This window comes from Roseateles hydrophilus (genome assembly GCF_026712245.1).
Taxonomy (GTDB): Bacteria; Pseudomonadota; Gammaproteobacteria; order Burkholderiales; family Burkholderiaceae_C; genus Pelomonas; species Pelomonas hydrophilus.
In genome coordinates, this window is sequence record NZ_JAPPUY010000003.1 from 619,382 (window position 1) to 675,092 (window position 55,711).

The 55,711-nt window shown below is 71.6% G+C and carries 50 protein-coding genes (2 of these 50 cut by a window edge); 22 read left to right on the forward strand and 28 right to left on the reverse strand.

The window, feature by feature from the left end; translation table 11 throughout:
* Positions 1-632: the beginning of a YhdP family protein gene (locus tag NYO99_RS14460; protein ID WP_268167929.1), read on the reverse strand. The gene continues 3,400 nt to the left of window position 1, outside the view; the window shows 632 of its 4,032 coding nt (coding positions 1-632); its start codon is at positions 630-632; its stop codon lies off the left edge, out of view.
* Between the two features lie 98 nt (positions 633-730).
* Between NYO99_RS14460 and glnE the strand changes: the two genes are divergently transcribed.
* Positions 731-3,454 (forward strand): bifunctional [glutamate--ammonia ligase]-adenylyl-L-tyrosine phosphorylase/[glutamate--ammonia-ligase] adenylyltransferase, encoded by a 2,724-nt coding sequence (glnE, locus tag NYO99_RS14465; RefSeq protein WP_268167930.1) that lies wholly within the window; start codon positions 731-733, stop codon positions 3,452-3,454.
* Positions 3,455-3,476: 22 nt separating this feature from the next.
* Here the strand turns inward: glnE and NYO99_RS14470 are convergent, their stop codons facing one another.
* The 3 genes from NYO99_RS14470 to NYO99_RS14480 are packed head-to-tail and all read right to left on the reverse strand — an operon-like array spanning position 3,477 to position 5,484.
* Positions 3,477-3,920, reverse strand: a complete 444-nt coding sequence (locus NYO99_RS14470) for an ATP-binding protein (protein WP_268167931.1) — start codon at positions 3,918-3,920, stop codon at positions 3,477-3,479.
* 14 nt (positions 3,921-3,934) lie between these two features.
* Entirely contained in the window at positions 3,935-4,276 is a 342-nt protein-coding gene (locus NYO99_RS14475; RefSeq protein ID WP_268167932.1) for an STAS domain-containing protein, read from the reverse strand.
* A 44-nt stretch (positions 4,277-4,320) separates the two neighbouring features.
* Positions 4,321-5,484, reverse strand: coding sequence for a PP2C family protein-serine/threonine phosphatase (locus NYO99_RS14480; RefSeq protein ID WP_268167933.1), 1,164 nt, complete (start codon positions 5,482-5,484; stop codon positions 4,321-4,323).
* A gap of 172 nt (positions 5,485-5,656) precedes the next feature.
* Here NYO99_RS14480 and rrtA point away from each other — a divergent pair, with 172 nt between their 5' ends.
* The 5 genes from rrtA (at position 5,657) to NYO99_RS14505 (ending at position 10,675) form a co-directional block, all read left to right on the forward strand.
* The gene (gene rrtA / locus NYO99_RS14485) at positions 5,657-6,226 is read left to right on the forward strand and encodes a rhombosortase (RefSeq protein ID WP_268167934.1); all 570 of its coding nucleotides are present in this window, start codon (positions 5,657-5,659) and stop codon (positions 6,224-6,226) included.
* Complete coding sequence (locus NYO99_RS14490; protein WP_268167935.1) at positions 6,226-6,837, forward strand: hypothetical protein; 612 nt, start codon at positions 6,226-6,228, stop codon at positions 6,835-6,837. The genes rrtA and NYO99_RS14490 overlap by 1 nt, the downstream gene beginning before the upstream one ends.
* Before the next feature lie 4 nt (positions 6,838-6,841).
* Entirely contained in the window at positions 6,842-7,723 is an 882-nt protein-coding gene (locus NYO99_RS14495; RefSeq protein ID WP_268167936.1) for a DMT family transporter, read from the forward strand.
* A gap of 71 nt (positions 7,724-7,794) precedes the next feature.
* Positions 7,795-8,463, forward strand: coding sequence for a glutathione S-transferase (locus NYO99_RS14500; protein ID WP_268167937.1), 669 nt, complete (start codon positions 7,795-7,797; stop codon positions 8,461-8,463).
* Between the two features lie 124 nt (positions 8,464-8,587).
* Positions 8,588-10,675 carry a S8 family serine peptidase gene (locus NYO99_RS14505; RefSeq protein ID WP_268167938.1) on the forward strand — a complete coding sequence of 696 codons (2,088 nt, stop codon included), beginning with the start codon at positions 8,588-8,590 and terminating at the stop codon, positions 10,673-10,675.
* Here the strand turns inward: NYO99_RS14505 and NYO99_RS14510 are convergent.
* Genes NYO99_RS14510 through NYO99_RS14520 form a run of 3 tightly spaced genes read right to left on the reverse strand, consistent with a single transcriptional unit; the run spans position 10,626 to position 12,488 of the window.
* A complete protein-coding gene (locus NYO99_RS14510; RefSeq protein ID WP_268167939.1) occupies positions 10,626-11,297 on the reverse strand; it encodes a hypothetical protein in 672 nt (223 codons plus the stop codon). The genes NYO99_RS14505 and NYO99_RS14510 overlap by 50 nt on opposite strands.
* A complete protein-coding gene (locus NYO99_RS14515; protein ID WP_268167940.1) occupies positions 11,294-12,016 on the reverse strand; it encodes a biotin--[acetyl-CoA-carboxylase] ligase in 723 nt (240 codons plus the stop codon). The genes NYO99_RS14510 and NYO99_RS14515 overlap by 4 nt, the downstream gene beginning before the upstream one ends.
* Positions 12,017-12,020: 4 nt before the next feature.
* Positions 12,021-12,488, reverse strand: a complete 468-nt coding sequence (locus NYO99_RS14520; RefSeq protein ID WP_268167941.1) for an SET domain-containing protein — start codon at positions 12,486-12,488, stop codon at positions 12,021-12,023.
* 120 nt (positions 12,489-12,608) lie between these two features.
* On the opposite strand from NYO99_RS14520, the gene NYO99_RS14525 reads away from it, so the two are divergent.
* The 4 genes from NYO99_RS14525 (at position 12,609) to NYO99_RS14540 (ending at position 21,177) form a co-directional block, all read left to right on the forward strand.
* Positions 12,609-15,206, forward strand: coding sequence for a DNA topoisomerase III (locus NYO99_RS14525; RefSeq protein WP_268167942.1), 2,598 nt, complete (start codon positions 12,609-12,611; stop codon positions 15,204-15,206).
* Positions 15,207-15,277: 71 nt separating this feature from the next.
* Positions 15,278-17,128, forward strand: a complete 1,851-nt coding sequence (locus NYO99_RS14530) for an ATP-binding protein (protein WP_268167943.1) — start codon at positions 15,278-15,280, stop codon at positions 17,126-17,128.
* A gap of 158 nt (positions 17,129-17,286) precedes the next feature.
* On the forward strand, positions 17,287-18,273 hold the full coding sequence (locus tag NYO99_RS14535; RefSeq protein WP_268167944.1) for an AEC family transporter: 987 nt from the start codon (positions 17,287-17,289) through the stop codon (positions 18,271-18,273).
* A gap of 69 nt (positions 18,274-18,342) precedes the next feature.
* Entirely contained in the window at positions 18,343-21,177 is a 2,835-nt protein-coding gene (locus NYO99_RS14540) for a M16 family metallopeptidase (RefSeq protein WP_268167945.1), read from the forward strand.
* Here NYO99_RS14540 and NYO99_RS14545 read toward each other — a convergent pair.
* The 9 genes from NYO99_RS14545 to NYO99_RS14585 form a co-directional block, all read right to left on the reverse strand.
* A complete protein-coding gene (locus NYO99_RS14545) occupies positions 21,163-21,930 on the reverse strand; it encodes a ParA family protein (RefSeq protein WP_268167946.1) in 768 nt (255 codons plus the stop codon). The genes NYO99_RS14540 and NYO99_RS14545 overlap by 15 nt on opposite strands.
* Before the next feature lie 89 nt (positions 21,931-22,019).
* Positions 22,020-23,930, reverse strand: coding sequence for a B12-binding domain-containing radical SAM protein (locus NYO99_RS14550; protein WP_268167947.1), 1,911 nt, complete (start codon positions 23,928-23,930; stop codon positions 22,020-22,022).
* Between the two features lie 89 nt (positions 23,931-24,019).
* Positions 24,020-25,669 (reverse strand): GMC family oxidoreductase, encoded by a 1,650-nt coding sequence (locus NYO99_RS14555; RefSeq protein WP_268167948.1) that lies wholly within the window; start codon positions 25,667-25,669, stop codon positions 24,020-24,022.
* A 48-nt stretch (positions 25,670-25,717) separates the two neighbouring features.
* A complete protein-coding gene (gene creD / locus NYO99_RS14560) occupies positions 25,718-27,091 on the reverse strand; it encodes a cell envelope integrity protein CreD (RefSeq protein WP_268167949.1) in 1,374 nt (457 codons plus the stop codon).
* 59 nt (positions 27,092-27,150) lie between these two features.
* Positions 27,151-28,665 carry a two-component system sensor histidine kinase CreC gene (gene creC / locus NYO99_RS14565; protein WP_326494834.1) on the reverse strand — a complete coding sequence of 505 codons (1,515 nt, stop codon included), beginning with the start codon at positions 28,663-28,665 and terminating at the stop codon, positions 27,151-27,153.
* Positions 28,666-28,736: 71 nt separating this feature from the next.
* A complete protein-coding gene (locus NYO99_RS14570; protein ID WP_268168058.1) occupies positions 28,737-29,408 on the reverse strand; it encodes a response regulator in 672 nt (223 codons plus the stop codon).
* The gene (locus NYO99_RS14575; protein ID WP_268167950.1) at positions 29,396-30,421 is read right to left on the reverse strand and encodes an NAD(P)H-dependent flavin oxidoreductase; all 1,026 of its coding nucleotides are present in this window, start codon (positions 30,419-30,421) and stop codon (positions 29,396-29,398) included. Before NYO99_RS14575 ends, NYO99_RS14570 begins: the two co-directional genes overlap by 13 nt.
* Positions 30,418-31,059 carry a MarC family protein gene (locus tag NYO99_RS14580; protein WP_268167951.1) on the reverse strand — a complete coding sequence of 214 codons (642 nt, stop codon included), beginning with the start codon at positions 31,057-31,059 and terminating at the stop codon, positions 30,418-30,420. Before NYO99_RS14580 ends, NYO99_RS14575 begins: the two co-directional genes overlap by 4 nt.
* 30 nt (positions 31,060-31,089) lie before the next feature.
* The gene (locus NYO99_RS14585) at positions 31,090-32,004 is read right to left on the reverse strand and encodes a hypothetical protein (protein WP_268167952.1); all 915 of its coding nucleotides are present in this window, start codon (positions 32,002-32,004) and stop codon (positions 31,090-31,092) included.
* A gap of 223 nt (positions 32,005-32,227) precedes the next feature.
* On the opposite strand from NYO99_RS14585, the gene NYO99_RS14590 reads away from it, so the two are divergent.
* Positions 32,228-32,755, forward strand: a complete 528-nt coding sequence (locus NYO99_RS14590; protein ID WP_268167953.1) for an RNA recognition motif domain-containing protein — start codon at positions 32,228-32,230, stop codon at positions 32,753-32,755.
* A 77-nt stretch (positions 32,756-32,832) separates the two neighbouring features.
* On the opposite strand, the gene NYO99_RS14595 is transcribed toward NYO99_RS14590, so the two are convergent.
* The 10 genes from NYO99_RS14595 to NYO99_RS14640 form a co-directional block, all read right to left on the reverse strand.
* Positions 32,833-33,351 (reverse strand): DUF2946 family protein, encoded by a 519-nt coding sequence (locus tag NYO99_RS14595; RefSeq protein WP_268167954.1) that lies wholly within the window; start codon positions 33,349-33,351, stop codon positions 32,833-32,835.
* 12 nt (positions 33,352-33,363) lie between these two features.
* Complete coding sequence (locus NYO99_RS14600; RefSeq protein ID WP_268167955.1) at positions 33,364-34,329, reverse strand: YheT family hydrolase; 966 nt, start codon at positions 34,327-34,329, stop codon at positions 33,364-33,366.
* Positions 34,330-34,339: 10 nt separating this feature from the next.
* Positions 34,340-34,795: a YybH family protein gene (locus NYO99_RS14605; RefSeq protein ID WP_268167956.1), complete on the reverse strand. Its 456-nt coding sequence runs from the start codon at positions 34,793-34,795 to the stop codon at positions 34,340-34,342.
* Position 34,796: 1 nt separating this feature from the next.
* Positions 34,797-35,012 (reverse strand): zinc-finger domain-containing protein, encoded by a 216-nt coding sequence (locus NYO99_RS14610; protein ID WP_268167957.1) that lies wholly within the window; start codon positions 35,010-35,012, stop codon positions 34,797-34,799.
* 10 nt (positions 35,013-35,022) lie between these two features.
* Entirely contained in the window at positions 35,023-35,955 is a 933-nt protein-coding gene (locus NYO99_RS14615) for a branched-chain amino acid transaminase (protein WP_268167958.1), read from the reverse strand.
* A 47-nt stretch (positions 35,956-36,002) separates the two neighbouring features.
* Positions 36,003-36,380 (reverse strand): hypothetical protein, encoded by a 378-nt coding sequence (locus tag NYO99_RS14620; protein ID WP_268167959.1) that lies wholly within the window; start codon positions 36,378-36,380, stop codon positions 36,003-36,005.
* Positions 36,377-36,727: an antibiotic biosynthesis monooxygenase family protein gene (locus tag NYO99_RS14625; RefSeq protein WP_268167961.1), complete on the reverse strand. Its 351-nt coding sequence runs from the start codon at positions 36,725-36,727 to the stop codon at positions 36,377-36,379. The genes NYO99_RS14620 and NYO99_RS14625 overlap by 4 nt, the downstream gene beginning before the upstream one ends.
* 40 nt (positions 36,728-36,767) lie before the next feature.
* Positions 36,768-37,199: a hypothetical protein gene (locus NYO99_RS14630; RefSeq protein WP_268167962.1), complete on the reverse strand. Its 432-nt coding sequence runs from the start codon at positions 37,197-37,199 to the stop codon at positions 36,768-36,770.
* A gap of 83 nt (positions 37,200-37,282) precedes the next feature.
* Complete coding sequence (radA, locus tag NYO99_RS14635) at positions 37,283-38,647, reverse strand: DNA repair protein RadA (protein ID WP_268167963.1); 1,365 nt, start codon at positions 38,645-38,647, stop codon at positions 37,283-37,285.
* A 13-nt stretch (positions 38,648-38,660) separates the two neighbouring features.
* Positions 38,661-39,359, reverse strand: coding sequence for a hypothetical protein (locus NYO99_RS14640; protein ID WP_268167964.1), 699 nt, complete (start codon positions 39,357-39,359; stop codon positions 38,661-38,663).
* A gap of 133 nt (positions 39,360-39,492) precedes the next feature.
* On the opposite strand from NYO99_RS14640, the gene NYO99_RS14645 reads away from it, so the two are divergent.
* From NYO99_RS14645 to NYO99_RS14690, 10 genes are all read left to right on the forward strand, one after another.
* Positions 39,493-40,818, forward strand: a complete 1,326-nt coding sequence (locus NYO99_RS14645) for a TolB family protein (RefSeq protein ID WP_268167965.1) — start codon at positions 39,493-39,495, stop codon at positions 40,816-40,818.
* A gap of 83 nt (positions 40,819-40,901) precedes the next feature.
* Positions 40,902-41,531 (forward strand): LysE family transporter, encoded by a 630-nt coding sequence (locus NYO99_RS14650; protein ID WP_268167967.1) that lies wholly within the window; start codon positions 40,902-40,904, stop codon positions 41,529-41,531.
* Between the two features lie 186 nt (positions 41,532-41,717).
* Entirely contained in the window at positions 41,718-42,617 is a 900-nt protein-coding gene (locus NYO99_RS14655) for a DMT family transporter (RefSeq protein WP_268167968.1), read from the forward strand.
* A 71-nt stretch (positions 42,618-42,688) separates the two neighbouring features.
* Positions 42,689-44,863, forward strand: a complete 2,175-nt coding sequence (locus NYO99_RS14660) for a family 20 glycosylhydrolase (protein WP_268167969.1) — start codon at positions 42,689-42,691, stop codon at positions 44,861-44,863.
* A complete protein-coding gene (locus NYO99_RS14665) occupies positions 44,860-46,071 on the forward strand; it encodes an ABC transporter substrate-binding protein (protein WP_268167970.1) in 1,212 nt (403 codons plus the stop codon). The genes NYO99_RS14660 and NYO99_RS14665 overlap by 4 nt, the downstream gene beginning before the upstream one ends.
* A 2-nt stretch (positions 46,072-46,073) precedes the next feature.
* A complete protein-coding gene (locus NYO99_RS14670) occupies positions 46,074-46,940 on the forward strand; it encodes a carbohydrate ABC transporter permease (protein ID WP_268167971.1) in 867 nt (288 codons plus the stop codon).
* On the forward strand, positions 46,937-47,746 hold the full coding sequence (locus NYO99_RS14675; RefSeq protein ID WP_268167972.1) for a carbohydrate ABC transporter permease: 810 nt from the start codon (positions 46,937-46,939) through the stop codon (positions 47,744-47,746). The genes NYO99_RS14670 and NYO99_RS14675 overlap by 4 nt, the downstream gene beginning before the upstream one ends.
* Before the next feature lie 2 nt (positions 47,747-47,748).
* Complete coding sequence (locus NYO99_RS14680; RefSeq protein WP_268167973.1) at positions 47,749-48,849, forward strand: ABC transporter ATP-binding protein; 1,101 nt, start codon at positions 47,749-47,751, stop codon at positions 48,847-48,849.
* A gap of 181 nt (positions 48,850-49,030) precedes the next feature.
* On the forward strand, positions 49,031-52,438 hold the full coding sequence (locus NYO99_RS14685) for an EAL domain-containing protein (protein WP_268167975.1): 3,408 nt from the start codon (positions 49,031-49,033) through the stop codon (positions 52,436-52,438).
* A gap of 66 nt (positions 52,439-52,504) precedes the next feature.
* Positions 52,505-53,497, forward strand: a complete 993-nt coding sequence (locus NYO99_RS14690) for a transglycosylase SLT domain-containing protein (RefSeq protein ID WP_268167976.1) — start codon at positions 52,505-52,507, stop codon at positions 53,495-53,497.
* A 131-nt stretch (positions 53,498-53,628) separates the two neighbouring features.
* On the opposite strand, the gene NYO99_RS14695 is transcribed toward NYO99_RS14690, so the two are convergent.
* Positions 53,629-54,225 carry an exopolysaccharide biosynthesis protein gene (locus NYO99_RS14695; protein WP_268167977.1) on the reverse strand — a complete coding sequence of 199 codons (597 nt, stop codon included), beginning with the start codon at positions 54,223-54,225 and terminating at the stop codon, positions 53,629-53,631.
* Positions 54,226-54,250: 25 nt separating this feature from the next.
* On the reverse strand, positions 54,251-54,928 hold the full coding sequence (locus tag NYO99_RS14700; RefSeq protein ID WP_268167978.1) for a Bax inhibitor-1/YccA family protein: 678 nt from the start codon (positions 54,926-54,928) through the stop codon (positions 54,251-54,253).
* A gap of 106 nt (positions 54,929-55,034) precedes the next feature.
* On the opposite strand from NYO99_RS14700, the gene NYO99_RS14705 reads away from it, so the two are divergent.
* Positions 55,035-55,711, forward strand: partial view of a LysR family transcriptional regulator gene (locus NYO99_RS14705; protein WP_268167979.1) — the 5' portion only. The gene runs 220 nt beyond the window's last position; the window shows 677 of its 897 coding nt (coding positions 1-677); it begins with the start codon at positions 55,035-55,037; its stop codon lies beyond the right edge, outside the window.

Below are 55,711 nucleotides of genomic sequence, written 5' to 3' on the forward strand. Positions count from 1 at the left end.
CTGTTGCGCAGGATGAAGTTCAGGTCCGACAGCTCCAGCGGCTGCGTGCCGGCGCGCTTCTCGTCGATCCAGCGCACGCGCCCGCCGATGATGGCCAGCTCGGGCTGGCTGAACAGCCAGTCCATGCCGGCCTCGGTGGTGCCGGTGTCGGCGCTGCGGCTGTCGTCCAGCCCCAGCCCGCCGATGAAGATACGGCCCGCCGCGTCGCGGCGGATGACGAGCTCCGGCGCATCCACCAGCAGCTGCGAGAAGCGCGGCTGCAGCAGCACCAGCGACTGGGCCGACAGCACCGCCGACACGCGCGGCAGCGTCAGCGCCGGGCGGCCGCTGGCGTCCAGCACGCGCACATCGCCCAGCTCCATGCGCGGCATCCAGCCGCCGGATTCGACGGCGATGCGCCCGATGCGCAGCTCTACCCCCAATGCCTTTGAGGCTTCCCGCTCCAGCCAGGGCCGCCACTCATTGGCCTGCGGGAGAATGCCCCAGTGCAACACCGCCCAAGCCACGACCGTGAGGCCCCACACCAGCGCGAGCACCCAAAGTGCCAGGCGCAGCACGCGCCAGCACAGGCGCAGCGGCCAGCGCGCGGCGCGGTTGCAGTGGTGGAGGGCGGCCGAGAAGAAGTCAGACACGTTGTCGGGGAAGCGGGGAGGCGGCGCGCGCGGGAGGGCTTGTTCGGCGCTTCCTCGCGCACCTGGTAACCGGCCGGCAGGCAATCTAGCACAGCGACATGAGCGAACTGTTTCCCGTTTTTGCTGAGCACAGCCGCTATGTGCAGCGTGTGCGCCGCCGTTATGCGGCCGACCTGGCGCTGCTGCCGCCGGGGCTGCCGGACCGCGAGGTCATCGCCGCGCTGATTGACACGCTGCAGCCCGCCCGGCCGCTGGCCAGCGCGCTGCGCGTGGCCCGCCACCTGGTGCTGGAGCGGCTGGCGGTGCTGGACATCGAGCAGGGCGCCAGCGTGGCCGAGGTCACGCTGGCCATGACGCACCTGGCCGAGGTCACGCTGGACAAGGCGCTGGCCGCGGCCCGCGCCGAGCTGGACGGCATCCACGGCGCGCCGCGCACGGCCGACGGGCGCGACATCGCGTTCTGGGTGGTCGGCATGGGCAAGCTGGGCGCGCGTGAGCTGAACGTGTCGTCCGACATCGACCTCATCTACGTCTACGAGGACGATGGCGAGACGCACGGCCCCCGCCCGGTCAGTGCCCATGAGTACTTCGCCCATGTCGCCAAGAAGCTCTACGCGCTGATCGGCGACGTGACCGACGACGGCCAGGTGTTCCGCGTCGACCTGGCGCTGCGCCCCAACGGCAAGAGCGGCCCGCCGGTCGTGAGCCTGGGCATGCTGGAGGAGTACTTCCTCGTGCAGGGCCGCGAGTGGGAGCGCTTTGCGTGGTTGAAGAGCCGCGTCGTCGCGCCGCTGACCGGCCTGGGCGGGCCGGCCGACCCGCGCACGCTGGGGCTGCGCGACCTCGTGACGCCCTTCGTCTACCGCCGCTACCTGGACTACGGTGTCTTCGAAGGCCTGCGCCAGCTGCACGGCAAGATCCGCAGCGAGGCCAAGGCCCGCGCCGCCGGCCGCCCCGAGCGCGCCAACGACGTGAAGCTGTCGCGTGGCGGCATCCGCGAGATCGAGTTCATCGTGCAGCTGCTGCAGGTGGTGCGCGGCGGCCAGTTCCCCGAGATCCGCACGCGCTCCACCGTCAAGGCGCTGGGTCGCCTGGCCGAGCTTGGCCTGATGATGCACGAGACCGCCGCCAAGCTGGCCGACGCCTACGTCATCCTGCGCCGCGTGGAGCACCGCATCCAGTTCCTGGATGACCAGCAGACCCACTGCCTGCCGCAGGCCGATGCGGACCTGGCGTGGATTGCGGCCTCCATGGGCCTGGTGTGCTCGCGCGAGAGCTGTGAGCTGTTCGTGTTGCTGGGCGAGGTGCGCGAGCTGGTGGCCACCGAGTTCGACGCGCTGCTGCACGGCGCGCCGCAGCAGGCCGGCAGCTGCACCGGCGGCAACTGCGGCGGGCCCAAGCCCACCGTGGACGGCGAGGACTTTTTGCAGCGCCTGCCCGACGCGCTGGCCACGGCGGTGCGCACACTGGCCGAGACGCCGCGCGTGCAGGGCCTGCGCGAGGAGTCGCGCCAGCGCCTGGCCAAGCTGTTCTACCGCGCGGCGCAGGCGGTCGAGGCAGACGAATGCTCGCTGGACGCCGCCGTGCGCTTCGTCGACTGGGTGGAGCCGCTGCTGCGCCGCGAGAGCTACCTGGCCCTGCTTGTCGAGCGCCCCGCCGTGCAGCAGCGCCTGCTGCATCTGCTGGGCCTGGCGCGCTGGCCCATGCGCTACCTGATGCAGCACCCTGGCGTCATCGATGAGCTGGCCGACCCGCTGCTGCTGAATGCCCGCTTCGACCGCGACGCCTTCCTCGCCGACCTGCGCGACCGCGAGCAGGGCTGGGCCCGCAGCGGGCAGGCCGACGAGGAGGCGCTGCTGGACACCCTGCGCCGCGCCCACCATGCCGAGGTGTTCCGCACGCTGGTGCGCGATGTCGAGGGCCGCATCACCGTCGAGCAGGTGGCCGACGACCTGTCCCTGCTGGCTGACGCCGTGCTGCAGGTTGCCATCGCCTGGGCCTGGAGCCGTTTCAACAAGGCGCACCGCGAGCAGCCGCGCCTGGCCGTCATTGCCTACGGCAAGCTGGGCGGCAAGGAGCTGGGCTACGGCGGCGACCTGGACGTGGTGTTCGTCTTTGATGACGACGACGAGAACGCCAGCGAGATCTACGGCGCCTTCGTGCGCCGCCTCATCACCTGGCTCACGCTGCGCACCGCGGCCGGCGAGCTGTTCGACATCGACACTGCGCTGCGCCCGAATGGCAACTCGGGGCTGCTGGTCACGTCGCTGGACCATTTCGAGGCCTACCAGACCGGCCGTGGCAGCAACGTCGCGTGGACCTGGGAGCACCAGGCCATCACGCGGGCGCGCTTCTGCGCGGGCCACCCCGACCTGGCCGCGCGCTGCGAAGGCGTGCGCCGCCAGGTGCTGACGGCGCCGCGCGACGCCGACGCGCTCAGGCGCGAGGTGCAGGCCATGCGCGAGAAGGTGCGCAGCGCGCGGCCGGTGCGGGCCGGGCTGTTCGATGTGAAGCACAGCGAGGGCGGCATGATGGACGCCGAGTTCGCCGTGCAGTTCCTCGTGCTGGCGCATTCGGCGGCGCACCCGCAGCTGCAGGATGACCTGGGCAACATCGCGCTGCTGCTGCTGGCCGAGACGCTGGCGCTGCTGCCGGCCGGTGTCGGCGTAGCCGCGGCGACGGCCTACCGCGAACTGCGCCGCGTGCAGCACAAGGCGCGGCTGGACGAGCAGTCCACCGCGCTGGATGCCGAGGCCGCTGAGGCGCTGGCCGTGCATCGCGATGCGGTGCGCGCCTTGTGGCGCGCCGTGTTCGGCGGCTGAGCGGCCGGCGCTGGCGCGGCGCTCAGTGCAGCGCCAGCACCACCATCAGGCGGTTTTCGCCGTCCACCCGCTCATAGGCCAGCTCGCGCGCATAGCGGCGCAGCAGGTGCAGGCCCAGGCCGCCGGGGCGCGCGTCGTCCAGCCGGGTCGGCACCACCGGCGCCGGGTGGGCCAGCGGGTCGAAGGGCAGGCCGTGGTCGGCCAGCTGCAGGGTCAGCGCGTCGGGCGTCAGCCAGGCGCACAGGCGCAGCGGCGCCGGTGCCAGCGCGCCGGGGTGGGCATGGCGCACTTCGTTCATCAGCCACTCTTCCAGCACCAGGTCCAGGCCGAAGCTGGCGCGTGCCGACGGCTGCAGCGGCGCGAGCAGCGCGTGCAGCGCCTGCTGCGCTGCCGCGCAGGCGGCGAGCTCGCTGCGCAGCGCCAGCGTCAGCGCAGGCGCCGTGGTGGGCCAGGCGGGTGCGGTCATGGGCCCGTGGCCGTTCAGTCGGCCAGCAGTGCGCGGGCCTGGGGCTCGTCGGCGGCGATGGGCACGACCTGGTCCAGCGCGACATGCTCCAGCACCTCCTGCACCAGCGGCTGGGCGCCGAACAGCACCATGCGTGCGCCCTTGGCCTTCAGCGAGCGGGCCGCCGTGATGAGCAGGCGGATGCCCATGGAGGCGATGAAGGCCAGCTCGGACAGGTCCACGATGAGATCCTGTCCCGGCGCGACGGCGGCGGCGTTCAGACGCACCTCGATCTGGTCGACGGTGGCGGCGTCCAGGCGGCCGATCAGGCGCAGGCGGTTGAGGTTGGGGGCGAGGGGGGTGACTTCGATGTCCATGAGCAGTTCTCGACGAGGGGAGTCGGGCTTCTATCCCTCGCGCGCTACAGGAATGTGACGGCTAGCAGCGAGAAGTCGTCTGCCAGCGGCCCGGGCCGGGCCTGTGCCATCACGGCCTGCTGCAGCCAATGGGCCGGCGCCTCATGGCCTGCTGGCACCTGGGCCAGCAGTGGCAGCAGGTCGGCCAGCGACCAGGCGCGGCCGTCGCGGTCGTGCAGTTCGAACACGCCATCGCTGAACAGGAACAGCCGCGCGCCGGGCGGCACGATGACGTCGGCGGCGCCAAAAACGGCGTCCGGCATCGCGCCGATGACGAGGTTGCGGGTCTTCAGCGGCGTCAGCGCGCCGCTGTCGGCGGCCTGCAGATAGGCCGGGTGGTGGCCGCCCGAGGCGTAGCGCAGCCGCCGGTCGCGGCGGTCGAATACGCCGTACCAGATGGAAAACATCATCCCGTCGTGGCTGTCCATCGGGAAGATGGCGTTCAGCCGCGCCAGCACCTGGGCCGGGTCGCCGAAGTCGGTGTCGGGCAGCACGCGCTGGCGCAGCACATTCATCACCGACACGCTGTGCATCGCAGCCCCGGCGCCGTGGCCGGAGACGTCGATCAGGTAGCCGGCAAAGCGGTGCTCATCGAGCATGAAGTGGCCGAAGGCGTCGCCGCCCAGCTGGGTGGACGGCTGGAAGCACCAGTCGGTGCGCAGCGGCCCGTGGTTCAGCCGTGCCGGCAGCAGGGACTGCACGTAGCGGCTGGCCTTGTCCAGGTCGTGGGCCAGTTCCTCGGCCTGTGCCACCTCGGCCGGTGAGCGGAACTCGTGCACGAACACCTGCCGGCCCAGCTGCAGCACCATGCCCTGGGCCAGGCGCATGCTGCCCTGCACACGGCGCCCGTTCAGGAAGGTGCCGTTGGTGGAGCCCAGGTCGGTGACGAGCGCGTCGCCCACCGAGCCCCGCGCCACCACCTCGCAATGCAGACCGGAGACTTCGGCGTCCCCCAGCAGCACGTCGGCGGGCGCGCGTCGCCCCAGCCGCAGCGGCTGGCGGCCGAAGAGGATGCGCCGACCCGGCTCGTTGCCCTGCACCTGCACGAGGTAGTGCTCGCGCCCGTCCAGGGCCCGCACCGTCGGGCGCGCCACCACCTTCATGACGGTGGTGCGGTCGTCGCTGGCAAATTCGGTATCGCCGGGCGTATCGGCGGGGTGGTCGCTCATGGCGGAGTTAGGCGGGCCGCATCGGAAAAGCGCGAGCGTAACCGTGTTGCGCGACGGCTCGCCATGCCCCTGCGGCGCCCGGTGTCACACTGGCGCGCCCTCCGTCCACCCGGCTTGCCTGCCTGTGTTGCCTGCGCCCTCTGTTGCTCCTGCGGATTCGACCGCCAGCCCGTTGGCGTGGTTGCTGCTGTGTGCGGCGCTGGCCAAGCTGTCACTGCTCGGCTGGCTGTTGCCGCGCGAGGCGCTGGACTGGCAGGCCGGCCTCGTCACCCAGCAGCCCTGGCGCGCCGTCACGGCCGCCTTCGCCCATCTCACGCCGCTGCACCTGGGCGCCAACCTGGCCGGCTGCGCGGTGCTGGCCGTGCTGGGCGTGCGCGCCGGGCTGGGCGCGCGGGCGGCCGTTGCCGCGCTGCTGGCGCTGCCGCTGACCCAGCTGGGCCTGCTGCTGCGGCCCGACCTGCTGCGCTATGCCGGCCTGTCCGGCGTGCTGCACGCGATGGTGGCGATCGCCGCGCTGACCCTGCTGCTGCGCCCGGGCCGCGAGCGCGTGGTGGGTGCGGCCATCGCGCTGGGCCTGGCGGCCAAGCTGGCGCTGGAAGACCCGCTGGGCCCGGCGCTGCGCGTGACCGCCGGCTTCGATTTCGCCGTGGCGCCTTTTGCCCATCTCAGCGGCGCTGTGGCCGGCGTGCTGGCCTGGGGCCTGACAATGCGCGGCTTGCCAAGATCACCGAGGACCCCCTGATGGGACGCGAAGCCAGCTGCACTGCCCGTGTCGGCACCCCCCAAGCGACGGAAAGCGCCGACGTCGCCGCCCTGCTCGAATCGACCCACGTCGTGCTGCGCGGCGCGCTCAAACGCAAGTGGGCCATCGCCGCGCTGCAGAACCTGCGTGTCGAAGGCGAAGCGCTGCTGTTTGACGTGGACGGCGAGGCCGTTGCGCTCGCGCTGGGCGAGAAGGAAGCCGGCAAGTGGCTGGCCAAGCTGCAGGCGCCGCCGCCCACGCTGGCCGCCAAGCTGGGCGTCAGCGCCGACAACCCGGCGCTGCTGATCGGCCCCACCGTGGGCACGCTGGACCCGGCGCTCGCCGAGGCGCTGTCCCACGGCCTGACCGGCAATGTGAAGGTGGCGCGCATGCTGGTGGCCGTCATCAGCAAGCCGGGCGAGCTGGAGCGCATGGCCGACTTCCACGCCACCATGCTGTGCAAGACCGTCTGGGTGGTGCACCAGAAGGGCCGCGACGCCTACCCGTCCGATGGCGAGATCCGCATGGAGCTGCGCAGCCGTGGCTATGTGGACAACAAGACCACCGCGGTGTCCGACACGCTGACGGCAACCCGCTACGTGCGCAAGTAGTCGCGTGCGCCAGACCCGCCTCGGCCCGCAGGCGCTGGCGCTGCTGTTGCTGTGCTGCGTGCTGTGGGGCATCAACCAGGTGGCCGCCAAGGCGGCGCTGACCGAGATCGGCCCGCTGTGGCAGGCGGGGCTGCGCTCTGTCGTGGCCGGGGCGCTGGTGGCGCTGTGGGCCGCGGGGCGCGGCATCCGGCTGTTCGAGCGTGACGGCAGCCTGGGCGGCGGCCTGCTGGCCGGCGCGCTGTTCGCGGCCGAGTTCGCGTGCATCTTCGTCGGGCTGCAGTACACCAGCGCGTCGCGCATGGTGGTGTTCCTCTACCTGTCGCCCTTTGTCGTCGCGCTGGGCATGCCCTTCATTGCGCACGGCGAGCGGCTGAACGGGCGCCAGTGGGCCGGCCTGCTGCTGGCCTTCGGTGCGGTGGCGTTCGCGTTTGCGGAGGGCTTTGCCACGCCGCACAGCCCGCAGCAGTGGTGGGGCGACGCGCTGGGCGTGGCCGCCGCGCTGCTGTGGGCCGGCACCACGCTGGCCATCCGCGCCACCCGCCTGGCCAGCGCGCCGGCCGAGAAGACGCTGCTGTACCAACTGGCCGTGTCGGCGCTGGCGCTGTGCGCGGCGGCCGTGGCCGCGGGCGAGCCGCTGCCGGCGGCCTGGTCGCCGCGGCTCATCGGCCTGTTCGGCTTCCAGGCCGTCATCGTGTCGTTCGCGAGCTACCTGGTGTGGTTCTGGCTGGTGCGCCACTACGCGGCCACGCGGCTGGCCGTGTTCACGCTCAGTACGCCGCTGTTCGGCCTGCTGGCCGGCGCGCTGCTGCTGGGCGAGGGCATCAGCGCCCGGCTGCTGGTGGCGCTGCTGGGGCTGGCGGCCGGCATCGTGCTCGTCAACCGCTGATGTCGCCCCGGCGGCAGGCCGGGCACGCCGCGCTGCCTAGACTGCCAGGCTCACACCCAGGAGACACCCCCATGATCACGCTGTGCGGCATCCCGCTGTCCAACTACTACAACAAGGTCAAGCTGGCCCTGCTGGAGAAGGGCATCCCCTTCAGCGAGGACTACGTGAAGACGCATTCCCACGACGAGGCCGTGCTGAGCGCGTCGCCGCTGGGCAAGGTGCCCTTCATCCGCACGCCGCAGGGCGCGCTGTGCGAGAGCCAGGTCATTGCCGACTACCTGGAGGCCGCCTACCCCGACACGCCGCGCCTGCTGCCGGCCGACCCCTTCGAGGCCGCCAAGGTGCGCGAGCTGATCGCCTTTGTGGAGCTGCACCTGGAGCTGGTGGCGCGCGAGCTGTACGCCGAGGCCTTCTTCGGCGGCAAGGTCAGCGACGGCACCAAGCAGCGCGTGGCCCGCGTGCTGCCCGAGAACATCGCGGCCTTCAAGCGGCTGGCCAAGTTCGGCCCCTACCTGGCGGGCGACACCTTCACACTGGCCGACTGCGCCGGCTGGGTGAGCCTGCCGCTGGTGGCACTGGCCACCAAGACCATCTACGGCGAGGACCTGCTGGCCGCCGGTGGTGTGGACTGGAAGCCCTACGCCAAGCTCATCGGCGAGCGCCCGCACGCCCAGCGCGTGGCGGCCGACCGCAAGGTCGACCAGGAGCGCCTGCTCGCCGCCGCGCGTCCGGCGGGCTGACGGCCGCGCGCCGCCCGCAGCGAAGCGGGCGTTGCGTGGCATTTGTGGCGGGTGGCGGCCGGGGGCGCGCCCTAAACTGAAACGCTCCCCAGCCGCCCCGGCCGCCCTGCGGCCGCTGCCCGTCATGAAGTCCCTGCTGTCTGCCCTTGCCGCCGCCGTGCTGGCCCTGCCGGTGTCGGCCCAGTCGCCCGCCGAATCCGAGGCCCGCGTCATCGTCCGCTTCAAGCCGCAGGCCGACAGCGTGCGTGCCAAGGCGCTGAGCCTGCGCGCCACGCGGCTGGAGGCGCGCGAGATCGCGCAGACCCGCGCCACCGCGCTGGGCATGCGCACCGGCCACGCGCTGCGCGCCGGGCTCAGCCTGGATGAGCGCACCCATGTGGTGATGGCCCGCGGCATGAGCGCCGCGCAACTGGTCAAGCGGCTGGCGGCCGACGCCGAGGTGGAGCTGGTGGCCGTCGACGGCCGCCGCAAGCGCATGGCGGTGCCCAACGATCCGTTGTTTGGTGCCGCCGCCGTCAACCCCGAGGGCACGGCCAACGGCATTCCCAGCCGCACCATCGACCAGTGGTACCTGAAGGCGCCCAGCAGCACGCCGGGCGAGGTGGTGTCCAGCGTCAACGCGCCGGGCGCCTGGGATCTCACCGCCGGCCTGAGCAGCACCACCGTCGTGGCCGTGCTGGACACCGGCGTGAGGCTGGACCACCCGGACCTGGCGGGCCAGTTCGTGGCCGGCTACGACATGATCGGCTACGGCAGCCCGGGCAGCACCTCGACGGCCATCGCCAACGACGGCGGCGGGCATGACAGCGACCCGTCCGACCCGGGTGACTGGGTCAATCAGGCAGACATTGATGGTGGCCAGCTGGGCAGCGGCTGTGATGCAAGCGACATCGGGTCCGGTACGAGTTCTTGGCATGGCACCCGCGTGTCCGGCATCGTGGCGGCCAAGGCCAACAACGGCCAGGGCCTGGCCGGCGTGGGCTGGGGCGGCAGTGGCCAGACCGGCCTGCTCAAGGTGCTGCCCGTGCGCGTGCTGGGCAAGTGCGGCGGCTATGACAGCGACATCATCGCCGGCATGCGCTGGGCCGCCGGCCTGAGCCTGCCGGGCGTGCCGGCCAACACCAACCGCGCCAAGGTGCTCAACCTCAGCCTGGGCGGCAGCGGCAGCTGCGGCACCACCGGCACCGGCGCGCTGTACCGCGAGGCCATCACGGCCATCAACGCCACCGGCGCCACCATCGTCGTGGCGGCCGGCAACTCGGCGGGCCAGGCCGTGGGCCTGCCGGGCAACTGCCCCGGCGTCGTCTCGGTGGCGGCGCTGCGCCATGTGGGCACCAAGGTGGGCTTTTCCAGCGTGGGCACCGCGGTGACCATCGCGGCACCGGGCGGCAACTGCGTCAACGTCGGCGCTGGCCAACCCTGCCTCTATCCCATGGTCAGCACGACCAACCGGGGCACGACCTCGCCCATTGCCAATGACGAGGGCTACACCAACAGCAATGCGTCGGTCGGCACCAGCTTCTCGGCGCCGGTGGTCAGCGGCATCGTGGGCCTGATGGCGGCGGTGCGGCCGTCGCTGACGTCCACCGAGGCCACGCAAATCCTCAAGGCCACGGCGCGCCCCTTCCCCACCAGCGGCGGCTCGGCCGGCACGCTGGCCTGCGTGGCGCCGGGTGCGGCCGAGCAGCTGGAGTGCTACTGCACCACCAGCACCTGCGGCGCCGGCATGGTGGACGCGGCCGCCGCGGTCGCTGCGGCCAAGGCCTTGAACGGCACGACGGTGGCCATCGGGCAAAGCCCCGCCAGCGGCCTGACCGCCGGCCAGACGCTGACGCTCACCGCCACGCCGTCCGGCCTGCCCAGCGGCCGCACGGTGGCGTCCACCGCCTGGGTCATCACCGACAACGGCGGCATCGTCAGCGCCTTCGCGTCAGGCGCCAGCACCGCGACGGCCACCATCACGCCCACGGGCGCCGGTAGCTTCACGGTGCGGGCCGATGTGACCGACAACCTGGGCTTTGTCTACAGCCAGACGGCCACGGTCAGCGTGGCGGCAGCGCCTGTCACGCCCACGCCAACCCCCACGCCCACCAGCAGTGGCGGCGGCGGTGGTGGTGGTTCGGCCAGCCTGGCCTGGTTGGCGTCGCTGCTGCTGGCGGCGTTCAGCCTGCGGAAGCGCCCGATGCGGCCGGCGCTGCAGCGCAGGCCTTGAGCACGGCTGCCAGCGCGGCGTCTTTGCTGGCCTTCAGGCGCTCGGTCTGCAGGCCGTCGGCCTGGAACACCAGCGTGTGGCGGGCCTGGGCCGGCTTCAGCGCCAGCACGCGCAGGCCCTTCATGCCGCGCTTGCCGAAGGCCTCGATCTGCGCCTCGGCGGCGTCCTTGCTGGCGTGGCGGGTGAACACGAACGAGGGCTGCTCGGCGGGCATGCCCTCCAGCAGGTCGTAGCTCAGGCGCAGCTGCTTGTAGGTGGCTTCCTTGCGGGCGCGGAACTCGGGGTCGGCCAGCCGGATGGTGGCCACGGCCCATTCGCCGGCTTGCTGGGTGCTGCGGGTCTGCAGTTCGGCAATGCCCAGGCCGCGCAGCGCGGTCTGGGCGTTGGCCAGGGCGGTGTCCCCGTCCAGCGGGCCCAGCTCCAGGCAGCTGCGGCGGGTCAGCGCGGCGACGGCGCTGGCGGCCAGTGGCTGGATGCGCTCGGGGTGCTGCTGCGCGGCCAGGCGCTGCGGCTCGCGCCCCGCCTGGGCGGGCAGGCCGGTGACGGCGTCCAGCCAGCCTTGCGACCACATGAAGAACAGCGCATTGGCTGCCAGCAGGACGATGACGACGATGCGCATCATGGGGACGGGTTCTCCAGTCTGAGGCTCAGTTCTCCGGCGCTGATGAGGCAGAGGCCGGTGTCGGTGTCCAGCAGCAGCTCGCCGCTGGTGGAGACGCCGCGCGCGACGCCGGTGCGCTCGCCGACGCGCACGGGCCGGCCGGCGGTCAGGTCGCGCCGCGAGAACGCGAGCTGCCAAGGGCCGAAGCCCAGCGTCTCGAAGTCGGCGAGCAGGGCACGCAAGGCCGGGGCCAGCCGGTCCAGCGTGGCCGATGCCGTGGCGGTGGGGTCCAGCGCCTGCAGCGCCGCGTGGCCGCTGGCGTAGGCGCTGCGGTCGGCGTCGGGCGGCAAGGGCTGCAGGTTCAGGCCGATGCCGATGACCACGCCGCGCCGCTCGCCCGGCATGGGCACGGTCTCGATGAGGATGCCGCCGAGCTTGGCCCCGTCCAGGAACAGGTCGTTGGGCCACTTGAGCTGGATGCGTTCGCCGGGGGCATCCAGCACATCGGCGACCGTGCAGCCGACAGCCAGTGACAGGCCGGAGAGGTCCAGCGCGGCCGGCAGCGTGGTGGCGAGCGAGAAGGTCAGCGCCGCGTCATCGCTTTGCCAGGCGCGTCCCAGCCGGCCCCGGCCGGCCGTCTGGCGTGCGGCCGACAGCAACAACGGCCCGCCGCCCGCGCGCAGGTGCGCCAGCGCCTCGGTGTTCGTGGAGCCGCATTCGGCGAGGTGACGCCGCTCCATGGCGTCAGCGGCGCGTCTTGGGGGCGAGCATGGTGCCGCGGCAGGTGAGCGCCCCGCACCAGCAGGCGAACTGCTTCTTGACCTTGGCGGTGTGGCGCTCGTCGAGCACGAGGCCGTAGTCGTAAAACAGCTCCTCGCCGGGCTCGATGTCGCGCAGCGCCAGGATGAAGACGCGGCCGTCGGTTTCGTCGGCCTCGCAGTTGGGCTCGCAGGCGTGGTTGATCCAGCGGGCGTCGTTGCCGCCGTGCAGCGCGTCGATGACCTGGCCGCCTTCGATGTGGAAATAGAAGGTGTGGTTGGGCTGGCTGGGGTCGTGCGGGTGGCGGCGCACCGCCTCGTCCCAGCTGATGCGCTCGCCGGTGTATTCGATGATGCGCGCGCCCGCCGCGATGGGCGCCACCGCGTACACGCCGCGTCCGTGCACGCCGGAGTCTCGGACTTCGATCTTGCGGCGCGGTGTTTTGGTGGCCATCAAACGCTGTGGTACGGTGATTTCATGGGTGCGCGTGCGTGTAGGCGTGCGCGCGAGGCCCGGATTGTAGGCAGGGGATTTCGAGTCCCCGCCGCGAGACAGACCAAGAGACTGGACCTGATGAGCAAGACCCTGATCATTGCCGAGAAGCCCTCTGTCGCGCAGGACATCGTCCGCGCGCTGACCCCTGTGGCGGGCAAGTTCGACAAGCACGACGACTACTTCGAGAACGAGCAGTACGTCGTCAGCTCCGCCGTGGGTCACCTGGTGGAGATCGCGGCGCCGGAGGAGTTCGACGTCAAGCGCGGCAAGTGGAGCTTCGCCAACCTCCCGGTCATCCCGCCGCACTTCGACCTCAACCCCATCGACAAGAACAAGGGCCGGCTCAACGCGCTGACCAAGCTGATCCGCCGCAAGGACGTGACAGCGCTCATCAACGCCTGTGACGCGGGCCGCGAGGGTGAGTTGATCTTCCGCCTGATCGAGCAGTACGCGCAGCCGGCCAAGGGCAAGCTGAACAAGCCCATCCAGCGGCTGTGGCTGCAGTCCATGACGCCGGCGGCCATCCGCGAGGGTTTCGAGAAGCTGCGCAGCGACGCACAGATGCTGCCGCTGGCCGACGCCGCGCGCTGCCGCTCCGAGGCCGACTGGCTGGTGGGCATCAACGGCACGCGGGCCATGACGGCCTTCAACTCGCGCGACGGCGGCTTCTTCCTGACGACAGTGGGCCGTGTGCAGACGCCGACGCTGTCGGTGGTGGTCGAGCGCGAGGAGAAGATCCGCAAGCACGTCGCCCGCGACTACTGGGAGCTGCGCGCCAACTTCGATGCCCAGGCCGGCCAGTACGAAGGCAAGTGGTTCGACCCGAGCTGGAAGAAGAACGACGACGCCGAGCGCCGCGCCGACCGCCTCTGGACGCAGGCCGAGGCCGACGAGATTGCCAAGGCGGTGCTGGGTCAGCCCGCCACGGTCACCGAGGAAAGCAAGCCCAGCACCACCAGCTGCGGCGGTCTGTATGACCTGACGACGCTGCAGCGCGAGGCCAACTCGCGCTTCGGCTTCTCGGCCAAGACGACGCTGTCCATCGCGCAGGCGCTGTACGAAAAGCACAAGGTGCTGACCTACCCGCGGACGGACTCGCGCTTCCTGCCGGAGGACTACCTGGCCGTGGCCAAGGACACGGCGAAGATGATCGCCGACGAAGACCTGCCGGGGCCGCTGCAGGCGCTGGCCGCGCACGCCCGCGTGGCATTGAACAACGGCTACATCAAGCCCACCAAGAAGGTGTTCGACAACGCCAAGGTGTCGGATCACTTCGCCATCATCCCGACGCTGCAGGCACCCAAGGCGCTGACCGAGGTGGAGGCCAAGCTGTACGACATGGTCGTGAAGCGCTTCCTGGCGGTGTTCTTCCCGCCGGCCGAGTTCCTGGTCACCACCCGCATCTCCAAGGTGCTGGACAAGCACCACTTCCAGACCAACGGCAAGGTGCTCGTGAAGCCGGGCTGGCTGGCCGTCTACGGCAAGGACGTGGACGACGAGAACGCCAACCTCGTGCCGGTGCAGCCGAACGAGGTGGTGCGCACCGAGAGCGTGGACGTGAAGGCCCTGCAGACCAAGCCGCCGGCGCGCTATACGGAAGCGACACTGCTGAGTGCGATGGAAGGCGCCGGCAAGCTCATCGACGACGACGAGCTGCGCGAGGCCATGGCTGAGAAGGGCCTGGGCACGCCGGCCACGCGCGCGGCCACCATCGAAGGCCTGATCACCGAGAAGTACATGCTGCGCGAAGGCCGCGAGCTGATCCCCACGGCCAAGGCCTTCCAGCTGATGACGCTGCTGCGCGGCCTGGAGGTGGAGGACCTGACCAAGCCGGAGCTGACCGGCGACTGGGAAAGCAAGCTGGCCGCGATGGAAAAGGGCAAGCTCAGCCGGGAGCAGTTCATGGCCGAGATTGCAGCCATGACCGAAAAGATGGTCGCCAAGGCCAAGGGCTATGACCGCGACACCATCCCCGGCGACTACGCGACGCTGAAGACTGCCTGCCCCAAGTGCGGCGGTATCGTGAAGGAGAACTACCGCCGCTTCACCTGTACCGGCAAGGAAGGTGCTGGCGAGGGCTGTGGCTTCTCCATCGGCAAGATCCCCGGCGGCCGCAGCTTCGAGCTGGCCGAGGTGGAGACCTTCCTGCGTGACAAGAAGATCGGCCCGCTGGAAGGCTTCCGCTCCAAGGCCGGCTGGCCGTTCACGGCGGAACTGGCCCTGGTGTACGACGACGAGATCGCCAACTGGAAGCTGGAATTCGACTTCGGCGAAGACGCCAAGAAGGCCGAGAACGATGGCGAGCCGGTGGACTTCTCCGGCCAGGCCTCGCTGGGCGCCTGCCCCAAGTGCCAGGGCCATGTGTTCGAACATGGCGCCAACTACGTCTGCGAGCACGCGGTGGGCGAGAAGGTGACCTGCGACTTCAAGACCGGCAAGGTCATCCTGACCCAGCCCATCGAGCCGGCCCAGGCGACCAAGCTGCTGGCCGAGGGCAAGACCGACCTGCTGGAGAACTTCGTCTCCAACAAGACACGCCGCAAGTTCAAGGCCTTCTTGGCCTATGACAAGAAGGAAGGCAAGGTCGTGTTCGAGTTCGAGCCGCGCGCCGGCAAGCCCGCGGGCAAGGCCGCTGGCAAGGCAGCGCCGGCCAAGAAGGCGGCCGCCAAGCGCTAATTCGTCTTCTCCGTGCAATTGCGCCTATGCTGCGCCTTCGGCCCGTTCACGGGCCGCGAGGGGAGTCGCTGATGAGCATAGGCATTCAGACACGTCTGACCGCCGGCATCGCGCTGGTGGCCAGCCTGCTCGTGGTCGTGGTCGGCTGGACATGGACGGGCTACGAGGAGCGTGAGCTCGTCAAATCCCTGCAGCAGCGCGAGGGCCGCATGGCCGGCCTCATCGAGCGGGGCTTCGCCGGCCCGATCTGGAACCTGGACCATGTGGCCATCGAGAACCTGCTCGACGCCGTCATGGCCGACCCTGAGGTGCATGCCATCGAGCTGCGCGGCCTGGGCCTGCGTGGCGGGCTGGCTCGCCGTGAGCGCAGCGAGCCTGGGCAAGGCCTGTTGGTGCGCGAGTTCGTCATCGACTACCAGCCCGGCGCGGATGCGCCCGGCGCCCAGGTGGCGACGGCGGTGCTGACCTTCACGCGCGTGCACATCGACGAGCAGATCCGCCGCACGCGCGTGTTCTTCCTGGAACTCATGGCCGTGGTGGTGGTGGGCATCGTGGCGGCCAGTTCGCTGCTGGTGCACTGGCTGGTGCGTCGGCCCGTGGCGCGGCTGGGTGGCCTGGCCCAGCGTGTGGCGGCGGGCGACCTCGGCGCGCAGGAAACGGTGGAGCGGGCCGACGAGATCGGCGAGCTGACCCGGCAGTTCAACGACATGAGCCGGGCGCTGCGCGGTGCGGCCGACCAGGTCGAGCAGTCCTCCCAGACGCTGCGCGTCAGCGAGGCGCGCTACCGCAGCCTGTTTGAGAACGCCACGCAGGGCATCTTCCAGGCCGACGCCGAGGGGCGCGTGCTGCAGCTGAACCGAGAGCTGACCCGCATGCTGGGCTTGGGCGACCAGGCCGTGGCGGGCCGGCGGCTGCGCGAAGTGGCCGGCGTGGCGCGCGACGACATGCTGCGCATTACCCACCTGATGAACGAGCAGGGGCGGGTGCAGCAGGTGCAGCTGCCGCTGCGGGTGCCGGGCGGGGCGTCCCTCTGGGTGGAGCTGAGCGCCCATTGGGTGGACGCCGGCGACGGCCAGCGGCGTGTGGAGGGCATGGTCAGCGACATCTCGCTGCGCCGCCAGGCCGAGGCCGAGCTGGCCCGGCACCGCGAGCACCTGGAGGAGCTGGTGCTGGAGCGCACCGCCGAGCTCACCGAGGCCAAGCTGCGCGCCGAGGCGGCGAACCAGGCCAAGGGGCGCTTCCTGGCGACGATGAGCCATGAGTTCCGCACCCCGCTGAACGCCATCCTCGGCTTCACGCAGCTGATGCAGATGGATGCCGGCGTGCCGGTCGCGCAGAAGGCGCGGCTGCAGTTGATGCGCGACTCCGGCCTGCACCTGCTGGAGCTCATCAACGATGTGCTGGACATGGCCAGCATCGAGGCCGGCAAGGTCAGCCTCAAGCTCGCACCGGTGGACCTGCGTGCGCTGCTGGACATGGCCTGCGACAGCGTGCGCCTGCGCGCCGAGCAGAAGAACCTTGCGTTCGCGGTCGACATCGACCCCCGCCTGCCGCAGCAGGCGCTGGTGGATGGCCAGCGGCTGCGGCAGGTGCTGCTGAACCTGCTGTCCAACGCGGTGAAGTTCACCGATAGCGGCACTGTCAGCCTCGCGGCCAGCCTGCTGGAACCGGTGCAGGCCGGCCAGGCGCGGTTGCACTTCAGCGTGACGGACAGCGGCATTGGCATGACGGCCGCCCAGCAGGCGCGGCTGTTCCAGGCCTTCGAGCAGGTCTCTGACGCGTCGCGTGCCCAGGGCGGCACCGGGCTGGGCCTGTCCATCAGCCAGCAGCTGGTGCGCCTCATGGGCAGCCAGATCCTCGTGCAGAGCACGGCGGGGCAGGGCAGCAGCTTCAGCTTCGAGCTCAGGGTGCCCCTGGCGTGACGTTCGCCGTTGCGTTTCGGGCCGAGCGCCGGGCCGCTCCCAAGCCGGCCCGCCGTGGCGATGTGCGAGCGGCTCCATGCCGCGAGCATCGCCGTCCCCTCGGGGGACCGGCAGGGCTTGCCCGCGTTCAGCGTGGCAAGACCGGACGAGGGGCCTGAATGACCTGGGCGATCGCGTTCAAGCTGCTGGCCATCCTGGTGGCCGTGGCCATCGGCTGGGTGGTGGGCCGCATGCGCTGGCTGGGCGGCGGCGCGGTGGGCAGCGACACCGACCCCGCCCGCGTGCTCGCCAATGCGGCCTTCTATATCTTTGTGCCGGCGCTGCTGTTCCGCACCACGGCGCGGCTGGATACCGATGCGCTGCCCTGGGCCTTCCTCGGCGCGTTCTTCGTGCCGGCGCTGCTGCTGGTGGGGCTGCTGTATGCGCTGTACCGCTGGCGCCGCCCGCCGGGCGAGAACGTCGTGGCGCCCAGCGTCAAGGCCATCACGGCCGGCTTCGGCAACACGCTGCAGGTGGGCCTGCCGGTGGCGGCCGGCGTGTTCGGCGAGCAGGGGCTGGCGCTGCACATCGCCGTCATCAGCCTGCATGCGCTGTGCATCCTCAGCCTGCTGACCACGCTGGTGGAGCTCGACCTGGCGCGCGAGCGCAGCAGCGGCAGCCTGCTGGACACGCTGCGGCAGACCGTGCGCAACACCGTCATCCACCCGGTCGTGCTGCCAGTGCTGGCCGGCCTGGCCTGGGGCGCCACCGGCGTGCCGCTGCCCGCCGTCGCCGACGAGGCGCTGCAGACGCTGGGCACGGCCGTGGTGCCGCTGTGCCTGACGCTGATCGGCATGTCGCTGGCCTACTACGGCTGGCCGCGCACCTGGAACGGCCTGCTGGGCCTGGTGGCCGCCAAGCTGATGCTGATGCCGGCCGTCGTGCTGGTGCTGGCCTACTGGGGCCTGGGGCTGCGCGGCATGCCGCTGGCCGTCATCGTGATGATCGCGGCGCTGCCCACGGGCTCCAACGCGCTGATCTTTGCGCAGCGCTACCGCGCGCTGGAGGCCGAGGTGACGGCCGCCACGGTGGTGTCAACCATCCTCTACGTGGCCACGGCGCCGCTGTGGCTCGCCTTGCTGGCCTGGCTGTCCCCCTGGCCCTGACCAACCGCACTTGCCGCCGCCAGGGCCCTGCGGGCCCAATGCGGCCACCTTTGCAGAAAGCCCTGTTGCATGAGCACTCCCACCCCGCGCCGCCTGTTGGCCCTGCTGGCCCTGGCGGGCCTGTTGAACGCCACCTTGCCGGCCCAGGCTGAGCCCGCGACGGCCGGTGCCGTCAGTGTGGAAGCCGGCCGGCTGGCCATCCGGCATGAGAAGTTCGTGCTGGCCAATGGCTTCGAGGTCATCCTGGTGCCGGACCGCCGGCTGCCGCTGGTGGCCTTCAACCTGTGGGTGCATGCCGGCCCGCGCAACGAGGCGCGGGGGCAGACGGGCTTTGCGCACCTGTTCGAGCATCTGGTGTTCGCCGGCAGCCGCCATGTGCCGCGCGGTGCGTTCGACAAGCACATCGACGCTGCCGGCGGCACCGACAGCAACGGCTCCACCAACTTCGACCGCACCAACTACTTCTTCACGCTGCCCGCCAACCAGCTGGAGAAGGGCCTGTGGCTGAAGGCCGACATGCTGGGCTGGATGATCGACGAGGTGGACTCGGTGGCCCTGGCCAATCAGCAGGACGTGGTGCGCAACGAGCGCCGCCAGACCACCGAGAACCAGCCCTATGGCCTGGTCGAGGAGGCCAAGTACCACGCGCTCTACCCCGAGGGCCACCCCTACCGCGCGGCCGTCATCGGCTCGCACGCCGACATCCAGCGCATCCAGCTCAAGGATGTGAAGGACTTCGCCCGCACCTACTACCGGCCCAACAACGCGACGCTGGTGCTGGCCGGTGACTTCGACCCGGCCCAGGCCAAGGCGCTGGTGCAGAAGTACTTCGGCACGCTCAAGCCCGGCCCCAAGCCGCCCGAGGTGCGCGTGCCCACGCCCGAGATCACGCAGGAGCGCCGCCTCGTCATGACCGATCGCGTGGAACTGCCCCGGCTCAACCTGGCCTGGCACACGCCGCCCATGTACCAGCCCGGCGATGCCGAGCTCGACGTGGCCGCCCATGTGCTGGGCGGCGGCAAGGCCAGCCGGCTGTACGGCCTGCTGGTGCGCGAGAAGCAGCTGGCGCAGAGCGTGGCCGTGATGCAGGGCTCGCAGTCGCTGAGCTCGGTGTTCGACATCGAGGTCGTGGCCCGTCCGGGCGTGTCGCTGGACGAGATCGAGCGCCTGGTGGACGCCGAGATCGCGCGCCTGGCCACCACGCCGCCGACGGCCGCCGAGCTCGCGCAGGCGCGCGCCGTCATCGAGACGCAGGTGCTGCAGCGCATGGAGAAGGTGGCCACGCTGGCCGACCTCGTCAACCACTACAACCAGATGGCTGGCGACCCGGGCTTCCTGGCGCAAGACCTGGCCCGCTACGACGCGCTGACGCCCGCGGCCATCAGCGCCGCCACGGCGCAGTGGCTGCAGCGCGAGCGCCGCGTCGTCATCCACGCGCTGCCGGGCGAGAAACTGCTGCCGCCCGAGGTGCCCACGCCGCCCATGCCCACCCGGGCCGCCAAGGGCGAGCGGGAGTCGCTGAACGGGCCCGAGCCGTGGCGCCTGAAGCCGCCCGCCGCGGCCGCGGCCAAGCCGCTGGCGCTGCCGGCGGCACAGAGCTTCACGCTGCCCAACGGGCTCACCGTCATCCATGCACCCAAGCCGGGCCTGCCGCTGGTCAGCGCCAGCCTGGTGCTGCGCGCCGGCCAGGCCGCCAACCCGGCCGACAAGCCCGGCCTGGCCGGCTTTGTGGCGGCCATGCTGCCCGAGGGCACGGCCACGCGCAGCGCTCAGCAGATCGCCGAAGGCCTGGCCGGCCTGGGTGCCACGCTGACCGCGCAGGCCGGCGCCGAGGAGGCGCGGCTGGCGTTCTCCGGCCGCAAGGCCGCCGCCCGCGAGGGCCTGGCGCTGCTGGCGGAGCTGGCCCTCAGCCCCGCGTTCGCTGACGCCGACATCGAGCGCATCCGCGCGCAGCGCCTGGCCGCGCTGGCGCAGGTGCGCGAGCAGCCCGACCTGCTGGCCGAGGTGGTGGGCCAGCGTGCCGTCTATGGCGAGGGCCACCCGCTGGCCGAGAACGCACTCGGTACCGTGGCCAGCCTGCGCGCGCTGGACGCGGCCGCGCTGCGCGCCTTCTGGCAGGCGCACTACCGCCCGGAGCGCGCCGCGCTGGTGGTGGCGGGCGACCTGAGCGAGGCCGAGCTGCGCGCCCTCGTGCAGCCGCTGTTCGGCGCCTGGCAGGGGCAGGGCGAGGCGCCGGCCCTCGTGCCGCTGCCGCCTGCGCGGCCCACGGCGGCCCGCACCCTGGTGGTGGACCAGCCGGGGGCGCCACAGACGGCGCTGGCCATCGTCGCCCCCGGGCCGACAGCGGCCACGCCCGACGCCGCGCCGCTCAAGCTGATGAACGCGGCGCTGGGCGGGCTGTTCACGTCGCGCATCAACCACCAGCTGCGCGAGGTCAAGGGCTACACCTACGGCATCTACTCCGGCTACACGCTGGGCCGCGAGCGGGGCGAGTTCGGCATCCACGGCAGTGTGCGCACCGACGCGACCGGCCAGGCCGTGGCCGAGATCTGGCGCCAGGTCACCGGCATGCGCACCCGCCCCATGGGTGCGGCCGAGCTGACGCGGGTGCGCAATGCGCAACTGCTGTCGCTGCCCGGCCTGTTCGACACCAACGGCGCGGTCGTGGCCGGCTACGCGGGCAACTGGGCCGTGGGCCGGCCGCTGTCGGCCATCACCGCGCTGCCGGCGCAGTACGCCGCCATCACCGCCGCCGATGCGCTGAAGGCGGCCCGGCAGCACCTGAACCCGTCGCAGCTCATCGTCGTGGCCGTGGGCGACCGCGCCAAGGTGCTGCCGCAGCTGCGCAAGCTGGGCCGCCAGGTCGAGCTGCGCGACGCCGAGGGGCAGCTATCCCGGCAGTGACTCGTACAGCGCCACCAGCTCCTGCGTGAGCTTGTGGCGCGGGTCGAGGTGGATCATGGGCCGGCTCAGCTCGTGTGATTCCTTGACCTTCACGCTGGCCGACAGGTAGGGCTGCAGCACCGGCAGGCCCTCGTCCAGCAGCTCCTGCACCACGCGCTGCGGCAGCGAGGCGCGGGCCTGGAACTGGTTCACGACGATGCCCTCCACGTGCAGGTCGGGTGCGTGGTCGGCCTGGATCTCCTGCACCGCCTCCAGCAGCCCGTACAGCGCGCGGCGCGAGAAGTCGTCGCAGTCGAACGGGATCAGGCAGCCCTGCGCCGCGATCAGCGCCGAGCGCGTGTAGAAGTTCAGCGCCGGCGGCGTGTCGATCCAGATCTCGTCGTACTGCTTCTCCAGCTTCAGCAGCGCGTCGCGCAGCTTGTAGATCTTGTAGCGGCTCTCCAGCTTGGCGTGCAGCTCGTCCAGCTCGGGGCTGGCGGCCATCACGTGCAGGCCGTCCCAGGCCGTCTCGCTGATGAACTCGCTGCCGTCGCTGTCGCGCACGCTGAACTTCAGCGTCTGAGCAAAGAAGTCGGCCGAGCCGGCCAGCGGCTCGTCGGCCGCCTCGCCCAGCAGGTAGCGCGTGGTGTTGCCCTGGCAGTCCAGGTCGATGACCAGCACCCGCTTGCCCTGCGCCGCGGCAATCGCCGCCAGGTTGCTCGTGATCGTGGACTTGCCCACGCCACCCTTCTGGTTGAACACGACTCGCCGCATCGCCGCCACCTCCTGTTGGTTGCGCCGATTGTGCACCGCACAAAAGTCAGCGGGCGGGCCGGTCCTTCAGCGGATGGGGGATGCCGCCGTCAGCTGCGTGTCGACAGGGCCCGCTCGACGAAGCGGCGCGGCACCGTGGTCTTGGGCACGCGCACCGGGAACCAGCTGCGGATGTCGCTGTCGATGCCGATGCCGTGCATGAAGTTGTAGAGCCCCTTCTTCAGCCCCTGGCCCAGGCCGTCGTGGTCGGTCGGCGTGGGGTCGATGAAGGCGATGTCGTTCTTCGCGAAGCGGCCGTCCGCCGGCAGCGGCTGCAGCGTGACGCCGTACTCGGCCGGGTTCATGCCCACCGGCGAATGCACCGTGCACGCGAAGCGGTGGAAAAAGCCGCTGTGGATGCAGCCATGCTCGAACAGTTGGCGCACGTACTCCAGCGCGTCCACCGTGTCCTGCGTCGTCTGCGTCGGGAAGCCGTACATCAGGTAGGCATGCACCAGCACGCCGGCGTCGGCGAACGCCTTGGTGACGCGCGCCACCTGCTCCACCGACACGCCCTTCTTCATCAGCTTCAGCAGCCGGTCAGACGCCACCTCCAGCCCGCCCGAGATTGCGATGCAGCCGCTGTCGGCCAGCAGCTGGCACAGCTCGGGCGTGAAGGTCTTCTCGAAGCGGATGTTGCCCCACCAGCTGATGGCGACGTTGCGGCGCAGCAGCTCCTCGGCCAGCGCCTTCAGCGCCTTGGGCGGCGCGGCCTCGTCGACGAAGTGGAAGCCCGTCTGCCCGGTCTCCCTGACGATGGCCTCGATGCGGTCCACCAGCACTTCGGCCGAGGCCGCCTCGTAGCGCGAGATGTAGTCCAGGCTCACGTCGCAGAAGCTGCACTTCTTCCAGTAGCAGCCGTGGGCGATGGTCAGCTTGTTCCAGCGCCCGTCGCTCCACAGCCGGTTCATGGGGTTGAGCATGTCCAGCAGCGACAGGTAGCGGTCCAGCGGCAGCCCGTCCCAGGTCGGCGTGCCGACCTCATCGAAGGGAATGTCGGGCTCGACGAAGTTCGTATATCGGACGGTGCCTTCCTCGCGCCAGAACGTGCGCACCAGGCGCGTCTTCGAGCGCTTGCCCGCCACGTGTTCCAGCAGCGCCAGCAGCGGCCGTTCGCCTGCATCCAGCGTCACGTAGTCCACGAAGTCGAACAGCCGCGGCTCGGCCAGTTCGCGCAGCTCGGTGTTCACGTAGCCGCCGCCCAGCACGCACACTACCTCGGGCCGCGCCGCCTTGATCGCCTGCGCGATGCGCAGCGCCGCGTAGACCGAGCCGGGGAAGGGCACGGACAGCAGCACGACGTCGGGGTTGTGCTGTTCCAGCGCTTGCAGTGTGAGCCGCTGCAGCGTGCGGTCAATGAGGTGGGGCGGCTCCGCCAGTGCCTCGGCCAGCGGGTCGAAGTGGGCCTGTGCGGCAGCCAGCTTCTCGGCATAGCGCACGAACTCGAAGCGCTCGTCCACCGCGTCGCGCAGCACATCGGCCAGGTCGTTCAGGAACAGCGTGGCCAGGTGGCGCGCGCGGTCCTGCAGGCCCAGGGCGCCGAAGGCCCAGGCCAGCGGGTCTTCACCTTCCTCGCCGATGTAGTGATCGAGTGACGCAAAGCGCGCGCCCTCGGGCAGGAAGCGGCGCGTGTTGATGCGGTGGGCCAGCGTCGGGTCCTGCCCTTGCAGAAAGCGCAGCACGCGCGGCGTGACGGCGGCGAGGGTGTCGAACTCGGCGTCGAACCAGGCGGTCTGCGGCGTGCGGCGGTCGTCGGGCAGGGCCTGGACGGCCTCGCGGATCTGCGCGAGCCCGGTGGGCGAGAACAGTTCCAGCACCAGCGTCAGCGCCAGGTCCACCTGCTGCGCGTCGATCTGCCGCGAGCGCAGGAAGCCGGTCAGGTAGGCCGTGGACGGGTAGGGCGTGTTCAGCTGCGTCATCGGGGGGATGACGGCAAGGACGCGGAGGGACGCTGGAGACATGCCGGAATTGTCGCGGCAGGGCGGGCTGCAGGTCGGTGATGAACGACGTCAAGGCCGACGCGCCGGCGCGCCGCTGGCGTGCTTGGGGGCTAGCCCACCAACCACCCCGCCAGCTTCTCGGCAATCATCAAGGTCGGCGACGCCGTGTTGCCGCTGGTGATCGTCGGCATCACGCTGGCGTCCGCCACACGCAGGCCGCTCACGCCGCGCACGCGCAGCCGGGAGTCCACCACGGCGAGCGGGTCCTCGCGGCGGCCCATCTTGCAGGTGCCCACCGGGTGGAAGATGGTGGTGCCGATCTCGCCGGCCGCGCGGATCAGCTCCTCGTCGCTCTGCGCCTGCGGCCCGGGGCGGTGCTCCTCGGGGCGGAAGGCGGCCAGCGCCGGTTGGGCCACGATGCGGCGCGTCAGCCGCAGGCTTTCAGCGGCGATGCGGCGGTCGCCCTCGGTGCTCAGGTAGTTGGGCCGGATGGCCGGCGCGACGGTGGCGTCGGGTGAGGTGATGTGGACATGGCCGCGGCTGCCGGGGTTGAGGTGGCAGACGCTGGCCGTGAATGCATCGAAGCCATGCAGCGGCTCGCCGAAGGCGTCCAGCGACAGCGGCTGCACGTGGTACTCCAGGTCGGGCCAGGCCTTGTCGGGCGAGCTGCGCGTGAACGCGCCCAGCTGCGACGGGGCCATGCTCATGGGGCCGCTGCGGCGCAGCGCGTACTCCAGGCCGATCAGCGCCTTGCCCAGCATCGAGGCGCTGCGCGTGTTCAGCGTCTGGGTGCCGCGCACCTTGTAGACGGTGCGCAGCTGCAGGTGGTCCTGCAGGTTGGCGCCCACGCCCGGCAGGTCGGCCTTGACGCTCAGGCCCAGCCGCTGCAACAGCGCGCCCGGGCCCAGGCCCGACAGCTGCAGCAGCTGCGGCGAGCCCACCGCGCCGGCCGCCAGGATGACCTCGCCGCCCGCGTTCAGCCAGGGCTGCTCCACGCCATGCGGCGTCAGCACCTCCACGCCGCTGCAGCGCAGGCCGGTGTCGTCCTGCAGCAGGCGCAGCTTGCGCACCTGCGCGCCGGTCCACAGCTCGAAGTTAGGCCGGCCCAGGCAGGTGGGGCGCAGGAAGGCCTTGGCCGTGTTCCAGCGCAAGCCCTTGCGCTGGTTGACCTCGAAGTAGCCCACGCCCTCGTTGGTGCCGGCGTTGAAGTCACTGGTGGCCGGGATGCCGGCCTGCTGCGCGGCCTGCGCGAAGGCGTCCAGCACGGGCCAGCGCAGGCGCTGCTGCTCCACGCGCCATTCGCCCTTGTGGCCATGCATGTCGGCAAAGCCCTCGGGCGCGGTCTTGGGGTCGTCCAGCCGCCAGTGGTGTTCGTGGCGGCGGAAGGCGCGCAGCACGCGGTCCCAGCGCCAGGTGTCGTCACCGGTCAGGTCGGCCCAGTGCTCGTAGTCGCGGCTCTGGCCGCGCATGTAGATCATGCCGTTGATGCTGGAGCTGCCGCCCAGCACCTTGCCGCGCGGGTAGCGCAGGCGGCGGCCGTTGAGGCCAGCCTCGGCCTCGGTCTGGAAGCACCAGTCGGTGCGCGGGTTGCCGATGCAGTGCAGATAGCCGACGGGGATGTGCACCCAGTGGTAGTCGTCCTTGCCGCCGGCTTCCAGCAGCAGCACGCGCTTGTGCGGGTCGGCGCTGAGCCGGTTCGCCAGCAGGCAGCCGGCAGTGCCGGCGCCCACGATGATGTAGTCGAAGCCTTCTTTGGACATGTCGCTCTGCAAGAGGCCGCGCGGCGCACGGCTGGGCCTGAGCGTAAATCACTCGGCTTGGCGCAGGCTTTCACCGCCGAGGCGGTACCAGTCCAGCCGGCGCGTCAGCGTCATCACGACGGCCAGCACCGCGAACAGCAGCACCGCGCCGATGACCAGGGCCGTCTGCTCGCGGCTCAGCAGCACATACAGCGCGCCGTACAGCAGCGCGATGCCGCCGCCGAAGGCCAGTCCGCGCCGCCAGCCGCCCAGCATGGCCGCCGCGTACTGCGTCAGCACGCCGGCCGCTGCCGCGGCCGCGACCAGGTACGCCACCAGGAAGGGCAGGTGCTCCGACAGGCTGAGCAGCAGCAGGAAGAACAGGCTGATCGCCAGGCCCACCAGCAGGTACTGCACCGGGTGCACGCGCCGGCCCGTCAGCAGCTCCGTCAGGCCCACGGTGACGAAGGTCAGCGCGATGAACATCAGGCCGTACTTGATGGCGCGGTCGCTCATGACGTAGGGGTTCACGGGGTCGATGAGTTCGACGGCGAGGACGTCCAGGTTCGTGCCAGCCGCCGCGTCTTCCAGACCGTAGGGGGAGGCGCTGCGGCGCGGCTCGGCCAGCGGCTTGCCCGCCTGCAGGTCGGCCACCGCCGTGCTGGCCAGCGACGACACCGCCCAGCGCGCCGTGAAGCCGCTGACACCCACCTGGTGCGTCAGCGGCAGGAACTGGCCGCCGAAGCTCGGGTGCGGCCAGCTGGACTGCAGCGTGACCTGGGTGTCACCAGCGGCCGGCACCAGGCCCAGCCGCTGGCTGCCGACCAGGCTGAGCTTGAGCGAAACCTGCAGCGGCTCGCCCGCCTTCATCTCGGGCAGCGCGGCGTGCAGCCCCTGGTAGCTGGGGTGGGGCGTGCCGGGCAGCGCGCGCAGGGGCTGGCCGTTCAGGCGCAGCTCCGCCGCGCGGATGCCGCGCGGGTCGCTCAGCGCCACCACCAGCTGCGGCTCGCCGCAGGCCAGGCGGCCATTGGCCTGCTCCGCCTTGGGGGCGGGCAGGGCCAGGCTGTCCCACTGCGCCTGCATGTCCAGCTGCGTGGCGTAGGTGTTGATCTTGAACAGGCCGCGCTGGCGCACCTCGGGGCTCATGCCGCCGCTGACCTGCAGGCGCGCCGGCGCCGCCACCTGCCAGAACACCCGGGATGCGACGACTTCGGTCTTGCTGTCGGGCGCCAGCGTCGTCCAGTGCTCCTTGCAGGCGCGCGCCACCACCGGCCCGGCGAGCGCCTGCGGCCCGGCCAGCGCCTGTTCGACGGAGCGGGCCGCCTCGCGTTGCCGCATCTGGCGCTCGTGCACCAGGCCGCCGATCTGCGCCAGCACGAGGCACAGCAGGAGTGACACCACGGCCAGGATGGCCAGCTTGGAGAAGGTGGGGTTGAGCTTCATGCCGCCAGCATCGCGAGACGCTGTGAGGCGATGACGTGCTGTGTGAAGCCGGCGTGAAGTCAGCGCGGCAGGATGAGCGTCACGCGCAACCCCGGCGCCGCCGCCTCGAACGCCAGCCGCCCGCCATGCAGCTCGGCCACGCGCCGTGCGATGGCCAGGCCCAGGCCCGAGCCCTTCACCAGGCTGCCGGGCCGGGCGGTCGAGAAGAAGCGCTGGCCCAGCTGGCCAAAGGCGGCCTCGGGCACGCCTGGGCCGTGGTCGCGCAGCGACAGGCGCACCGACGTGGGCGTGCTGCTGACGGCGAGTTCCAGCGCCGAGCCGGCGGGCGCGAAGTCGATCGCGTTGACCAGCAGGTTGCCGACCGCCAGTTCCAGCAGCGCGGCATCGGCCGGCACACGGGCGTCGTCGCGGGCGGTCCAGACCACGCGCAGCTCACGCTGCGCCAGCCGCGCCGCCTGCCGCTCGATCTGGGCGTCAGCCCAGGCCGCCAGCGCCAGCTGTTGCCGCTCGCCCAGGCCCACCTGGGCCTCCAGCTGCGACAGCGCCAGCACGCGCTCCACCAGCGTCTGCAGCCGGGCGGTCTGGTCCAGCACCTGGGCCGCGAAGCGCTGGCGGTCGGCGGCGGGCAGTTCGTCCTGCAGCAGCTCGCCGCTGGCGCGCAGCGCGGCCAGCGGGCTCTTCAACTCATGCGTCAGCGCGCGCACATCGTGCTCCAGCTGCTCGCGACCTTCCAGCCGGCGGCGCATGTCGTCCATCGCGTGTGCCAGGTCGCCCAGCTCGCCGGGCACCTCGGGCGGCGCCAGGTTCTGCCCGGCCTGCACCTGCTGCGCGTAACGGCGCAGGCGCCGCACGGTGGCCACCAGCCACAACGTGACCGCCACGCCGACGACTAGGCTGGTCACCAGCAGCGCGGCGCCGGCCCAGAACACGCGCCGCTCGGCGCGCTCGATGAAGTGCTGCACGCTGGCCACGGGCTTGGCCACGCTCACCACGCCCAGCGTGCGCCCGTCCTTCTGCACCGGCGCGGCCACCACCATCACCGTGCTGTCGTGCCGGCCGTAGGGGCCGGCACGGGCGCCGTAGTCGCCGCGCAGCGTGCGTGCCACGTCGTTCCACTGCGAGTAGTCCTGCCCCACGGCCGTGGGCGTGCCGGAGTCCAGCACCACGCGGCCGCTGGCATCGGTGATGTAGACGCGCAGGTCCAGCGTCTGCTTGCGCAGGCCCCATATCAGCGCGTCCACCTCGCGCCGCGTGTAGCGCTGCAACTGCGTGGCCAGCAGGCCATCCGCGCGCGGCGGGCCAGCCGCCAGCTCGTCGGCGGCCACCTCCGCCAGCAGGTGGGCCGTGTCCACCATCAGGTCTTCCATGACCTCGCGCACGCTGGGCTTCACCTCGGCCATGAACACCTTCAGCAGCAGCACCGCGCTGAGGCCGGCGATGAGGAAGAAGCCGAAGAAGACGCGCAGGCCGAGGCGCATGTCAGGCGCCTGTGGCGGGTTGAACGGGCCGAGCGCCGGGCCGCTCCCAAGCCGGCCCGTCAGGGCGATGTGCTTGCGGCTCCATGCCGCAAGCATCGCCGTTCCCTCGGGGGACCGACCGGGCACGCCCGCGTTCAGCGGGGCGGGACTGGGCGAGGGGCCTCATCTCAGGGTTCCAGCGAGTAGCCCAGGCCCCGATGCGTCTTGATCGGGTCGCGCGCCGGTGCCGCGTCGCGCAGCTTGGCGCGCAGCGTCTTGATGTGCGTGTCCACCGTGCGGTCGCCGCTGTCGGCGCTGCTGCCCCAGACGGCGTCCAGCAGCGCGTCGCGGGCATGGATGCGCTGCGGCGCGGCCAGCAGCTTCAGCAGCAGGCCCAGCTCCAGCTTGGTGAGGTTCAGTAGCGTGCCGTCCAGCCACACGCGGGCGCCGTCGACGACAAAGCCGGCGCTGGGGGCCGGCGACGCCTGGGCCCGGCGCAGCAGCGCACGCACGCGCGCCACCAGCTCGCGCGGGCTGAAGGGCTTGGCGAGGTAGTCGTCAGCGCCCAGCTCCAGCCCCAGCACGCGGTCCATCTCCTCGCTGCGGGCGCTCAGCACGATGACGGGCAGGTGCTTCAGCGGCCCGGCGCGCAGCTCGCGGCACAGGTCCAGGCCGTGGCCGTCGGGCAGGCCGATGTCCAGGATGAGCAGGGCCGGCGCGGGCCCCGCGCGCAGCCGCTCGCGGGCCTCGGCCAGCCAGGCCCGGTGCTCCACGGCAAAGCCCTCGCGGCGCAGCGCGAAGGCCACGGTGTCGGCGATGGCCGGGTCGTCCTCCAGCAGCAGGATGCTCACGCGCGCCAGCCCTGCTGCAGCGCGTCCACCAGCTGCGCGGCCGTGCCCGGCGCGCGGTTCAGCGCCAAGGCCTGGCCGGCCCACAGGCTGAGGAAGTCGGCCTGGCCCGCCTTGGCAGCGGCCTGGCGCAGCGGCCGGCTGGCGGCGTTGGGCTGCGGGAAGTCGGGCAGGGCCGCGCCGTCCAGCGCGCGCGTGACGCGGTTGGCCACGCCGCGCGCCAGGCGGCCGGAGAAGGCGCGCGTCAGCGTGGAGTCGGCGTCGCGCGCGGCCAGCAGCGCAGCGCGGTAGGCCGGCGACAGCGGGCATTCGTCCACCAGCAGGAAGGCCGTGCCCACCGCCACGGCGCTGGCGCCCAGCGCCTGCGCGGCGGCCACACCGCGCGCATCGCCAATGCCGCCGGCCGCGATGACGGGGATGTCCAGCGCATCCGCCAGCTGCGGCACCAGGGCCATCGTGCCGATCAGCGCGCCTTCGCTGCTGCCCAGGAAGCCGCCCCGGTGGCCACCCGCCTCGTAGCCTTGCGCCACGACCGCGTCCACGCCGCTGGCCTGCAGCTGCAGCCCTTCGCTTACCTGCGTGGCCGTGCCGACGATGGTGAAGCCCTGCGCCTTCAGCGCCGCCACGCGCGCCGCGCCGGGGTCGCCCATGACGAAGCTGATGACGGCGGGCCGCGCGGCGACGGTGGCGGCCAGCTGGGCCTCGAAGTCTTCCTCGCAGCGCTCGGGCCGCGCGGGCGCGGGCAGGCCCAGCTCGGCATGCCAGGGCGCCAGCCGGGCGAGGTAGGCATCCATCGCGGCGTCGTCGCGCCGCCAGGGCTGGGGGCAGAACAGGTTGATGCCGAAGGGCCGGTCGGTGCGGGCGCGGATGTCGGCTGCCACCTCGGCGATGCGGGCCGGCGCGAGGTAGGCCGCGCCCAGCTGGCCGAAACCGCCGGCCGCGCTGACCGCGGCCACCAGCGCCGCGCTGGCGGCCTCGCCGGCCATGGGCGCCATCCAGACCGGGGGCAGGCCGGCCGGGCTCATCCGACCGTGCGTGCCGCCAGCACCGGGAACAGCTTGATGAGGCCGTCGGCCAGCAGCTCCACCGCCAGCGCAGCCAGGATCAGGCCCATCAGCCGCGTCATGATGTTGATGCCGGTCTGGCCCAGCACCTTGGCGATCTTGCTGCTGGCCGAGAAGGTCACGAAGGTCACCAGCGCCACGACAACGCCGTAGCCGCACAGGACGGCCAGCTCCCACCAGTGCCGGGTCTTGTCGGCGTAGATCACCATCGTGGAGATGGTGGCCGGCCCCGTCAGCAGCGGGATGGCCAGTGGCACGACGGCAATGCTGGCGCCAGCGTCCATCTTGCTGTCGCCGTCACTGACGTCGGTCGGCCGGGCCTCGGCCGGCTTGGCGTTGAGCATCTGCAGCGAGCTGATCAGCAGCAGGCAGCCGCCGCCCACCTGGAAGCTGGCCAGCGAGATGCCGAAGAACTCGATGATCTTCAGCCCGAACAGGGCCGACAGCGCGATGACGATGCCCGCCGTGCTGGCGCTCACCAGCATGGTCTTGCGGCGCTGCTGGCGCGTCAGGCCCGCCGTGAAGTGGATGAAGAAGGGCACCACGCCCACGGGGTTCACGATGGCCAGCAGGGCGACCAGGGGCTTGTAGATATCCATGACAGGCGATTGTGCGGTCGGTGTGAAGATTCACTCGGGTGAGAAGGTGGGCTCGTCAGTCACCGCCAGGTAGACGGCGCAGCAGCCGCGCAGCCACACCAGCGTGGGCAGCGCGAGCGCCAGCGCGAACACCACACCGCCGCCTACCAGCGCAGCCAGCCCGACGGAGCCGCCCTCCAGCGGCACGCCGCTGGCGCTGAGCGTGCGCGGGCCCAGGCCCTGCAGGCCCGCGAGCAGCTGGCGCGCCGGCAACTCGATGCCTGCGCCCAGGATGGCCAGCCCCGCCAGCAGCTTGCCGCCGCTGACGACGACGAAGCTCGCGGCCGCCGTTGTCAGCACCACCAGCAGGTAGACGGTGGCCATCAGCAGCGCCGTCTCGGGCAGGCCGTGGCGCAGTCGCGCACGCAGAAAGGCCAGCACGCCCGCACTGTCGCGGCCCGCCCAGACCGCGGGCCCGGCCAGCGGCCCGACAAGCACCACCAGCACAAAGGCCAGCCCGCCCAGCGTCAACACCCCCAGCGGCAGCGCAACGGCCATCAGCGGCGCACCCACCCATGGAAAGCGTGTGGCCCACAGCAGCGCGGCCAGCGCCGCTACACCTGCAGCGGCCAGCGTCAGGCAGGCCAGCAGCGCCAGCAGCACGCGGTGGCCGCAGCGCAGCGCGTCGGCCAGCGCATCCTGGGGGTCGCGCACCGGCTGGCCGCGCGCCTGGTCCATCAGCATCAGGCCGGTGGTGTTGACGCCAAAAAAGGCGACAGCCAGCGCCAGGCCCAGCCACAGGGCGCCCAGCGCCTCGTCGGCCCTGGCGAAGGCCGACTGTGCCGAGGCCAGCAGCAGCCCGGCCAGGCAAAAGCCTGCCAGCAAGGCGTAGAGCGCGCGCAGATTGCGCGGGGCGTCAATGCTGGCCAGCACGCGCGCGACAGCGGAAATCAGGGGGAATGTCATGGGTTGCGGATGCTAGCGATGACGCGAGCATGAGAAACGGGACTCGACAGGGTTTGTGCTAGCTCTGAAAAACAACACTCGAGCGGGCACCCTGTGGCACTTCGAGGCCTCGCCACCATAATGGTTCGCCTGTGTCTGGACGCCGCACCTTCGTTTGAATGGTTCACGATGGGTTGAAGCTCCACATGGTTTTTTGGTTTTTGAGTTAGAGAAGGGCTTCCCCATGGGAAACAAGCTTTACGTGGGCAATCTGGCCTACAGCGTGCGCGATGAGTCGCTGCTTGAGGCGTTCAGCCAATTCGGCGCCGTGACCTCCGCGAAGGTCATGATGGATCGCGAAACCGGCCGCTCCAAGGGCTTCGGTTTCGTCGAAATGGGTTCGGACGCAGAAGCGCAAGCCGCGATCAACGGCATGAATGGTCAGGCCCTGGAAGGCCGTGCCATCGTCGTGAATGAGGCACGTCCCCGTGAGGAGCGTCCTGGCGGCTTCGGCGGCGGTGGCCGTGGTGGCTTCGGCGGCGGCGGCCGTTCCGGCGGCGGCTACGGCGGCGGCGGTGGCGGCAGCTACGGTGGTGGCGGCGGCTACGGTGGCGGCGGCGGCTACGGCGGCGGTGGCCGTTCCGGTGGCGGCGGCGGCAGCTACGGTGGTGGCGGCGGCTACGGTGGCGGCGGTGGCCGCTCCGGTGGCGGCGGCGGCTACGGCGGCGGCGGCCGTTCCGGCGGTGGCGGCGGCTACGGCGGCGGCTACTGAGCCCTGAACCGCTGATCCCAGCACAATGAACAAGGCGCCCTTGAGGGGCGCCTTTTCTTTTGGTGCGTTGCCGCTGCTCAGGGGGCCGGATGGCGAAGGAAGCCGTGGCGGGCGGGCAACTCGGCCGCCAGGCAGTCCTGCGGCAACCAGCGGCCGGCCTCGACGGCGTCGGCCGCCAGGGCCATGTCCTGCGTGTGCACCAGGCCCAGGCCCAGGTCGGTCAGCAGGTAGAGCTGACCCGCCTCGTCCAGCCAGGCCGAGTCGATCCGTTGCACGGCCTGCCCCGTGTGGCCGAGTACCCGGCCGTCGGGCTGCAAGCGCCAGATCCACGGCGTGCAGGCCAGTTCCACATAAACCCGCTGCGGGCCGTTCTGAAAGTACCAGGCGCCGCGCTCGTCCACACCGTAGTTGCGGCCGATGAAGGCCAGCAGCTTGTCATGCTCGATGCGGCTGCCCTTGACCTGCGGGAAGGGCCCGGCGCGCTGGATGCGCTCGTCGCGCATGTACCAGTCACCTCGGGCATCCAGCGCCAGCCAGCCGTAGCAATGCGGCACGTTGGGCCACTTCTTCAGGGCGGCCAGGACCAGATCATCCATGGGGCGTGTCCTTCAGCGGTGTCGGGCGAGCCAGTCACAGACCTGGCCCGGCATGGTCAGCAGGTGGCCGGGCAGCGGGCCAGCCGGGAAGCCGACATGGCCGCCGTGGCCGGGCTGCCAGAGTGTCACATGGGCCCCGACCTCGCCCGGCCGGGGCAGGCTGTGCCCGGGCACGAAGGGGTCATTGACGGCATTCAACACCAGTGCCGGGATGCGGATGCGGTGCAGGTGCGGCTTGGCCGCGGCACGTGTCCAGTAGTCCTCGGTGTTGCGGAAACCGTGCAGCGGCGCGGTAAAGAGGTTGTCGAATTCGTAAATGGTGGACGCGCGCTTGAGCCGCTCGCCGTCGAACAGGCCCGGGTGCTGCTGCAGTTTGCGCAGCGCCTTCGGGATCATGGTGCGCAGGAAGCGGCGTGCGTAGACCTGCTTGTTGAAGCCGCGGTCGATGGCGGCGCCCGCGGCGGCGAGGTCGATGGGGGAGCAGATCGAGCACACAGCGTGGGCCGCGGTGGCGGCACTGTGGCCAGCCTCTTCGGCCCAGCGCATCAGCGCGTTGCCGCCCAGCGAGACGCCGGCCACGAGCAGCGGGGCGCCGTGGCGGTCGCGCAGGCGCTGCAGGATCCAGCCGATTTCCTCGTAGTCGCCCGAGTGGTAGGCGCGCGGCGCGCGGTTCAGCTCGCCCGAGCAGCCGCGGAAGTGCGGCAGCGCCATCGCCCAGCCGCGTTCGCGCGCCGCGCTGGCGAAGGCGACGCTGGAGTGGCTGGTGCGGTCGCCTTCCAGGCCGTGGAAGAGGACGAAGAGCGGCGCGCCGGCCGGGGCGTCCGCGAGGAAGTCGACATCGATGAAGTCGCCGTCGGGCGTGTCCCAGCGTTCGCGCGTCCAGGTGGGCGGCGGGCCGTCGTGCTGGCGGCTGAACAGCGCGGGCCAGATGGTCTGGAGGTGCCCGCCGGGCAGCCAGCGAGGGGCGCGGTACTGCATGCGCCCGGCGTCAGTGCAGCGTGCCGGCGTCGGCCACCAGTTCCTGGACGTCGCCAGGGTTGCCGGGGCTGGCATGGTGCAGCACCAGGCGCCAGCCCAGCGCCGTCTTCAGGTAGACGTTGGTCGCAATGACCCAGGCGGTGGGCGCGGTCTGGCCGGCCTCGCTGTGCAGTTGCACGCGCTCCAGCACATGGTGGATGGCGCAGTCGCCGCTGTGCAGCCGGCGCACGCGCTCGGGATGCACGCGCACGGCGCCGCGCTCGAACACCGCAGCAAAGGCGGCGCGAATGGCGGGCAGGCCGACGATGCGCGGGCCGCCTGGGTGAACGCAGGCGATCTCCTCGTCATCGGCCCACAAGGCCATCAGGTGCTCCAGGTCGCCCTGCTGAAGGGCCTCGTAGAACTGGGCCTCGGTGTCGTCGGGCGAGGCCTGCAGCACGGCCTGCTGCGCGGGAGTGCGGCGCATGTCAGTGGTGGTGGCCCACCACCTCGCCGGCCTTGAGCTTGTAGGCCGTCCCGCAGTAGGGGCACTGGCCTTGGCCGCCGTGGGTCAGGTCGATGAAGACCTTGGGATGGTTGCTCCACAGCGCCATCTTGGGGTTGGGGCAGAAGACGGTGCCGTTGTCGTTGCAGTCCTTGGCGGTCACTTCGACGGTGGCGGCGGGTGTGGTGTTGGTGCTCATGTGGTGGCTCTTAGACGGCGGTCAGCCAGTCGGCGTACTTGGGGTTGCGGCCGTTGACGATGTCGAAGAAGGCCGACTGGATCTTCTCGGTGATGGGGCCGCGCGAGCCGGCGCCGATCTCGATGCGGTCCAGCTCGCGGATGGGGGTCACTTCCGCGGCGGTGCCGGTGAAGAAGGCCTCGTCGCAGATGTAGACCTCGTCGCGGGTGATGCGCTTCTCGACCAGCTTCAGGCCCAGGTCCTGGCAGATCGCGAAGATGGTGTTGCGGGTGATGCCGTTGAGCGCACCGGCCGACAGGTCGGGCGTGTAGACCACGCCGTTCTTGATGACGAACAGGTTCTCGCCCGCGCCTTCGGACACGAAGCCGGACGCGTCCAGCAGCAGCGCCTCGTCGTAGCCGTCGTCGGTGGCTTCCATGTTGGCCAGGATGGAGTTGGTGTAGTTGGACACCGTCTTGGCCTGCGTCATCGTGATGTTGACGTGGTGGCGGGTGTAGGAGCTGGTCTTCACGCGGATGCCGCGCTTCAGACCTTCTTCGCCGAGGTAGGCGCCCCAGCTCCACGCGGCCACCATCAGGTGCACCTGGTTGCCCTTGGGGCTGACGCCCAGCTTCTCGGAACCGATCCAGATCAGCGGGCGGATGTAGGCGCTCTTGAGGTTGTTGGCCTTCACCACGGCGCGCTGCGCCTCGTTGATCTCTTCGGCCGAGAACGGCACCTTCATGCGCAGGATCTTGCCGCTGTTGAGCAGGCGCTGCGTGTGCTCCTGCAGCCGGAAGATGGCCGTGCCGTTGACGGTGTCGTAGGCGCGCACGCCTTCGAAGGCGCCGCAGCCGTAGTGCAGCGTGTGCGTCAGCACGTGGATCTTGGCATCGCGCCAGTCGACGAGCTCGCCGTCCATCCAGATCTTGCCGTCGCGGTCGTGCAGAGGGGCGGGAACCATCGGGTACTCCAGGGCTGATGAGGAAAGTCCGCGATTTTACGAAGAGCCTATGACGCCTCGCCGGCCCGCAGCAGCCGCCACTCGGCGAGCTTGCCTTTCTTCAGCACCACCTCCACCGCGTCGCCGCCGGTGTCGCGCCAGACGTAGGTGTCCTGGGCCTGCTTGGCCCCCAGGCTGCCGGTGAGCTTGATCAGTTCCACCAGCGTCATGCCCTCGTGCAGCTTGCTGCTGAGCATGATGGCGTTGGCCACCGAACCCATGGGCGCGGCGCCCGCCTTCTGCATCAGCCGCATCAGCCGGCTCATCTGCAGCAGCAGCCAGAAGACGATGCCGGTCGTCGCGAAGACGATGCCCTGCCAGCCGAAAAATGCGCCGCCTGCCACCAGCGCGGCCAGCGCCAGCAGCACGCCCATCCATGCGTTCATGCTTGAGGATCCTGTGTTCCGTCGCTGCGTTCCCAGGCGTAGGCGCGTTCGACGCGGGCCACGCGCAGCGTGTAGTGCTCATACCAACGGGTGCGGCCGGTGTCGCGCGCCGCCTGGTGCTCGGTGTCGCGGCGCCAGCGCGCGATGTCCTCTGGCGTGCGCCAGTAGGACACGGTGATGCCCAGCCCGTCGGCGCCGCGCGTGCTCTCGGCGCCCAGGTAGCCGGGCTGCGCGGCCGCCAGCGCCACCATGCGCTCGGCGGTGTCGGCATAGCCGGCTTCAACGGCCGTGCGCTGGCTCGTGAAGATGACGGCGTAGTAGGGCGGTGCGGGCAGGGCAGGGCTCATGGGGCGCTCGGTCGGGGCGCGCATCCTGCCACGGCCGGCGTCAAGCGCTGACCTTCAGCAGCACGCAGCGCACCCACTGGCCAGACTCCAACGCGGCCTGGTGGCCGTTCAGAAAGGTCTCGGCCGTCGAGTTGCGCGCCGTGAAACTCATGCCGTGCAGCACGCCCATGCGCGGCACGGGCCGCGACCACTTGCGCTCCACCACACCGTTAAACCAGGACACCTGCTCCTCGCCGTCGTCCATGTCGGCGCGGCCCAGCAGCAGCACCACCTCGTACTTGGCGTCCGTCAAGGGCTCGGTGGCGCTGGTCAGCACCTGCAGGCCACCGTCGCTCATGTTCAGCACCAGGCCGGCCGGCCCCTGGCTGAACTGCACCGGCTTGAACACCCAGCCGGGCAGGGAGTCGGCATCGTGTTGGGCACCCAGGAAGTCGGTGCGGGCGTGCTGCCTGAGGTCGGCGGGATCGGACATGGGAGGCTCTCCGGTTGACGCCGCAATCCTAAGCGTCGTTGCCAGCGCCGTGCGTTGTGGAAACCTGCGATCCGCAGGCCCGCTCAGGCCAGGCCGCGCAGCACGTCGATGGCCTGCTCCACGCGCTCGATGGCGTGGATGGTCAGCCCGTCGATGGGTTTCTTGGGCGCGTTGGCCTTGGGCACCACGGCCACGCTGAAGCCCAGCTTGGCCGCTTCCTTCAGCCGCTCCTGGCCGCGCGGCGCGGGCCGCACCTCGCCAGCCAGGCCCACTTCGCCGAACGCGATGAAGCCCTTGGGCAGCGCGCGGCCGCGCAGCGAGCTCTGGATGGCCAGCAGCACCGCCAGGTCGGCCGCCGGCTCGCTGATGCGCACGCCGCCCACTGCGTTGACGAACACGTCCTGGTCGCCCGTGGCCACGCCCGCGTGCCGGTGCAGCACGGCCAGCAGCATGGCCAGACGGTCGCGGTCCAGGCCGACGGACAGGCGCCGCGGGCTCACGCCGCCGCTGTCCACCAAGGCTTGCAGCTCGACCAGCAGGGGCCGCGTGCCCTCCAGCGTGACGAGCACACAGCTGCCGGGCACCGGCTCGGTGTGCGTGCTCAGGAAGATGGCGCTGGGGTTGGCCACGCCCTTCAGGCCCTTCTCCGTCATCGCGAACACGCCGATCTCGTTGACGGCGCCGAAGCGGTTCTTGATGGCGCGCACGAGGCGGAAGCTGCTGTGCGTGTCGCCCTCGAAGTACAGCACCGTGTCGACGATGTGCTCCAGCACGCGCGGGCCGGCCAGCGCGCCTTCCTTCGTCACGTGGCCCACCAGCACCATGGCGCAGCCGCGCGCCTTGGCCGTGCGCGTCAGCTGCGCGGCGCATTCGCGCACCTGGGCCACCGACCCCGGCGCCGACGACAGCTGCTCGGAGTACAGCGTCTGGATGGAGTCGATGACGCAGAAGTCCGGTTCCTCGGCCTCGATGGTGGCGAGGATCTTCTCCAGCCCGATCTCGGCCAGCACGCGCACCTTGTCGCCGGCCAGGCCCAGCCGCCGCGAGCGCATCGCAACCTGGGCGCCGCTTTCCTCGCCGGTCACGTACAGCACCTTGACGGTCTGGCTCAGCGACTCCACCGCCTGCAGCAGCAGCGTGGACTTGCCGATGCCCGGGTCACCGCCGATCAGCACGACGCCGCCGGCCACGATGCCGCCACCCAGCACGCGGTCCAGTTCCTCCTGGCCGGTGGGCGTGCGCTCGTAGTCGCTGGCCTCGATCTCGCTGAGCGTGGCCACCGGCTGGCTCTTGGCCAGCGCCTGGTAGCGGTTCTTGCCGCCGCCGCTGGGCTCGGCGGGGGCTTCCGTCAGCGTGTTCCAGGCATTGCAGTGCGGGCATTTGCCCAGCCAGCGCGGGCTGGTGCCGCCGCAGTCGGTGCAGGTGTAGATGCTTTTGCTCGTGGCCATGCGGCCATTGTCGTCAGGCCGCGCGCCACAGCCTGACAGCATGCGGCAGCGACTCGGCCTGCGGCATCCAGCGGTCCAGCGCCGCGCCCAGGCCCACGCCTGCCAGCAGCAGCACCAGCGCGCCCACCCAGGTGTGGCGCAGCGCGCAGCGCAGCCAGCCGCCGCGGTCGAACTGGCGCTGGTGCCGCCAGGCCAGGCCGGCGGCAAACGCGGCCAGCGCGACCTCGACGGACACCGCCAGCAGCACCTCCACGCCGAACAGCAGCGTCACGCCCGCGCCCAGCAGCGCGGCCAGCGCGACGGCCACCGCCACAGCTGCCGCGAGGGGCAGCAGCAGGATTGCGCCCTCGTCGGCGCCGGCCGCCAGCTCCAGCGCATCCAGCGCCGTGCCGCCGCCACCGCAGCTGCCGTTGTCGGCCAGCTGCAGGCCGAGGTCGGCGAGGTCGGTGGCGTCGCCGTCCGCCCGGCTTAATAGGTAGGCCGCCCACAACCGCAGCAGCCCCAGGTAGGCCGCGTAGCTGAGCGCCAGGCTGAGCCCGAAGCGCAGGGCCAGCCCGTCCACCCCGGCCCAGCGCAGCAGCGCGCCGCTCAGCCACAGGCAGGCCAGGCAGCACAGCGCGATCAGGCCCACATGCAGGCGCAGCCAGCGGTGGCTGCGCAGCCAGCGGCGGGTGCTGAGGATCTGACGTTCGACGGACGGGGTGGCGCTCATGGCGGGTCATTCTGCGGCTGTCGCGTTCGGTGTCTGGCAGGCCGACTTCGTCGCCGCTGGGGCCGCTTCGTCGCGCGGGGGCCCCGCGCGCCGCCCGCCTGCCTACGATGCCGCCGCACAAGGGAGGCGACACATGCAGTGGATGCGGCAAGGCGTGGGGTTGGCGTTGGCGGCATGGGCGGGCGCGGGGGCTGCCGCCGGCCTCAGCGTGGAGCGGGTGGACCTGGGGGAAGTGCCGGGCGAGCAGGCCTACAACCTGCAGGAACAGCGCGACATGCGCGTGTTTGCCCGTTCCGCAGCGCGCTTTCAGCAGGCGCGCCTGTTCCTGCAGCGCCGCGTGGGCGGCCGGTGGCAGGCGGCCGAGCCGCTGCCGTTCAGCGACGCGCGCTGGCGCGACTCCGATCCCCACCTCAGCGCCGACGGCCGCGTGCTCAGCTTCATTGCCCACCGGCCGCTGCCGGACGGTGGCATGCCGGCGCGCCCCGATCTCTTCGAATCACATTGGGCGGACGGCCGGTGGGCCGAGCCGCAGCGCTTGCCCGAGCGCTGGCAGAGCACCGCGTACGAACTGGGGCCGGAGCGCTACGGCGACACGCTCTATTTCTCCTCCAGCCGCGCAGGCGGCGCGGGGCGGCTGGCCGTCTACCGGGCCGACGCCGCCGACGCCGCGCCCGAGCCGTTGCCCTCGCCCATCAACGACAGCGCGCAGAACAGTGACTTCACGCTGAGCCCCGACGGCCGCTTCGCGCTGTGGTGGAGCGACCGCGGCGGCGCCGAGGCCGGTGGCGGCGACCTCTACCTGGCCGAGCGCCTGGGCCCGGGCTTCGGCCCGGCGCTCCGGCTGCCGGCCCCGGTCAACGGCCCGGGCTTCGAGTTCTCGCCCTCGGTCAGCGCCGACGGGCGCTGGCTGTACTTCGCGTCCACGCGGGGCGATGCGCAGGGGCTGTCGGCGGTCTACCGCGTGTCCTGGCCGGACCTGCTGGATGCGCTGGGACCGGCGGCCACTGCGCACAGCCAGGCCGCGCTGGATCAGGCGGTCAGCCGACTGTGGCAGGCCATCGGCCATGCGCCGCAGCAGGCGTCTGATGTGGCGGCGCTGCAGCAGCTGTTTCATCCGCAAGGCCAGGTGTTCGGCCAGCGGCTGCAGGCCAGCAGCCTGCAGGTGGGGGCCTGGCCGGTGGCGCGCTTCCTGGCCGATCTGGCGACGCCGTCGCCGCGTGGCCTGTACGAATGCGAGGTGGATCGACAGCAGCGCCGCTTTGGCGGCCATGCCGAGGTCTACAGCGTGGTGCAGACGCGGCATGACCCGGCCCAGGCCGCGCCGGCCTACACCGGCGTCAACAGCATGCACTGGCAGCTGGGCCCGCAGGGCTGGCAATTGCTGAGCCTGCACTACGCGCTGGAAACGCCCGGCCTGCACCTGCCAGCGGCGCTGGCGTCGGCGGCCTGCCGGCGTTGAGGGCATGACGACCGGCGCCGCTGCCGCCGGTCGGGCACACTGCTAGGCCCGCCCCCGATCACGCCGCCCCCCCGGAGCCCCGTATGGAACTCGCCACCTGGTTGACCTTTTTCGCCGCCTGCTGGGCCATCAGCCTGTCGCCCGGCGCCGGCGCGGTGGCCGCCATGAGCGCGGGGCTGAGCCACGGCTTCCGGCGCGGCTACTTCATGACCTTCGGGCTCATCCTGGGCATCCTGACGCAGGTGCTGTTCGTCAGCGCCGGCCTGGGCGCGCTGATCGCCGCGTCCGAGACGGCCTTCGCCGTCATCAAGTGGGCCGGCGTGGCCTACCTGGTGTGGCTGGGCGTGCAGCAGTGGCGCGCGCCGGCCCAGCCGCTGGCGGCCGCCGACGATGGCGCCGTGCAGGCCACGCGCCGCCAGCTGGTGCTGCGCGGCTGGGGCATCAATGCCGTGAACCCCAAGGGCACGGTCTTCCTGCTGGCCGTGGTGCCGCAGTTCCTGGACCTGGCCGCGCCGCTGGCGCCGCAGTACCTCGTCATCGGCGCCACGCTGGGCTTCACCGACCTCGTCGTCATGGGCGGCTACACCGCGCTGGCCGCACGCGTGCTGGCGGCGTTGAAGAGCGCACACCACATCAAGCTGCTGAACCGCGTGTTCGGCTCGCTGTTCGTGCTGGCCGGCGTGTTGCTGGCCAGCTTCAAGCGCCACGCCTGAAGCCCCCGCCCGTGCCGGCTGAACGCCGGCCGTCCCGTTCGCCCCCCGAGGGGGCGGCGATGCCGGGCGGCTCGACCGCCCAGCACATCGCCAGCGCGGGCCGGCTTGGGGCGGCCCGGCACTCGGCCCGCATGAATTGCCGAACTCCTTCTGCCGCCCTGAGCGGCGTTTTTCTTCGCCGAGTCCATGTCCACTGCATCGCCCAGCCGCTGGCTGTTCTGGGGCCCCACGCTGATCTGGGCCAGCACCTGGCACGTCATCCTGTACCAGCTGGACTCCGGCGTGCCGGTCTTCAACTCCGTGGCCTGGCGCTTCGGCCTGGCGGCGCTGCTGCTGGCGGCACTCGCACGCTGGCAAGGCCTGTCGCTGCGGCTGCCGCTGTGGGCGCATGGCTGGATGCTCGCCACCGGCATCGTGCAGTACAGCGGCAACTACCTGTCGGTCTACGAGGCCGAGCGCCACATCCCGTCCGGCCTGGTGGCCGTGCTGTTCTGCCTGATGGTGTACGGCAACGCGCTGTCGGGGCGGCTGTTCTTCGGCCAGCCGGTCACGCGGCGCTTCCTGGTCTCGGCCAGCGGCGGCGTGCTGGGCGTGGTGCTGATCTTCTGGCCCGAGATCGCGGCCACCGGCGCGCGCCCCAGCGCCTGGCTGGGCCTGGCGCTGGGGCTGTTCGCGGTGCTGGTGGCCTGCATCGGCAACGTGCTGACGCTGACGCTCACCAAGCGCGGCCTGCCGCTGGTGCCGGTGCTGGCCTGGAGCATGGGCTATGGCGCGCTGTTCCTGCTGGGCGTGTCGCTGGCCAGCGGCCAGGGCCTGCATTTCGACCTGCGCCTGCCTTATGTGCTGAGCCTGCTCTACCTGTCGGTGGCCGGTTCGGTGATCGCCTTCGTGCTGTATTTCAAGCTGGCCCAGGCGCGCGGCCCGGCGCAGGCGGCGCTGACGGGCGTGATCATCCCCGTCATCGCGCTGGTGATCTCGGCGGTCTTCGAAGGCTGGCAGGTCACGCCGCTGGCGGTGGCCGGCATGGTGCTGTGCCTGGCCAGCCTGTTCGTGGCCACGCGCCCCATGCGCCCCACAGGCCGCTGAGCCGCCGGCCTTCAGACAACCTTCAGATTCGCTTGAGGTGAGGCCTAGCCGAGCCGGCACAAGATGGGCGCATGCCCGTCCTGTCGCGTCTCGCTGCCACCTTGCTGCCCCGGCCCTGGGCCCTGCAGCGTCTGCCCGGCGCCGGGCCGCAGGTGGTTGGCCTGCGCGATGTGCCGCCGGCCTGGCAGGCCCTGCTGCCGTGGGCGGGCGATGCCCCGGCCGCCGCGCGCCTGCAGCTGCCGTCACTGCCTTCGCTGCCGTCTGCGCGGCCGCAACTGGGTGACGACGAGTCCTTCCGCCTGCGGCTGACGGCCGAGGCCGTGCGCGTGCAGGCTGCCACGCCGGCCGGCGTCAGCCATGCGCTGCATGCGCTGTCGCAGCTGTGGTGGCAGGCGCGCGAGGCCGGCCTGGCCGCGCTGCCGGCGCTGCAGATCGACGACGCACCGCGCCATCCCTGGCGCGGCCTGCTGGTGGACGTGGCGCGCCGGCCGCTGCCCTTCGACGCGCTGCTGGGCCTGCTCGACGGCATGGCCGCCGCGCGCTTCAACGTGTTGCACTGGCACCTCACCGACGACCAGGCCTGGCGCCTGGCCTCGGCCCGCTACCCGCGGCTGCAGACCCACGCCAGCGGCGGCTTCTGCTACACGCTGGACCAGGCCCGCCGCCTGGTGGACGAGGCCGGCGCGCGCGGCATCCGCGTCGTGCCCGAGCTGGATCTGCCCGGCCATTGCTGGGCGCTGGGCCTGGCCCACCCCGAGCTGCTGTGCGCCCCGGCGCCCACCGCGGCGCAGCCTGGCTTCGGCGTGTTCGGCGCGGCCGTCAACCCGGAGAGCGACGCGCTCTACGCCTTCCTCGACAGTCTGCTGGGCGAGTGGGCCGAGGTCTTCCCCGACCCCTTCGTCCACCTCGGCGGCGACGAGCTGGCGCCGGCCGCCTGGACCCGCCTGGCCGAGCAGCGCGGCACCAGCCTGGCCGCGCTGCAGGCCGCCTACCTGGCGCGCGTGGCCGGCGTGCTGCGTCGCCACGGCAAGCGGCTGCTGGCCTGGGACGAGATGGGCCAGTCCACCGCGCTGCCGGCCGGCAGCGTGCTGCAGTGCTGGCGCGGCGACGAGGCCCTGCGCCTAGCGCCGCCCGGGCTGGGCGGCCGGCTGCGCAGCGCTGGCTTCTACCTGGACCAGATCCACCCCGCCGCCTACCACTGGCGGCGGCCGCTGCAGGCGCCGCCGCGCCCGCCCGCGCCGGCCGACGACGCGCCGGCCTGGTCGCTGCGCGCCACCGTGGGCGCCTGGCAGGTCGAGGGGCGGCTGTGGCTGCAGGGCGATGACGCGCGCCTGCACCTGCGCAGCACCGGCACCCTGGACGAATGGCTGGCGCCGCGCGTCGTGCCTGAGCCCGGCGCTGGCCCGACGGGCTGGCGCCTGCAGGTGGACAGCGACCTCGGTGAGCTGGAGCTGTGGGGGCCGGGCGCCGCCGGCTGCGGCTGGCTGCGGGTCAATGCGCTGCGCCAGCCCTGCGACTGGCAGCCGCTGCCGGCCGGGCCCGCGGGCTGGCCGGCGGACAGCGGTGGCCCGGCCGTGCCCATGCTGGGCGGCGAGGCGGCACTGTGGGGCGAGCTGGTCGAGGCGCCCCAGCTGCCGCTGCGCCTGTGGCCGCGCGCGCTGGCCGTGGCCGAGCGGCTGTGGAGCGACCCTGCCGGCGCCGGGCACGACCTGGCCCCGCGCCTGGCCGCCGCGCAGTGCTGGCTGGTGGCCACCGGCCGCCTGCCGGCCGACCCGGCCGCGCCGCTGTTCGCCGCGCTGTGCCCCGACACGGCTGACCGGGAGCGCCTGCGCGCGCTGGCCGCCTGGCTGGAGCCCGGTTCAGGCTATGCGCGCCAGCACGCCAAGAAGCGCGCGCTGGCGTATCACCAGCACGAGCCGCTGGACCGCCTGGCCGATGCGCTGCCGGCCGAGAGCCCGCTGATGGCCGCGCTGGGGGACGACGCCGCCGCCTGGCAGGCCGCGCTGGCGCACGCCCGCGAGCAACTGCCCGCATGGCGTGTGCTGCTGGCCGCCAAGCCCCGGCTCGCGCCCGCGCTGCCGCTGCTGGACGCGCTGGACGACCTGAGCGCGCTGGGCCTGGCGCTGTGGGCGGGCCGCAAGCCCGGCGATGCCCAGTGCCGGCTGCACCGCGGGGCCGCGCTGGTGGACGAGATGCTGCCCGCGCTGGTGCAGCCGCTGCAGCGCCGGCTGGACGCCCTCGCATGAAGCCGCTCGCCCTCGCCCTGCTGCTGCTGGCCGGCAGCGCGCCCGCCGCCGATCTGGAGCTGCTGCATGCCTGGACCTCGGGCAGCGAGGCCGCCATGGTCAGCGAGCTGGCGGCAGCCGCCCGGCGCGGCGGCGTGGACCTCAAAACGACGGCCGTGGCCGGCGCGTCCAATGCCAGCACGCTGCTGAAGGCGCGCTTCCTGTCGGGCCACCCGCCGACCCTTGCGCAGACCGACAAGCCGCTGCGCATCTGGGCCGAGGCCGTGCCGCTGGCCGACCTGGGGGCCGACGTGAGCGCGCAGCTCGCGGCGTTGCCGCATGCGGTCGCCAGCGAGCTGCGCGATGCCGCCCACAAGCCCGCCGCCGTGCCGCTGAACGTGCACCGACTCAACACGCTGTGGAGCAACCAGCGCCTGCTGCGCGCGCACGGCCTGGCCGTGCCGCAGGACTGGGACGCCTTCCACCGCACGGCCGCGCGGTTGCGCGCCCAGGGCCTGCTGCCGCTGGCCATCGGCAGCTCGGCGGGGCAGAAGCTCAGCCTGTTCGTGGCCGTGGTGCTGGGCCGCGCGGGGCGCGACTTCTTCGAGCGCGCGCTGGTCCAGGCCGACCCGGCGCTGCTGGCCGGCGCCCGCATGGCGGCGCTGCTGCAGGAGTTCCGCTCGCTGAAGGCCTACACCGATGCCGGCCAGGTCAGCCGCGACTGGGCCGGCGCGACGGCGCTGCTGCTGCAGGGCAAGGCGGTGTTCCAGTTCACCGGCGACTGGGCCAATGGCGAGTTCCAGAAGGCCGGCTGGCAGCCTGGCATGGACTACGACTGCACCGCCGCACCCGGCAACGCCGGCCTGCATTACTTCGAGTTCGACCGGCTGGTGTTCTTCGCCCAGCCGGCCCGCCTGGGCGCGCAGCAGAAGCTGGCCGGCCTGCTGCTGCAGCCCGACACGTCGGCGAAGCTGGCGCGGCTGAAAGGCGGCATTCCGGTGCGGCGCGATGCCGACCTGTCGGGCTTCAACACGTGTGCGCAGCGCTCGGCGGCGGACTTCCGTGCCGGCGAGGCGCGCGGCGACCTCGTGCTGAGCCTGAGCGCCCGCCTGGGCGAGAGCGCCTATGGCGGCCTGCGCGATGTGCTGTCGGCCTACTGGGCCAGCGAGCGCATGACGGCTCCGCAGGCGCAGGCGCGCCTGGCCCAGGCCCTGAGACAGAGAGACTGACCGTGAGCGAACGACGCACCGCGCTGGCGTGCCTCATCCCCCTGCTGCTCGTCGGCGCCGTGTTCTTCTACGGCTTCCTGCTGTGGACGGGCTGGCTGTCGTTGACGCGCTCCAACCTGCTGCCCAGCACCGAGTTCGTCGGCCTGAAGCAGTACGAGCGCCTGCTGCTGGACCCGCGCTGGCAGGCCGCGCTGTGGAACCTGCTGCGCTTCGGCGCCGGCTTCGTTGTGCTGCCGCTGCTGCTGGGCCTGGCGCTGGCCTTGCTGCTGGACCAGAAGCTGCGCGGCGAGGGCGTGCTGCGCTGGGTGTGGCTGCACCCGATGGCTCTGTCCATGGTCGTCACCGGCAGCGCGTGGCGCTGGCTGATGGACCCGGAGCAGGGCCTCGCCGAGGCGGTGCGCGGCTGGGGCTGGGCGAGCTTCCGCTGGGACTGGCTGGCGCAGGAGGACATGGCCGTCTACGCGCTGGTGGTGGCCGCCGTGTGGCAGATCACCGGCTTCGTCATGGCGCTGTTCCTGGCCGGGCTGCGCGGCATCGACGAGTCCATGCTGCAGGCCGCGCGGCTGGACGGCGCCACCGGCTGGCGGCTGCTCAGGCGCGTCATCCTGCCGCAGCTGGGGCCCAGCCTCGCGTCGGCGCTGCTGGTGCTGCTGCCGGCGGCCATCAAGACCTTCGACCTTGTCGTCGTGCTGACCGAGGGCGGGCCGGGGCAGTCCAGCGAGCTGCCGGCGTTCTACATGTTCCAGATGGCCTTCGAGCGCAGCCGCCTCGGCCTGGGCGCGGCCAGCGCGATGGTGCTGGTGATGATGGTCTTGAGCATCGCGTTGCCGTATGCCGTCGTGCGCTCGCGGCGGAAGGTGGCGGCATGAAGCGGCTGTCTCTTTACCTGCTGGCCGGGCTGGCCGCCGCGGTCATCGCGTTGCCCTTGCTGCTGATGCTGATGAACAGTTTCAAGGGCGTGGCCGAGGCGCAGCAGGGCTTTCTGTCGCTGCCGCGCGAGCCCGGCCTGGCCGCCTGGCGGCTGGCATGGCAGACGCTGTCGGGCAGCTTCGGCATCAGCTTGATGCTGGCCGTGCCGGCGGTGTTGCTGTCGGCACTGCTGGCGGCGCTGAACGGCTTCGTGCTGTGCAAGTTCCGCTTCCGTGGCGAGCGCTGGGTGGGCCTGCTGCTGGTGCTGGCCTTCTTCCTGCCCATCAAGGTCTACCTGCTGCCGCTGGCCATCACGATGGCGCGGCTCGGCCTGGACCGGTCGCTCGCGCTGCTGATCGCCATCCACGTGATCTACAGCCTGCCGCTGGCGCTGTTCTTCCGCAACCACTTCCTGGCCTTCCCCGACGAGCTGCTGCAGGCCGCGCGGCTGGACGGCGCTGGCTTCTGGCGGCTGCTGTGGCGCGTCGTGCTGCCGCTGTCGCGGCCCATCTTCGTCGTCGTGCTGATCCTGCAGTTCACGACGATCTGGAACGAGTACCTGTTCGGCCTCGTGTTCGGCCCCGAGGACGCGCGGCCCATCACGGCGGCGCTGGCGCAGCTGAGCGCGCAGACCGAGACCGGCGCCCGCGCCTACCCGCTGGAGATGGCCGCGGCGCTGCTGGCGGCGGCGCCGACCTTGGTCGTCTATCTGCTGGCCGGGCGGCATTTCACGCGCGGCCTCGTGGCCGGCGCAGTCAAGGGTTGACGATGAACGAAGAAGACACGGGCCTGCGCATCACCGGCCTCACGCGCCGGGTGGGCGCGCAGACCATCCTGGACGACATCACGCTGCAGCTCGATGCCGGCGAGATGCTCATCCTCGTGGGCCCGTCGGGCTGCGGCAAGTCGTCGCTGCTGAACGCCATCGCCGGGCTGCAGCCGCACTGCAGCGGCGAGATCGCGCTGGACGGTCGGCGCATCGAGGCCTTGAGCCCGCGCGAGCGCGACATCGCGATGGTGTTCCAGAACTACGCGCTGTACCCGCACATGAGCGTGGCCGAGAACATCGGCTTCGGCCTGGAGATGCAGGGCTGGCCGCGCGCGAGGCGCGAGGCCCGCGTGCAGGAGGTGGCGCGCATGCTGCAGCTGCAGGCGCTGCTGGACCGGCGGCCCGCGCAGCTCTCGGGCGGCCAGCGCCAGCGCGTGGCCATGGGCCGGGCGCTGGCGCGCCAGCCGCGACTGTTCCTGTTCGACGAGCCGCTGTCCAACCTCGACGCGCAGCTGCGCGCCGAGATGCGCAGCGAGATCAAGCTGCTGCACCAGCGCGTGGGCCGCAGCGCCGTCTACGTGACGCATGACCAGACCGAGGCCATGACACTGGGCCAGCGCATCGCCGTGCTGAAGGCCGGCCGGCTGCAGCAGCTGGGCACGCCGCAACAGGTCTACCAGCGGCCGGCCAACCTGTTCGTCGCGCAGTTCCTGGCCAGCCCGCCCATGACCCTGCTGCCCGCGCGGCTGGAGCCCGAGGGCGAGTTCACGCTGACGCTGCAGGGCGCCGGGGCGATGAGCTGGCGGCCCACGGCGCTGCCGGTGCCGCGTGAGCGCCTGCTGGGCCGGCCGTTGCTGCTGGGCTGGCGCGCCGAGTCGCTGCGCGTGGAAGAGGGCGGTGCGGCGCTCACGCTGCAGGCGCCGGTGCTGCTGGTGGAGCCCACCGGCGTGGACAGCCTCGTGCAGCTGCAGCTGGGCGAGCACCGGCTGCACTGGCGCTGCGCTGGCTGGCCCACGCTGCAGGCGGGTGATACCTTGACGCTGCGGCTGCCGGAGGCGGCCTTGCTGGTGTTCGATGCGGAGACCGGGGAGCGCTTGTAGTCGGCGACGGCAAACCCTGCAGCCGTTGTGCTAGCGGTGCGGTCGGTGTGCAATTCTTTGCGGTGTCACGATGTTGTGTCGCCGCAAAGTGGCGCTTGCTTGGATTTCCTGCATTGACCCCGAGCGCCCGCTGCCACAAGCTCGCGCCCGTCGCCAGTGCCCGGCCCCGGACGCTGGCGGCATGGACTGCACGCTGATCACCCATATGCCCGCTGCCCCGCTGCCCGACAACGAACTCGCCAGGCTTGAGTCCCTGCGCCATCTGGCGGTGCTGGACACGCCGCCGGAGCAGGCCTTCGATGCGCTGGTGGAAGCCGCGGCCCTGACCTGCGGCGTGCCTATCTCGCTGATCAGCTTGATCGACGACGAGCGCCAGTGGTTCAAGGCCAATGTGGGTCTGCCGGGCGTGGCCGAGACGCCCCGTGAGCTGGCGTTCTGCGCCCATGCCATCCTGGATGAGGGCGTGTTCGAGGTGCCGGATGCCGCCCTCGACGCCCGCTTCGCCGACAACGCGCTGGTGACGGCCGATCCCAACATCCGCTTCTACGCCGGTGCCCCCCTGACGCTCAGCGACGGCACGCGCGCGGGCACGCTGTGCGTGATCGACCGGCAGCCGCGCCTGCTCGATGACACCCAGCGCAGCGTGCTGCGCCACCTCGCGCGCGCGGCCGTGCTGGCGCTGGAGGGGCGGCGCGCGCTGGCCTCCGAGCGCGAGTTGGCGGCCCAGATCTCGGCCGCCTCGACGGAGCTCATCGCCAGCCAGGCGCGCTGGCGGGCGCTGAGCGATTCGTCGCCGCTGGGCATCTTCGCCACCGATGCCGATGGCCTGTGCACCTACACCAACGAGCGCTGGCAGGCCATCTACGGCCTGAGCCTGGACGCCAGCCTGGGGCGCGGCTGGGCGTCCACCCTGCATGCCGAGGACCGGGCGACGGTGGTTCGTGAGTGGGAGCGCGCGGCGCATCTGCATGCGGGGCTGGACCTGGAATTCCGCATCCAGCATCCCGTCGACGGCGAGCGCTATGTGCGCTCGCGTGCCCGGGCCGTGCAGGGTCGTGCGGGCACGGTCACCGGCTACGTCGGCACGGTGGAGGACGTCACCGATGCGCGTGCCATCCAGATGAGCCTGCTGTCCAAGCAGCGGCGGCTGGCGGGCGTCATCGAAGGCACGGGCGTGGCCACCTGGGAGTGGCACCTGCCGACCGGTCGTGTGGAGCTGAACGAGCCCGGCCGGCTGCTGACGGATGCCGCCCTCGGTGAAACGGGCACGGTCGGTGCCGAGGCATGGCGCAGCAGTGTCCATGCGGAAGACCGCGCCCATGCCGAGGCGCTGCTGGCGCAACACCTGGCGCGCGAATCGGATTTCTACGAATGCGAGTTGCGCGTGCGGCACCGGGCCGGGCATTGGGTCTGGGTGCTGGAGCGCGGCCGTGTGTTGACCTGGACGGCCGACGGCCAGCCCGAGTGGATGTTCGGCACGCGGCTGGACGTCACGCGGCGCAAGCAGCAGGAGGAAGCCTTGCGCATGAGCGAGGCGCTGATGAATCGCACCGGCGAGGTGGCGGGCGTTGGCGGCTGGGAGCTGGACCTGCTCAGCGGCCGCCTCACCTGGACCGCCCAGACCCGGGTGATTCACGGCGTGCCGGCCGACTACGTGCCGACCCTGGACACCGCGATCAACTTCTACGCGCCCGAGGCGCGTGCCACGATCCAGTCGGCCGTGGAGCATGCAATGAAAACCGGCGAGGGCTGGGACCTGGAGCTGCCCTTCTGCCGCGCCGACGGCCAGTCCATCTGGGTGCGCGCTGTGGGCAGTGTGGAGTTTGCGCAGGGCGAGCCGGTGCGCTTGTTGGGCGCCTTCCAGGACATCACGCAGCGCCGCGCCTTGCACACGGAGCTGGCCGATCAGCATGAACTGCTGCGCGTCACGCTGCAGTCCATCGGCGATGCGGTCATCACGACCGACCGCGACGGCTGCGTGACCTGGCTTAACCCGGTGGCCGAACGCATGACAGGCTGGCCCACCGAGCAGGCCCTGGGCCAGCCCGTCGGCGTGGTGTTCCACATCGTCAACGAGGAAACGCGTGCGCCGACCGAGAACCCGGTGGCCACCTGCCTGCAGCAGGGCAAGGTGGCGGGCCTGGCCAACCACACGTTGCTGATTTCACGTCACGGCGAGGAGTTCGGCATCGAGGACTCCGCTGCGCCGATACGCAACGCGGCGGGCGACATCCTGGGCGTGGTGCTGGTGTTCCATGACGTCACGGAGCAGCGGCGCCTGAGTGGCGAGATGACCTTCCGCGCAACCCATGATGCGCTGACCGGCCTGGTCAACCGCGCCGAGTTCGAGAGCCGTCTGCGGCGCACGCTGAATAAGGCGCACGAGGACCGCAGCGAGCACGCGCTGATGTACCTCGACCTCGATCAGTTCAAGCTCGTCAACGACGCCTGCGGCCACGCGGTGGGCGATCAGCTGCTGCAGCAGGTGGCCAAGCTGCTGCTGGAGTCCGTGCGGGCGCGGGACACGCTGGCCCGGCTCGGCGGCGACGAGTTTGCGGTCATCCTCGAGCATTGCTCGGCGGAGCAGGCGCAGCGCGTGGCGCAGCAGATTTGCGAGCGCATGGACGACTTCCGCTTCGTGCATGACGGCCGGCGCTTCCGCATCGGCACCAGCATCGGCCTGGTGCCGCTGGACCATCGCTGGGGCACGGCCGCCGCGGTCATGCAGGCGGCCGACACCTCTTGCTATGCCGCCAAGGAAGCGGGCCGCAACCGCGTGCATGCCTGGTTCGACACCGATCAGGCCATGCGCGCGCGGCACGGCGAGATGCAGTGGGCCTCGCGTCTCGAGCAGGCGCTGGACGAGAACCGCTTCGAGCTGCACGCACAGAGGATTGCGGCCGTCGTCGGGCCGCAAGACGGCCTGCATGCCGAGGTGCTGCTGCGGCTGCGCGACGATGACGGCCAGCTGGTCATGCCGGGCGCCTTCCTGCCCGCGGCCGAGCGCTTCCACCTCGCGCTGCGCGTGGACCGCTGGGTGCTCAAGCATGTCATCGAGCACCTCGGCGCGCCGGGTGTGCTGGCCGGCGTGTCCTGCCTGAGCGTCAACCTGTCGGGGCAGTCCATCGGTGACCGCGCCTTCCATCGGCAGGCGCTGGAGTTGCTGTCGGGGGCGGGCGAGGCGGTCTGCCGGCGCCTGTGCCTGGAGATCACCGAGACGGCGGCCGTCACCAACATGGCCGATGCCGCGCTGTTCATCCAGCAGGTGCGCGCGCTGGGCATCCGCGTGGCGCTGGACGATTTTGGCGCTGGCGCCTCGTCCTTTGGCTACCTGAAGAGCCTGCCGGTGGACCAGATCAAGATCGACGGCCAGTTCATCCGCGATCTGGTCGACGACCCGCTGGACGAGGCGGCCGTGCGCTGCTTTGTGGACGTGGCGCGCGTGCTGGGCGTGAAGACGGTGGCCGAGTTCGTCGACCGGCCCGAGGTGCACGCGCTGCTGCAGGAGATCGGCATCGACTTCGCCCAGGGCTACCTGATCCATCGGCCGGAGCCACTGGCGCTGCTGATGGCCGGGCACCAGGCCTGAGCGCCCGCGCGCAGCGCAGGGCGGTCATCTAGACTGCCGGCCCCGACGACCCCTGACAGACGAACCGTGCGCGCGCCGCTGCTCTCCCTGCTGTTCGTGGCCAGTGCCGCCACCGCTCAGCTGCCTTCGCTGACCTTGGAGCAGCTGCCCCGCCCGACCATGCCGCCCGGCGAACGCGGGCCGGTCGTGCCGGCGCAGGTGGAGCGCTGGCGCCAGGAGGCCAAAGCGCTGGAGTACGGCGACGGCGTGCCGCGCAACGAGGTGGCCGCCGCCAAGCTGTACTGCCGCGCGGCGCGCTACGGCGACGCCGAGGCCCAGTACAGCCTGGGCTGGATGCTGACGAACTCGCGCGGCATCCAGCGCAACGACGCCGAGGCGGCCCACATGTTTGCCGCCGCTGCCGAGCAAGGCATGACGCAGGCGCAGAACATCCTGGACCGCATGGGCGGCACGCCGCTGGGCGACCCCCCGCCCTGTCTGCGGCCGCCCGAGACCGACCCCACGCCCGTCGCCCCGCCGCCCGCGCCGGCGGCGCGCGGTGCCAAGCCGGCGGTGTCGCTGTGGGCCTCGCTGCCGCTGCCGCCGCAGGCGCCGGCGGCCATCGTCAACTACGTGAAGCTCACCGCGCCCGAGTTCCAGCTGTCGCCCGCGCTGGTGCTGGCGGTCATGGCGCAGGAGTCCGGCTTCGATCCGCTGGCCGAGTCGCCCAAGAAGGCCATGGGCCTGATGCAGCTCATCCCCGACACGGCGGCGCGCTTTCGCGTCACGCGCATCACCGATCCGTCGCAGAACATCCGCGGCGGCATGGCCTACCTGCGCTGGCTGCTGGCCTACTTCGAGGGCGACGTGATGCTGGCGCTGGCCGCCTACAACGCGGGCGAGGGCGCCGTGGACCGCTACCTCGGCGTGCCGCCCTATGCCGAGACGCGCCAGTACGTGCGCAAGATCATGGCCGCGCTGGGCGGCCAGCGCCTGCACCCCTTCGACGCCAAGGCCGCCAACCCCTCGCCCATGCTGCAGCGCGTGAAGGCGCAGATGCAGGCCATCCAGGCGCGTTGACTGTCGGCGGGGTGGGGCTGCCCAGGCGCAGGCCACGCCGAGCGCCAGGCCCAGGCGCTGCGGGACGCGCCGCGCATGCCAGCCGCCGTCTGGCCGGGCGCAGGCGGATGGCGGCTATCGCGTGGTCGTCGTCAGCCCAGGCCCAGCAGCGCCATCCCGGCGCGCCAGCCCATCAGGATGAGCGCGCCGGAGGCCGCCACGGCTCCGGCCCCGACGCTCATGGAGGCCAGCATGAGCAGACCGTCGCGCGCGGCGAGCGCCACGCCGGCCAGCATCAGCGACACGGCCGGCAGCACGTTGCCGAAGGGGATGGGCAGGAAGATCAGCGCCGCCATCGTCAGCGTCATGGGGCCCAACCACCAGCGGGCGCCGGGGCCGGCCAGCAGCGTCATGCGCGGGCGGGTGATGCGGTGGATGAAGTCGTAGAAGCGGGCCAACAGGTTCAGGCTGCGTGAAGCGCCCTCGCGCGGCAGGCTCAGCCGGCCCAGGCGCGGCGGCAGCTCGGCGCGGTGGGCGCAGCACAGCAGCAGGCCCAGCACCGCAAGGCCCAGGCTGAGCACACTGCCCACGCCCGGGATGGGCAGCAGGCAAGGGGTCGCCAGCAGCACCAGCAGGCTGGCCTGCCAGGCGCCGCCATGCGCTTCGGCCAGCGTGGACAGGCTCACCGGCCCAGGCGGCAACTGGCCGGCGGTGTCGCGCAGCCGGGAGGCGAGGTCGCGTGGGCTCAAGTCAGGCCTCCCGGTGCGCGCGACATCAGTCGTTGGAGCTGCCGTAGCCGAACAGGCTGAGCAGGCTCGTGAACAGGTTGAAGATGGACACGAACAGGCTGACCGTGGCCAGCACGTAGTTGGTCTCACCGCCGTTCACGATCTGCTGCGTCTCGTACATGATGAGACCGGCCGACAGCAGGGCCACGACGGCCGAGACCGTCAGCGCCAGCGCCGGGATCTGGAAGAACACGGCCGCCAGGCCAGCCAGCAGCGCGACGATCATGCCCGCGAACAGGAAGCCCCCCATCCACGACAGGTCGCGCTTGGTGGTCGTCGCGTAAGCCGACAGCGCCAGGAACACGGCACCCGTGGCACCCAGCGCCAGCATGACGGTCTGCGCGCCGGATGGCAGGCTCAGCGTGCGGGTCAGCAACGGGCCCAGCGTCCAGCCCATGAAGCCGGTCAGCGCGAACACCAGGCCCACGGCGGCGCCGCTGTTCTTCAGCTTGTGGATGCCGAACAGCAGGCCGAAGTAGACGATCAGCGTCAGGATGATCCCCGGCGCCGGCAGGCTGAACGCCACGGCAGCGCCCGCGACGCCAGCGCTGAACAGCAGCGTCATGGACAGCAGCGCGTAGGTGTTGCGCAGCACGCGGTGGGCGGTGCCGCGATCAAGGGCCGTCCCGTAGGGCACGGCGATGGCGGTGGGGCGGGTTTGCATGGCAGACCTCCGGTTGAAAAATGAGTGCAGGGTAGCCAGGCAAGTCATCAAATAAAAGCAGAGAATCGCGAAAGTTGTCTTCCGATTAACTTGTTGAGTTGCCGCCATGAGCATGAGCTTCAGCTATCGCCACCTGTACTACTTCTGGGCTGTGGCCAAGGAGGGCGGGCTGACGCGGGCCGCCGAGCGGCTGGGGCTGTCGGTGCAGACGGTGTCGACCCAGGTGCGCGAGCTGGAACAAGCGCTGGGTGCGGCGCTGCTGAAGCCTGCCGGCCGTGGGCTGACGCTGACCGAGGCCGGCCAGGCGGCGCTGGAGGTGGCAGACCAGGTGTTCTCGCTCGGCGAGACCCTGCCGGACCGCGTGCGCGAGGCCTCCACCGCGCCGGCCGTGCGGCTGGCGGTGGGCATCTCGGACGGGCTGCCCAAGCTGGTCGTGCAGCGGCTGCTGCAGCCCATCATCGACACGCCGCACCTGCGCCTGTTGTGCCACGAGGACGAGTTCGACGACCTGCTGGGCGACCTGGCGCTGCACCGGCTGGACGTGGTGCTGGCCGACCGCCCGGCGCCGCACAACCCGAACCTGCGCGTGTACAGCCACGCGCTGGGCAGCTCGCCCATGGCCTGGTTCGCCGCGCCGCGCTGGGCGGCGCAGGCGGCCGCGAACTTCCCGGCGTCGCTGGCCGATGTGCCGCTGCTGCTGCCCACGGACCATGCCGCCGTGCGCGTGCGCCTGGACCACTGGCTGGAGCGCCACGGCGTGCGCGCCAAGGTGGCCGGCGAGTT

Bases quoted from the DNA above. Each gene is read 5' to 3' on its own strand.
- glnE (WP_268167930.1), top strand. From the start codon at position 731: ATGAGCGAACTGTTTCCCGTTTTTGCTGAGCACAGCCGCTATGTGCAG.
- NYO99_RS14470 (WP_268167931.1), bottom strand. From the start codon at position 3,920: ATGACCGCACCCGCCTGGCCCACCACGGCGCCTGCGCTGACGCTGGCG.
- NYO99_RS14475 (WP_268167932.1), bottom strand. From the start codon at position 4,276: ATGGACATCGAAGTCACCCCCCTCGCCCCCAACCTCAACCGCCTGCGC.
- NYO99_RS14480 (WP_268167933.1), bottom strand. From the start codon at position 5,484: ATGAGCGACCACCCCGCCGATACGCCCGGCGATACCGAATTTGCCAGC.
- NYO99_RS14490 (WP_268167935.1), top strand. From the start codon at position 6,226: ATGGGACGCGAAGCCAGCTGCACTGCCCGTGTCGGCACCCCCCAAGCG.
- NYO99_RS14500 (WP_268167937.1), top strand. From the start codon at position 7,795: ATGATCACGCTGTGCGGCATCCCGCTGTCCAACTACTACAACAAGGTC.
- NYO99_RS14505 (WP_268167938.1), top strand. From the start codon at position 8,588: ATGAAGTCCCTGCTGTCTGCCCTTGCCGCCGCCGTGCTGGCCCTGCCG.
- NYO99_RS14510 (WP_268167939.1), bottom strand. From the start codon at position 11,297: ATGATGCGCATCGTCGTCATCGTCCTGCTGGCAGCCAATGCGCTGTTC.
- NYO99_RS14515 (WP_268167940.1), bottom strand. From the start codon at position 12,016: ATGGAGCGGCGTCACCTCGCCGAATGCGGCTCCACGAACACCGAGGCG.
- NYO99_RS14520 (WP_268167941.1), bottom strand. From the start codon at position 12,488: ATGGCCACCAAAACACCGCGCCGCAAGATCGAAGTCCGAGACTCCGGC.
- NYO99_RS14525 (WP_268167942.1), top strand. From the start codon at position 12,609: ATGAGCAAGACCCTGATCATTGCCGAGAAGCCCTCTGTCGCGCAGGAC.
- NYO99_RS14530 (WP_268167943.1), top strand. From the start codon at position 15,278: ATGAGCATAGGCATTCAGACACGTCTGACCGCCGGCATCGCGCTGGTG.
- NYO99_RS14535 (WP_268167944.1), top strand. From the start codon at position 17,287: ATGACCTGGGCGATCGCGTTCAAGCTGCTGGCCATCCTGGTGGCCGTG.
- NYO99_RS14540 (WP_268167945.1), top strand. From the start codon at position 18,343: ATGAGCACTCCCACCCCGCGCCGCCTGTTGGCCCTGCTGGCCCTGGCG.
- NYO99_RS14545 (WP_268167946.1), bottom strand. From the start codon at position 21,930: ATGCGGCGAGTCGTGTTCAACCAGAAGGGTGGCGTGGGCAAGTCCACG.
- NYO99_RS14550 (WP_268167947.1), bottom strand. From the start codon at position 23,930: ATGTCTCCAGCGTCCCTCCGCGTCCTTGCCGTCATCCCCCCGATGACG.
- NYO99_RS14555 (WP_268167948.1), bottom strand. From the start codon at position 25,669: ATGTCCAAAGAAGGCTTCGACTACATCATCGTGGGCGCCGGCACTGCC.
- creD (WP_268167949.1), bottom strand. From the start codon at position 27,091: ATGAAGCTCAACCCCACCTTCTCCAAGCTGGCCATCCTGGCCGTGGTG.
- creC (WP_326494834.1), bottom strand. From the start codon at position 28,665: ATGCTTGCGGCATGGAGCCGCAAGCACATCGCCCTGACGGGCCGGCTT.
- NYO99_RS14575 (WP_268167950.1), bottom strand. From the start codon at position 30,421: ATGAGCCCGGCCGGCCTGCCCCCGGTCTGGATGGCGCCCATGGCCGGC.
- NYO99_RS14580 (WP_268167951.1), bottom strand. From the start codon at position 31,059: ATGGATATCTACAAGCCCCTGGTCGCCCTGCTGGCCATCGTGAACCCC.
- NYO99_RS14585 (WP_268167952.1), bottom strand. From the start codon at position 32,004: ATGACATTCCCCCTGATTTCCGCTGTCGCGCGCGTGCTGGCCAGCATT.
- NYO99_RS14590 (WP_268167953.1), top strand. From the start codon at position 32,228: ATGGGAAACAAGCTTTACGTGGGCAATCTGGCCTACAGCGTGCGCGAT.
- NYO99_RS14595 (WP_268167954.1), bottom strand. From the start codon at position 33,351: ATGGATGATCTGGTCCTGGCCGCCCTGAAGAAGTGGCCCAACGTGCCG.
- NYO99_RS14600 (WP_268167955.1), bottom strand. From the start codon at position 34,329: ATGCAGTACCGCGCCCCTCGCTGGCTGCCCGGCGGGCACCTCCAGACC.
- NYO99_RS14605 (WP_268167956.1), bottom strand. From the start codon at position 34,795: ATGCGCCGCACTCCCGCGCAGCAGGCCGTGCTGCAGGCCTCGCCCGAC.
- NYO99_RS14610 (WP_268167957.1), bottom strand. From the start codon at position 35,012: ATGAGCACCAACACCACACCCGCCGCCACCGTCGAAGTGACCGCCAAG.
- NYO99_RS14615 (WP_268167958.1), bottom strand. From the start codon at position 35,955: ATGGTTCCCGCCCCTCTGCACGACCGCGACGGCAAGATCTGGATGGAC.
- NYO99_RS14620 (WP_268167959.1), bottom strand. From the start codon at position 36,380: ATGAACGCATGGATGGGCGTGCTGCTGGCGCTGGCCGCGCTGGTGGCA.
- NYO99_RS14625 (WP_268167961.1), bottom strand. From the start codon at position 36,727: ATGAGCCCTGCCCTGCCCGCACCGCCCTACTACGCCGTCATCTTCACG.
- NYO99_RS14630 (WP_268167962.1), bottom strand. From the start codon at position 37,199: ATGTCCGATCCCGCCGACCTCAGGCAGCACGCCCGCACCGACTTCCTG.
- radA (WP_268167963.1), bottom strand. From the start codon at position 38,647: ATGGCCACGAGCAAAAGCATCTACACCTGCACCGACTGCGGCGGCACC.
- NYO99_RS14640 (WP_268167964.1), bottom strand. From the start codon at position 39,359: ATGAGCGCCACCCCGTCCGTCGAACGTCAGATCCTCAGCACCCGCCGC.
- NYO99_RS14645 (WP_268167965.1), top strand. From the start codon at position 39,493: ATGCAGTGGATGCGGCAAGGCGTGGGGTTGGCGTTGGCGGCATGGGCG.
- NYO99_RS14650 (WP_268167967.1), top strand. From the start codon at position 40,902: ATGGAACTCGCCACCTGGTTGACCTTTTTCGCCGCCTGCTGGGCCATC.
- NYO99_RS14655 (WP_268167968.1), top strand. From the start codon at position 41,718: ATGTCCACTGCATCGCCCAGCCGCTGGCTGTTCTGGGGCCCCACGCTG.
- NYO99_RS14660 (WP_268167969.1), top strand. From the start codon at position 42,689: ATGCCCGTCCTGTCGCGTCTCGCTGCCACCTTGCTGCCCCGGCCCTGG.
- NYO99_RS14665 (WP_268167970.1), top strand. From the start codon at position 44,860: ATGAAGCCGCTCGCCCTCGCCCTGCTGCTGCTGGCCGGCAGCGCGCCC.
- NYO99_RS14675 (WP_268167972.1), top strand. From the start codon at position 46,937: ATGAAGCGGCTGTCTCTTTACCTGCTGGCCGGGCTGGCCGCCGCGGTC.
- NYO99_RS14680 (WP_268167973.1), top strand. From the start codon at position 47,749: ATGAACGAAGAAGACACGGGCCTGCGCATCACCGGCCTCACGCGCCGG.
- NYO99_RS14685 (WP_268167975.1), top strand. From the start codon at position 49,031: ATGGACTGCACGCTGATCACCCATATGCCCGCTGCCCCGCTGCCCGAC.
- NYO99_RS14700 (WP_268167978.1), bottom strand. From the start codon at position 54,928: ATGCAAACCCGCCCCACCGCCATCGCCGTGCCCTACGGGACGGCCCTT.